General features: G+C 73.5%; 49 protein-coding genes, 1 tRNA gene and 1 pseudogene (1 of these 51 running past the window's edge). 29 read left to right on the top strand and 22 right to left on the bottom strand.

The genetic code is table 11. The features are described 5' to 3' along the window. A protein-coding gene (locus ACYVM4_RS08555) for an NAD-glutamate dehydrogenase (protein WP_460668244.1) crosses the window boundary here: on the bottom strand, positions 1-4700 show its 5' portion. 223 nt of this gene lie to the left of the window's left edge; only the first 4700 of its 4923 coding nucleotides appear in the window; it begins with the start codon at positions 4698-4700; its stop codon lies beyond the left edge, outside the window. A 134-nt stretch (positions 4701-4834) separates the two neighbouring features. Continuing rightward, positions 4835-5413: a histidine phosphatase family protein gene (locus ACYVM4_RS08550; RefSeq protein WP_460668243.1), complete on the bottom strand. Its 579-nt coding sequence runs from the start codon at positions 5411-5413 to the stop codon at positions 4835-4837. A 175-nt stretch (positions 5414-5588) separates the two neighbouring features. Here ACYVM4_RS08550 and ACYVM4_RS08545 point away from each other — a divergent pair, with 175 nt between their 5' ends. Continuing rightward, positions 5589-6971 (top strand): TIGR01777 family oxidoreductase, encoded by a 1383-nt coding sequence (locus ACYVM4_RS08545; protein ID WP_460668242.1) that lies wholly within the window; start codon positions 5589-5591, stop codon positions 6969-6971. A gap of 124 nt (positions 6972-7095) precedes the next feature. On the opposite strand, the gene ACYVM4_RS08540 is transcribed toward ACYVM4_RS08545, so the two are convergent. Together ACYVM4_RS08540 and ACYVM4_RS08535 are read right to left on the bottom strand one after the other, a co-directional pair. Further along, positions 7096-9342 (bottom strand): catalase, encoded by a 2247-nt coding sequence (locus ACYVM4_RS08540; RefSeq protein WP_460668241.1) that lies wholly within the window; start codon positions 9340-9342, stop codon positions 7096-7098. 226 nt (positions 9343-9568) lie between these two features. Beyond that, entirely contained in the window at positions 9569-10594 is a 1026-nt protein-coding gene (locus tag ACYVM4_RS08535) for a YsnF/AvaK domain-containing protein (RefSeq protein ID WP_460668240.1), read from the bottom strand. 146 nt (positions 10595-10740) lie between these two features. Here ACYVM4_RS08535 and ACYVM4_RS08530 point away from each other — a divergent pair, with 146 nt between their 5' ends. From ACYVM4_RS08530 to ACYVM4_RS08520, 3 genes are read left to right on the top strand one after another with little or no spacing between them, the layout of a single operon-like run. Beyond that, the gene (locus ACYVM4_RS08530; protein WP_368822840.1) at positions 10741-11004 is read left to right on the top strand and encodes a PLDc N-terminal domain-containing protein; all 264 of its coding nucleotides are present in this window, start codon (positions 10741-10743) and stop codon (positions 11002-11004) included. A 43-nt stretch (positions 11005-11047) separates the two neighbouring features. Beyond that, the gene (locus tag ACYVM4_RS08525) at positions 11048-11731 is read left to right on the top strand and encodes a tetratricopeptide repeat protein (protein ID WP_368822841.1); all 684 of its coding nucleotides are present in this window, start codon (positions 11048-11050) and stop codon (positions 11729-11731) included. Further along, the gene (locus ACYVM4_RS08520; RefSeq protein WP_460668239.1) at positions 11728-12684 is read left to right on the top strand and encodes an aldo/keto reductase; all 957 of its coding nucleotides are present in this window, start codon (positions 11728-11730) and stop codon (positions 12682-12684) included. The genes ACYVM4_RS08525 and ACYVM4_RS08520 overlap by 4 nt, the downstream gene beginning before the upstream one ends. A gap of 15 nt (positions 12685-12699) precedes the next feature. On the opposite strand, the gene ACYVM4_RS08515 is transcribed toward ACYVM4_RS08520, so the two are convergent. Next, positions 12700-13470, bottom strand: coding sequence for an IclR family transcriptional regulator (locus ACYVM4_RS08515; RefSeq protein ID WP_460668238.1), 771 nt, complete (start codon positions 13468-13470; stop codon positions 12700-12702). Positions 13471-13642: 172 nt separating this feature from the next. On the opposite strand from ACYVM4_RS08515, the gene ACYVM4_RS08510 reads away from it, so the two are divergent. Continuing rightward, positions 13643-13819: a hypothetical protein gene (locus ACYVM4_RS08510; RefSeq protein WP_460668237.1), complete on the top strand. Its 177-nt coding sequence runs from the start codon at positions 13643-13645 to the stop codon at positions 13817-13819. Continuing rightward, positions 13819-15684 (top strand): bifunctional sugar phosphate isomerase/epimerase/4-hydroxyphenylpyruvate dioxygenase family protein, encoded by a 1866-nt coding sequence (locus tag ACYVM4_RS08505; RefSeq protein ID WP_460668236.1) that lies wholly within the window; start codon positions 13819-13821, stop codon positions 15682-15684. The genes ACYVM4_RS08510 and ACYVM4_RS08505 overlap by 1 nt, the downstream gene beginning before the upstream one ends. A 26-nt stretch (positions 15685-15710) precedes the next feature. On the opposite strand, the gene ACYVM4_RS08500 is transcribed toward ACYVM4_RS08505, so the two are convergent. Beyond that, complete coding sequence (locus ACYVM4_RS08500) at positions 15711-16184, bottom strand: acyl-CoA thioesterase (RefSeq protein WP_368822847.1); 474 nt, start codon at positions 16182-16184, stop codon at positions 15711-15713. Positions 16185-16382: 198 nt separating this feature from the next. On the opposite strand from ACYVM4_RS08500, the gene ACYVM4_RS08495 reads away from it, so the two are divergent. Beyond that, positions 16383-17036, top strand: a complete 654-nt coding sequence (locus tag ACYVM4_RS08495) for a YdcF family protein (protein ID WP_368822848.1) — start codon at positions 16383-16385, stop codon at positions 17034-17036. A gap of 15 nt (positions 17037-17051) precedes the next feature. On the opposite strand, the gene ACYVM4_RS08490 is transcribed toward ACYVM4_RS08495, so the two are convergent. After that, positions 17052-17303 carry a hypothetical protein gene (locus tag ACYVM4_RS08490; RefSeq protein WP_460668235.1) on the bottom strand — a complete coding sequence of 84 codons (252 nt, stop codon included), beginning with the start codon at positions 17301-17303 and terminating at the stop codon, positions 17052-17054. 45 nt (positions 17304-17348) lie between these two features. Here ACYVM4_RS08490 and ACYVM4_RS08485 point away from each other — a divergent pair, with 45 nt between their 5' ends. Further along, complete coding sequence (locus tag ACYVM4_RS08485; protein ID WP_368822850.1) at positions 17349-17636, top strand: hypothetical protein; 288 nt, start codon at positions 17349-17351, stop codon at positions 17634-17636. A 25-nt stretch (positions 17637-17661) separates the two neighbouring features. On the opposite strand, the gene ACYVM4_RS08480 is transcribed toward ACYVM4_RS08485, so the two are convergent. Beyond that, positions 17662-18420, bottom strand: coding sequence for an alpha/beta fold hydrolase (locus tag ACYVM4_RS08480; protein WP_368822851.1), 759 nt, complete (start codon positions 18418-18420; stop codon positions 17662-17664). A gap of 181 nt (positions 18421-18601) precedes the next feature. Between ACYVM4_RS08480 and ACYVM4_RS08475 the strand changes: the two genes are divergently transcribed. Next, positions 18602-19384: a metal-dependent hydrolase gene (locus tag ACYVM4_RS08475; protein WP_368822852.1), complete on the top strand. Its 783-nt coding sequence runs from the start codon at positions 18602-18604 to the stop codon at positions 19382-19384. A gap of 4 nt (positions 19385-19388) precedes the next feature. Here the strand turns inward: ACYVM4_RS08475 and ACYVM4_RS08470 are convergent, their stop codons facing one another. Beyond that, on the bottom strand, positions 19389-20246 hold the full coding sequence (locus tag ACYVM4_RS08470) for a formate/nitrite transporter family protein (protein WP_368822853.1): 858 nt from the start codon (positions 20244-20246) through the stop codon (positions 19389-19391). A gap of 150 nt (positions 20247-20396) precedes the next feature. On the opposite strand from ACYVM4_RS08470, the gene ACYVM4_RS08465 reads away from it, so the two are divergent. After that, positions 20397-20483, top strand: a tRNA-Leu gene (locus ACYVM4_RS08465). A 94-nt stretch (positions 20484-20577) separates the two neighbouring features. Here the strand turns inward: ACYVM4_RS08465 and ACYVM4_RS08460 are convergent. Continuing rightward, positions 20578-21765, bottom strand: a complete 1188-nt coding sequence (locus ACYVM4_RS08460) for a M14 family zinc carboxypeptidase (protein WP_368822854.1) — start codon at positions 21763-21765, stop codon at positions 20578-20580. A gap of 339 nt (positions 21766-22104) precedes the next feature. On the opposite strand from ACYVM4_RS08460, the gene serA reads away from it, so the two are divergent. From serA to ACYVM4_RS08445, 3 genes are all read left to right on the top strand, one after another. After that, positions 22105-23301 (top strand): phosphoglycerate dehydrogenase, encoded by a 1197-nt coding sequence (gene serA, locus ACYVM4_RS08455; RefSeq protein ID WP_368822855.1) that lies wholly within the window; start codon positions 22105-22107, stop codon positions 23299-23301. A 55-nt stretch (positions 23302-23356) separates the two neighbouring features. Continuing rightward, positions 23357-26329 carry a glycosyl hydrolase family 65 protein gene (locus tag ACYVM4_RS08450; RefSeq protein ID WP_368822856.1) on the top strand — a complete coding sequence of 991 codons (2973 nt, stop codon included), beginning with the start codon at positions 23357-23359 and terminating at the stop codon, positions 26327-26329. A gap of 157 nt (positions 26330-26486) precedes the next feature. Beyond that, entirely contained in the window at positions 26487-27374 is an 888-nt protein-coding gene (locus ACYVM4_RS08445; RefSeq protein ID WP_460668234.1) for an endonuclease/exonuclease/phosphatase family protein, read from the top strand. A gap of 31 nt (positions 27375-27405) precedes the next feature. Here the strand turns inward: ACYVM4_RS08445 and ACYVM4_RS08440 are convergent, their stop codons facing one another. Further along, positions 27406-28599: a CapA family protein gene (locus tag ACYVM4_RS08440; protein ID WP_460668233.1), complete on the bottom strand. Its 1194-nt coding sequence runs from the start codon at positions 28597-28599 to the stop codon at positions 27406-27408. Positions 28600-28646: 47 nt separating this feature from the next. Next, positions 28647-29372 carry a DUF1028 domain-containing protein gene (locus tag ACYVM4_RS08435; RefSeq protein WP_368822859.1) on the bottom strand — a complete coding sequence of 242 codons (726 nt, stop codon included), beginning with the start codon at positions 29370-29372 and terminating at the stop codon, positions 28647-28649. Between the two features lie 313 nt (positions 29373-29685). Here ACYVM4_RS08435 and ACYVM4_RS08430 point away from each other — a divergent pair. After that, positions 29686-30403 (top strand): annotated as a pseudogene (locus ACYVM4_RS08430) (anion permease); the annotation flags it as partial. A gap of 36 nt (positions 30404-30439) precedes the next feature. On the opposite strand, the gene ACYVM4_RS08425 reads toward ACYVM4_RS08430, so the two are convergent. After that, complete coding sequence (locus ACYVM4_RS08425) at positions 30440-31276, bottom strand: endonuclease/exonuclease/phosphatase family protein (protein ID WP_460668232.1); 837 nt, start codon at positions 31274-31276, stop codon at positions 30440-30442. A gap of 14 nt (positions 31277-31290) precedes the next feature. Beyond that, on the bottom strand, positions 31291-31854 hold the full coding sequence (locus tag ACYVM4_RS08420; RefSeq protein ID WP_368822861.1) for a Dps family protein: 564 nt from the start codon (positions 31852-31854) through the stop codon (positions 31291-31293). Positions 31855-32098: 244 nt separating this feature from the next. Between ACYVM4_RS08420 and ACYVM4_RS08415 the strand changes: the two genes are divergently transcribed. From ACYVM4_RS08415 to ACYVM4_RS08400, 4 genes are all read left to right on the top strand, one after another. Beyond that, positions 32099-32323, top strand: coding sequence for a hypothetical protein (locus ACYVM4_RS08415; protein ID WP_368822862.1), 225 nt, complete (start codon positions 32099-32101; stop codon positions 32321-32323). 47 nt (positions 32324-32370) lie between these two features. Next, entirely contained in the window at positions 32371-32919 is a 549-nt protein-coding gene (locus tag ACYVM4_RS08410; RefSeq protein WP_460668231.1) for a hypothetical protein, read from the top strand. A 73-nt stretch (positions 32920-32992) separates the two neighbouring features. Next, positions 32993-35035 carry an oxidoreductase gene (locus ACYVM4_RS08405; RefSeq protein ID WP_460668230.1) on the top strand — a complete coding sequence of 681 codons (2043 nt, stop codon included), beginning with the start codon at positions 32993-32995 and terminating at the stop codon, positions 35033-35035. 68 nt (positions 35036-35103) lie between these two features. After that, positions 35104-36732 (top strand): amidohydrolase, encoded by a 1629-nt coding sequence (locus ACYVM4_RS08400; protein ID WP_460668229.1) that lies wholly within the window; start codon positions 35104-35106, stop codon positions 36730-36732. A gap of 37 nt (positions 36733-36769) precedes the next feature. On the opposite strand, the gene rraA is transcribed toward ACYVM4_RS08400, so the two are convergent. From rraA to ACYVM4_RS08385, 3 genes are read right to left on the bottom strand one after another with little or no spacing between them, the layout of a single operon-like run. Then, entirely contained in the window at positions 36770-37249 is a 480-nt protein-coding gene (rraA, locus tag ACYVM4_RS08395; RefSeq protein ID WP_017834086.1) for a ribonuclease E activity regulator RraA, read from the bottom strand. A 41-nt stretch (positions 37250-37290) separates the two neighbouring features. Further along, complete coding sequence (locus ACYVM4_RS08390) at positions 37291-38853, bottom strand: MDR family MFS transporter (RefSeq protein WP_460668228.1); 1563 nt, start codon at positions 38851-38853, stop codon at positions 37291-37293. A 4-nt stretch (positions 38854-38857) separates the two neighbouring features. Continuing rightward, positions 38858-39580, bottom strand: a complete 723-nt coding sequence (locus ACYVM4_RS08385; protein WP_460668227.1) for a PepSY domain-containing protein — start codon at positions 39578-39580, stop codon at positions 38858-38860. A gap of 159 nt (positions 39581-39739) precedes the next feature. Here ACYVM4_RS08385 and ACYVM4_RS08380 point away from each other — a divergent pair, with 159 nt between their 5' ends. The 7 genes from ACYVM4_RS08380 to pknB are packed head-to-tail and all read left to right on the top strand — an operon-like array spanning position 39740 to position 49507. Then, on the top strand, positions 39740-40510 hold the full coding sequence (locus tag ACYVM4_RS08380; RefSeq protein ID WP_368822869.1) for an FhaA domain-containing protein: 771 nt from the start codon (positions 39740-39742) through the stop codon (positions 40508-40510). Continuing rightward, positions 40511-41008, top strand: a complete 498-nt coding sequence (locus ACYVM4_RS08375) for an FHA domain-containing protein FhaB/FipA (protein ID WP_368822870.1) — start codon at positions 40511-40513, stop codon at positions 41006-41008. Between the two features lie 3 nt (positions 41009-41011). Continuing rightward, entirely contained in the window at positions 41012-42502 is a 1491-nt protein-coding gene (locus ACYVM4_RS08370; RefSeq protein ID WP_368822871.1) for a PP2C family protein-serine/threonine phosphatase, read from the top strand. Beyond that, on the top strand, positions 42499-44256 hold the full coding sequence (locus tag ACYVM4_RS08365; RefSeq protein ID WP_460668226.1) for an FtsW/RodA/SpoVE family cell cycle protein: 1758 nt from the start codon (positions 42499-42501) through the stop codon (positions 44254-44256). The genes ACYVM4_RS08370 and ACYVM4_RS08365 overlap by 4 nt, the downstream gene beginning before the upstream one ends. Then, positions 44253-45698, top strand: coding sequence for a peptidoglycan D,D-transpeptidase FtsI family protein (locus tag ACYVM4_RS08360; RefSeq protein WP_460668225.1), 1446 nt, complete (start codon positions 44253-44255; stop codon positions 45696-45698). The genes ACYVM4_RS08365 and ACYVM4_RS08360 overlap by 4 nt, the downstream gene beginning before the upstream one ends. Further along, the gene (locus tag ACYVM4_RS08355) at positions 45695-47452 is read left to right on the top strand and encodes a protein kinase domain-containing protein (RefSeq protein WP_460668224.1); all 1758 of its coding nucleotides are present in this window, start codon (positions 45695-45697) and stop codon (positions 47450-47452) included. Before ACYVM4_RS08360 ends, ACYVM4_RS08355 begins: the two co-directional genes overlap by 4 nt. Positions 47453-47455: 3 nt before the next feature. Continuing rightward, positions 47456-49507 carry a Stk1 family PASTA domain-containing Ser/Thr kinase gene (gene pknB, locus ACYVM4_RS08350; RefSeq protein WP_460668223.1) on the top strand — a complete coding sequence of 684 codons (2052 nt, stop codon included), beginning with the start codon at positions 47456-47458 and terminating at the stop codon, positions 49505-49507. A 55-nt stretch (positions 49508-49562) separates the two neighbouring features. On the opposite strand, the gene ACYVM4_RS08345 is transcribed toward pknB, so the two are convergent. Next, on the bottom strand, positions 49563-50201 hold the full coding sequence (locus ACYVM4_RS08345; protein ID WP_368822876.1) for an anthranilate synthase component II: 639 nt from the start codon (positions 50199-50201) through the stop codon (positions 49563-49565). Between the two features lie 142 nt (positions 50202-50343). On the opposite strand from ACYVM4_RS08345, the gene ACYVM4_RS08340 reads away from it, so the two are divergent. After that, positions 50344-50745, top strand: coding sequence for a cell division protein CrgA (locus tag ACYVM4_RS08340; RefSeq protein WP_460668222.1), 402 nt, complete (start codon positions 50344-50346; stop codon positions 50743-50745). Next, positions 50742-50948: a hypothetical protein gene (locus ACYVM4_RS08335; RefSeq protein WP_460668221.1), complete on the top strand. Its 207-nt coding sequence runs from the start codon at positions 50742-50744 to the stop codon at positions 50946-50948. The genes ACYVM4_RS08340 and ACYVM4_RS08335 overlap by 4 nt, the downstream gene beginning before the upstream one ends. Before the next feature lie 83 nt (positions 50949-51031). Here ACYVM4_RS08335 and ACYVM4_RS08330 read toward each other — a convergent pair whose 3' ends face one another. From ACYVM4_RS08330 to ACYVM4_RS08315, 4 genes are all read right to left on the bottom strand, one after another. Then, the gene (locus ACYVM4_RS08330; RefSeq protein ID WP_368822879.1) at positions 51032-51628 is read right to left on the bottom strand and encodes a YceI family protein; all 597 of its coding nucleotides are present in this window, start codon (positions 51626-51628) and stop codon (positions 51032-51034) included. Between the two features lie 130 nt (positions 51629-51758). After that, complete coding sequence (locus ACYVM4_RS08325; RefSeq protein ID WP_460668220.1) at positions 51759-52463, bottom strand: flavin reductase family protein; 705 nt, start codon at positions 52461-52463, stop codon at positions 51759-51761. Positions 52464-52631: 168 nt separating this feature from the next. Further along, entirely contained in the window at positions 52632-53183 is a 552-nt protein-coding gene (locus tag ACYVM4_RS08320) for a flavin reductase family protein (RefSeq protein ID WP_368822881.1), read from the bottom strand. 21 nt (positions 53184-53204) lie between these two features. Beyond that, positions 53205-53900: an alpha-ketoglutarate-dependent dioxygenase AlkB family protein gene (locus ACYVM4_RS08315; RefSeq protein WP_460668219.1), complete on the bottom strand. Its 696-nt coding sequence runs from the start codon at positions 53898-53900 to the stop codon at positions 53205-53207. 132 nt (positions 53901-54032) lie between these two features. Between ACYVM4_RS08315 and ACYVM4_RS08310 the strand changes: the two genes are divergently transcribed. Then, the gene (locus ACYVM4_RS08310) at positions 54033-55052 is read left to right on the top strand and encodes an LLM class flavin-dependent oxidoreductase (protein ID WP_460668218.1); all 1020 of its coding nucleotides are present in this window, start codon (positions 54033-54035) and stop codon (positions 55050-55052) included. Between the two features lie 75 nt (positions 55053-55127). After that, entirely contained in the window at positions 55128-55967 is an 840-nt protein-coding gene (locus tag ACYVM4_RS08305; protein WP_368822884.1) for a GDSL-type esterase/lipase family protein, read from the top strand. The last annotated feature ends 6 nt before the right edge of the window (positions 55968-55973 follow it).

Genomic DNA, 55973 nt, shown 5'->3' with positions numbered 1-55973 from the left:
TCCTCCCGCATGGACATCCGCGCGAGGTTCTCCCAGCGCGTGGTCTGCGGCAGGCCGGTGATGCGGTTGAGCAGGCTCTCGATGCGGTAGCGGTCGTAGAGCCGGAAGTAGACCTTGGCGATGGTCTTGATCTGCTCCTCGTCGAGCTCGCCGTCCTCGGTGACCGCCTCGCCGGAGGCGTGGGCGAGGCGGGCGACGTCGAGCAGCGCGAACGCGTCCAGCAGCTGCGACCACTCCGTGGCCAGCGGCCCGGGGACGCCCTGCCGCTCGGCGGCCTCCGCCCGCGAGTCGACCCGCTGCCGGGAGTCCTCCCCGAGCAGCCGGTCCTCGAGGAAGCGGATGTCCACGGTGGGCTTGTAGCGGTCGATGACCTCGGCGACCGGGTTGGCGGTCTCCTCCCGGTTGATGAGCCAGCGCACCACGCGGTCCAGCAGGCGGCGCATGTCCAGGAACATCCGGTCCCACATCTCGGTGGGCACGTCCGCGGGCAGCTCCCGGTGCTGGTGGGCGTAGCGGTCGATCTCGTAGATCTGCACGGCCGCCACGAACGCCCGGGCCACCTCCACGGGCCCGCACCCGGTCTCCTCCATCACCCGGTAGACGAAGGGGATGCCGCCGTAGTTGACCATCTGGTTGGCCACCATCGTGCAGATGATCTCGGCGCGCAGGGGGTGGGTGCCGACGAGCTCGCCGAAGCGCTGGGTGATCTGCTCCGGGAAGTAGGCCTCCAGGACCTCCTCGAACCACGGATCCTCGGCCAGGCCGCCGTCGACCAGGGCCTCCGAGAGCTGGATCTTGGCGTAGGCCGCCAGCACGGACAGCTCCGGGGACGTGAACCCCTGGCCGGCGCGGACCCGCTCGCGCAGCTGCTCGTCGGAGGGCAGGAACTCGATCTCCCGGTCGAGGTCGGCCTCCTCCTCGAGCCAGTGCGTGAAGCGGATGTAGGCCTCGTTGAGGGCCCGCACGCGCGCCCTCTCCGTGGTGAGCAGCACGTTCTGCGCCACGTTCGTCTCGAGCACGAGCCCGGCGACCTCGTCGGTCATGGCCTCGATGAAGCCGGCGCGCTCCTGCGCGGTGAGCTCCCCGGCCACGACCATGCGGTCCACGAGGATCTTGATGTTGACCTCGCGGTCGGAGGACTCCACACCGCCGGAGTTGTCGATCGCGTCCGTGTTGATCAGCACCCCGTTGAGCGCGGCCTCCACGCGGCCGAGCTGGGTGCAGCCCAGGTTGCCGCCCTCGGCGACGACCTTGACCCGCAGGTCCTGGCCGTCGACGCGGATGGTGTCGTTGGCCTTGTCCCCCACGTCCGTGGAGGTCTCCTGCGCCGACTTCACGTACGTGCCGATCCCGCCGTTGTACAGCAGGTCGGCGGGCGCCGTCAGGATCGCCCGCATCAGCTCGATCGGGGAGAGCTCCTCGACGCCGTCGTCGAGGTCGAGGGCCTCGCGGACCTGCGGGGAGATCGGCACGGACTTCGCGGTGCGCGAGTACACACCGCCGCCGGCCGAGATCTTCTCCGGGTCGTAGTCCTGCCACGAGGACCGGGGGCGGCCGAACAGCCGCTCGCGCTCGGCGTAGGAGACGGCCGGGTCGGGGTCGGGGTCGAGGAAGATGTCGCGGTGGTCGAACGCGGCGAGCAGCCGGATGTGCTCGGACAGCAGCATGCCGTTGCCGAACACGTCGCCGGACATGTCGCCCACGCCCACCACGGTGAAGTCCTCCGTCTGGGTGTCGACGCCCAGCGCGAAGAAGTGCCGCTTCACGGACTCCCACGCCCCCCGGGCGGTGATGCCCATGGCCTTGTGGTCGTAGCCCACCGAGCCGCCCGAGGCGAAGGCGTCCCCGAGCCAGAAGCCGTACTCCGCGGAGATCGCGTTGGCGGTGTCCGAGAAGGACGCCGTCCCCTTGTCCGCGGCCACCACCAGGTAGGAGTCCTGGCCGTCGCGGCGCACCACGTTCTCGGGGTGCACGACGACGTCCTGGCCGGACTCGTCCCGGACGAGGTTGTCGGTGATGTCCAGCAGGGAGGCGATGAACAGCTTGTACGCCTCCCGGCCCTCGGCCACCCAGGCGTCGCGGTCCACGGCCGGCTCCGGCAGCTGCTTGGGGTAGAACCCGCCCTTCGCCCCGTTGGGCACGATCACCGAGTTCTTCACCATCTGCGCCTTCACCAGGCCCAGGACCTCGGTGCGGAAGTCCTCGCGGCGGTCCGACCAGCGCAGGCCGCCGCGGGCCACCGGCCCGAAGCGCAGGTGCGTGCCCTCGACCCGTGGGGACCACACCCACACCTCGAACATGGGGTGCGGCAGCGGGGCCGTGCTGATCCGCCGGGGGTCCAGCTTGAACGCCATGGTGGGGCGGTGCCGGTACACGTTGGTGCGCAGGGTCGCGGCCATGATCTCGGCCAGCGCGCGCAGCAGCTTGTCGGCGTCCAGGGTGGGCACCTCGTCCAGGGCCTCGGTCAGCCGGCCGTGGGCGGCGTCGCGCTGGGAGCCGCGCACGGCGTCGTCGAGCGCCGGGTTGAAGCTCGCGTCGAAGAACTCGACCAGCGCCCGGGTGACCCGCGGGAACCCCAGGAGCGTGTCCGCGATGTAGTCGAACGAGTTGGGGTGCCCCAGCTGCAGGAGGTACCGGACGTAGGAGCGCAGCACGGCCACGGTCCGCCATGTCATGCGCTCCGTCAGGACCAGCCGGTTCAGGGAGTCCGACTCGGAGCCGTGGGACAGTACCGCGCACAGCGTGTCCTCGATGAGGTCCTCGGTCTTGGCGTCCTCCGGGCCGATCGCGTCCACGCCCTCCGGCAGCCGCACCCCGAAGTCGTAGAGCTGGAAGTGGCGGCCGTCGGCGGGGGTGACCTCGTACGGCTTCTGGTCCAGGACCGTCAGGCCCAGGTTCTGCAGCATCGGCAGCAGCTCGGTGAGGGACAGGGAGCGGGTGAGGTAGATGTTCAGCCGCACGCCCCCGGGGTCGTCGACGACGCGCACCTCCGCCGGGAAGTGCGGGTCCCGCCCCCACAGCTCCTCGCAGCGCTGGAGGTCCTCGACGGCCTCCTTGATCTCGTAGTCCGCCCGGTAGGCGTCCGGGAACGCCTCCGCCCAGTTCTCGGCGTGGGTCCGCGCGAGCTCCTCCGGGAAGTGCCGGTGGATTGCGCGCGCCAGCGCCTCGGACCAGGACCGCACCGCGGCCCGCAGCCGCGCCTCGAGGCCCGAGCGGTCGAAGGACTGCACCTGACCGGTGTACGGCAGCCGGATGCGGAAGAACAGGCGGGCGAGGGTCGAGGAGGAGAGCCGGGCGTCGAAGTCGATGGACTCGGCGTCGAACGTGCGCCGGAGCTCGGCCTCGATCCGCCCGCGCACCGACGTGTTGTACCGGTCGCGGGGCAGGAAGACGACGGCGGACATGAACCGGCCGAAGTGGTCCTGGCGCAGGAACAGGCGGGTCTGCCGCCGTTCGTCCAGGCCCATGACGCCGCGCATGATGTCGTAGAGCTCGTCCGCGGTCATGTGGAACAGCTCGTCGCGCGGGTAGTCCTCGATGTTGCCCATGAGGTCCCGGGCCGAGTGCGAGTCCTCGAGGAAGCCGAACCGCTCGGCGACGTCGGCCATCTTCTCCTTGATCAGCGGCGTCTCGCGGGCCGGCGTGTTGTAGGCGCGGCGGGTGAACAGCCCCAGCACGAGGTACTCGCCCACGATCCGGCCCTCGTCGTCGTACTTGGCGACGCCGATGTAGTCGAGGTACTCCCGGCGGTGGATCGACGAGCGGCGGTTGGCCTTCGTGATGAACAGCGTGCCGGCCTCGCGCGCGTGCTCCCGGCCGAGCCCGGTCAGGACCTGACGGTGCGGCTTGCGGTCGTGCTCGACGAGCAGGCCGAGGCCGGTGCCGGGGCGGCTGACCAGGGAGAGCCCGTCGCCGGAGTCCTCGAGGTCGTACTCCTTGAACCCCATGAGGATGAAGTTGCCCCGGACCAGCCAGCGCAGGAACTCCTGGGACGGTTCGACCAGGGGCGGGTGCCCACCCTCGGGCAGGTCCAGCTGCCGCAGCCGGTCCAGCTCGTCCGCGAGCTGCCCGACGCGCTCCTTGAGGTCCACCTGGTCGTCGTCGACCCGCTGGACGTCCTCGAGCAGGCTCGAGAGCCGGGCCACGAGCTCCTGGGCGGTCTCGTCCGAGATCTGCCGGGAGAGCTCCACGGAGATCCAGGACTCCACGACGTGCGTGGTGCCGCCGTCCGAGCGGAAGCCGGCCAGGCTCGGCAGCGCGGTGGTGTCGCCGCTGGAGCTGGCCGAGAAGTCCGGCACCTGCTGGAGCTGGCGCAGCTCGTGGGTCTCCGCGTCCCGGGCGGCCACGAGCACGGGGTGGATGAGCAGGCGGGCGCCGCCCCACTTGGCGGCGATCTCCGCGGACACGGTGCTCACGAGGTAGGGGACGTCCTCGGTGACCACGAAGACCACGGACGTCGAGTCCTCCTGGCGCACGCCCACGGCGATCTCCCGGGGCGCGCGGACCCGGGCCACCTCGTGGTGGTGGTCGGCCCGCTCGCGCAGCTGCTCCTCGGTGCGCGCGAGCAGGTCGTCCTGGGGCACGTGGCGGTAGTACTCGTTGATCCACGCCCGGTCCCCGGACCACTCGGGGGCCCGGGGGATCACCCGGAGCGCCTCGGTCCGGTCCTCGTCGGGGATCGTGTACTGGTCAGAGGCCACAGCCGCATCACGCCTTCGTCGCCGTGGACGGCCGGGGGCGCGTTCTGTGCGCCACCGTCGCCGCCGCAGGGGGTGGACGGCACCTCGTGGGACCGTCCCTGATGGCCTCAGCTTATTGAACGAAGCCGGGGCTGTCAGGGTGCGGTGGACTCCGACACGTCATCTCGCAGGCGCGCGGCGCCGAGGGCCTCCGTCCGCACGGGGACCACCTCGCAGTTGCGGATCCTGGGATGGGCCTCCCCGTTGAGCTCGGAGACCGTCAGGCGGATGAGCGAGCCGTGCGCCACGACGAGCACACTGCGCCCGGGGTGGTCGTCGCGGATCCGGCGCAGGGCCGACAGACCGCGGCGGGCGACCGCCTCCGCCGGCTCCCCGGCGGAGAGGACCCGCTCCCGCTCGGGCCCCTCGAGGCCGGCCAGGCGCGAGCCCTCGTGCGGGCCGAAGCCGCGCTCCACGAGCTCGTCGTAGGTCGCCGCGAGCTCGAGGCCCAGTACCGCGCCGATGATCCGTGCGGTCTCCACGGCCCGGCCGAGCGGCGAGGAGACCAGCACGTCCCAGCCGAGGGCCTCGGCGTGCAGGTGCCGGGCGACGGCCCGGGCCTGCTCCCGCCCGGCGTCGTTGAGCGGGACGTCCGTGGCGCCCTGGAGCCTCTCCTCGAGGTTCCAGTCGGTCTGGCCGTGGCGGATGAGCACGATGCGTCCGGGGGTGTTCACGTCCCCCACTCTGGGCGACGGCCCGCCCGGGGGCAAGCGGAGCCGTGGGAGCCCTGTCCGCGGGCCGTGGTTCCGCACCGCGCCGCGACCGCCGCCGGCCACCGGGGCGAGGACACGGACGGCGCCCGGCCCGAGGTCCTGGACGAACCGGGGCAATGCGGGTTGAGTGGCACGCATGACCACCTTCACGTTCAGCTCCCGCGTGCCCCACCCCGTCGAGGACGTCTTCGCCTGGCACACCCGCCCGGGGGCGCTCACCCGGCTGACGCCCGCGTGGACGGGCTCCGTGGTGGAGGAGTCCTCGCCCCCGCTGCGGGACGGGACGCGGTCCCGGCTCCGGGTCGCCGTGCCGGGCACCTACGGGCTGGCCTCGGTGCCCTGGACCGCGGAGCACCACGGCTTCGTCCCGGGCCGGGAGTTCCGGGACCGGATGGTGAAGGGCCCGCTCGCCTCCTGGGAGCACCAGCACCGGTTCGACGACGACGGGCACGGCGGCACCGTGGTCACCGACACCGTGGAGTACGCGGCGCTGCCGGGCAGCAGGGCGTTCGGGGACCGGCTAATGAGCCCCGCGCTGGGACGCCAGTTCGAGGCCCGCTCCCGGCGGCTGGCCGCCGACCTCGACCTCCTCGGCCGCTACCCCGGCCGGCCCCTGACCGTCGCCGTCACGGGGGCCTCCGGCACCATCGGCGTGCAGCTGGCCGCGCTGCTGGGCACCGGCGGCCACACGGTCCGGCGCTTCGTGCGCCGCGAGGCGCGCACCCCCCTCGAGATCTCGTGGGACCCGGCGGCCGGGGAGCTGGACCCCGCCGCGCTGCGGGGTGTGGACGTCGTGGTGAACCTGGCCGGGCGCAGCATCGGCGGGCGGCTCACGGACTCGACGAAGCAGCAGATCCACGACTCGCGGGTGCTCGGCACCCGGCTGCTCGTCCGGGCCCTCACCGCGCTCGGCGACCAGGCCCCCTCCGCGCTGATCAACGGCTCCGCGATCGGGTACTACGGGGCCGACACGCACGGGGAGACCGTCACGGAGAAGTCCGCGCCGGGCGACGACTTCCTCGCCGGGGTCTGCACGGCGTGGGAGCAGGCCGCCCAGGAGGCCGAGGCCATCGGCACCCGCGTGGTCACGGTGCGCACCGGGGTGGTGCAGAGCCCCGCCGGCGGCGCCCTCAAGGCCCAGCTGCCCCTGTTCCTCGCGGGGCTGGGCGGACGGCTCGGCTCCGGGGAGCAGTGGCTGAGCTGGATCTCGCTGGACGACGCGGTGGGCCTGTTCGCCCACGCGGTGCTCTCCCCCGGCCTGCACGGGCCCGTCAACGCCGTGGCCCCGATGCCGGTGACGGGCCGCGACTACGCCCGGACCCTCGGCAAGGTCCTGGGCCGGCCGGCGCTGCTGCCCACCCCGGGGTTCGGGCCGAAGCTCGTGCTCGGGTCCGAGGGCGCCGAGCTGATGGCGCTCGCGGACCAGCGGGTCTCGGCGGACCGGGCCATCGACCGGGGCTACCGGTTCCGCCACCCCGACCTCGGCTCGGCGCTGCGGGAGGAGCTGGGCCGCTTCTGACCTGCTCCCGCACCGCCCGCCACGACGTCCCCGACCGCCGAGGTCACCGCTCCTGCCCTGGGCCGACCGCGGATCGGCGGTGGCCCCGGGCAGGAGCGGCGACCTCGTGGAGGGGAGGTGGCGGTCAAAGGCGGCCGGAGACCGGGAACCGCTCCCAGGCGCGGTGGCTCTTCATGAGCGTGACCACCTGCTCGACCACGGCGGCGGCGTCCTTGCCGGAGACCACGCCGGGCGCGCCCTCGGGCAGGCCCGCCGCGGCGAGCACCTGGCCCTTGGCGCCCCAGGTGCCGATGGCCTTGGCCTGGCGGAACACCTCGCCGAGGAGCAGGTGCACGCGCGGGTCCACGCCGCCGGGGGTGACGGCTCCGGCCTTCGCGTCGAGGCCCTGCTGGGCGTCCGGGGCCGGCGGGACGGCACCGGCCACGAGCACCGAGTCGAACTCGACGGAGCGCGCCGTGAGGTAGGTCCGGTGGGCCACGACCTTCCCGCCGCGCCCGACCGGCCCGCCGTGCGGGGCGATGACCAGCGGCACCATCCCGGCGTCGTCGATCGCGGAGACCACGGCCACGAGGTCGTTCTCGTCGGGGTCAGGACCCACCACGATGCCCACCTGGCGGCCGTCGAGGGGCCACTGCCCGCCGACCTGGGACAGGGCCGGACTGGGCTGGATCTTCCCGTGCTTGACGGTCGGTCCCGGCGCCGGCAGGCCCAGTCCCCGGGCGACTGCGGCGCACAGCTTCTCGTCGATGTTGGCCAGGGCCTGCAGCTGGCGCTCCTTGACCGACTGCTCCCAGCACTTGCCGAGCTCGAAGGTGTACGCCTGCGCGATGTGCTCCTTCTCGACGTCGCTCATCGACAGCCAGAACAGGCGGGTCTGGCTGTAGTGGTCCTCGAAGGTCGCGGGGTTCCCGCGCTCCTTGACCGACTCCGCGACCGGGGCCGGGTGGTCGATGAAGGGGCGGGCCGGCTCGTCGGCGGGGAAGGGGTTGTTCCCGTCCAGCGAGTTCGGGTGGTAGGGCGCGACGCCGGAGTGCACGGCGGTCTGGTGCATCCCGTCCCGGAGCATGTCGTTGACGGGGGCGTGCGGGCGGTTGATCGGCAGCTGGGTCCAGTTGGGCCCGCCCAGCCGGCTGAGCTGGGTGTCCAGGTAGGAGAACAGCCGGCCCTGCAGCAGCGGGTCGTTGGTGACGTCGATGCCGCGGACCAGGTTGTTGGGGTTGAAGGCGACCTGCTCGGTCTCGGCGAAGTAGTTCGACGGGTTGCGGTTGAGCGTCATCAGTCCGACCGGCTCGACGGGCGCGAGCTCCTCCGGGACGAACTTCGTGGGGTCGAGCAGGTCGATGCCCTCGAACATCTGCTCCTCGTTGTCCTCGAAGACCTGCACGCCGAGCTCCCACTCGGGGTGGGCGCCCGCCTCGATGGCGTCCGCGAGGTCCCGGCGGTGCACGTCGGGGTCCATGCCCATCGCGATCTGCGCCTCCTCCCACAGCACGGAGTGCACGCCGAGCTTCGGCTTCCAGTGGAACTTCACGAGCACGCTGCGCCCGGCGTCGTCGACGAGCCGGAACGTGTGGACGCCGAAGCCCTCCATCGTGCGGTAGGACCGGGGGATGCCGCGGTCCGACATGTTCCAGATCGTGTGGTGCTGCGCCTCGGTGTGCAGGGAGACGAAGTCCCAGAAGGTGTCGTGGGCGGACTGCGCCTGCGGGATCTCCCGGTCCGGGTGGGGCTTGGCAGCGTGGACGACGTCCGGGAACTTGATGGCGTCCTGGATGAAGAACACGGGGATGTTGTTGCCCACCAGGTCCCAGGTGCCCTCGGAGGTGTAGAACTTCGTGGCGAAGCCGCGGGTGTCCCGGGCGAGGTCGGCGGAGCCGCGGGAGCCGAGCACGGTGGAGAAGCGCACGAAGACCGGGGTCTCGACGTCCTTGCCGAACACGGCGGCGGAGGAGATCCTGCTCGCGGTGCCGTAGGAGCGGAACACGCCGTGGGCGCCGGCGCCGCGGGCGTGCACCACGCGCTCCGGGATGCGCTCGTGGTCGAAGTGGCTGATCTTTTCCCGGAAGTGGTGGTCCTGCAGGAGCACGGGTCCCCGCCGGCCCGCCTTCAGGGAGTGGTCGGTGTCGCCGCGCCGGGAGCCGTGGGCGGTGGTCAGGTGCTCCCCGCCCTGGGCGTTGAGGGTGGGGTCGATCCCCGTGTCCTGGCCCGTGGGGCTCACGGGCTCGGGCGTGCCCTGGTCCGGCTTGGGCGGCAGCGGCGGGCGGGGCGCGGTGGGCTCCGCGACCGGGGCGGTCTCGCTCCCGGGGACGCCGGGAGCCATGGGCGCCTGCCCCTCGACCTTCTGCCGCATCCTGTTCAGCCTCTTGCGCATGGTGGACCTCCCGGTCGTCGAAATGTGGTCGACACCGGCCGGCCCCGGCCCGCACGGACCGGAACGACCAGCTCACTTGCCATTACTTCACTCCCGTGAGGCGGGGCACAAGCCCCGGGCGCGGCCTCCGCGCTGGGTGAACAGGCGCCGGCCGCGCAGCGGGACGTCCCACGGCGGCGCGACGGACCCCCTCGACCGTGGGGCCGAGGGGGTCCGGGACGGGGGCTCAGTCCTCCTCGACGTCGATCCGCTCCTGGCGCACGGTCTCCTCGACGACCTCGGTGCGCTCCGTGCGGCGCACGACCAGGCGCACCCGCTCGTACGGCACGCGCACCGTCTGCACCACGGGCACCTCGCGGTAGAGGATGACCTCGTCCTCCCCCACCGGCAGCTCCCGGCCGGCGAGGAACGCCTCGCGCTCCTCCTCGGTGACGGGCGTGCGGACCTCCTCGACGTCCTCGGACGCCAGGGTCTGCTCCGCGCGCACCGGCTCCTCCACCACGTACTTGCGCAGCCGGGCCCGTCCGGACTCGACCCGTTCCGTCCCGACCCGCAGCCGCTCCTCGTGCCGGACCACGGACGGGCTCTCTCCCGGGTGCTCACCGCGCCCGTTCCCGGCGGTCCCGAGGTCGCCGGTCCCGTCCCCGGCGACGTGGCGGCCGGCGCCGCGCTCCGCCGTGGCCCGGTCCGTGGCGCCCGGAGCCGTCTCGTCCCGGTCCCCGGCGGCCCGGCCGTTGCTGTCCCGGACGGCGCTGTCCCGGACGGCGCTGTCCCGGACGGCGCTGTCCCGGACGGCGCTGTCCCGGCCGGTCCTCTCCTGGTCGAAGGCCTGTCCGCCGGCGCCGGACACGTCGCCGCGCCGGTCGTCGCGCTCCTCGTCGCCGACGCTCTCGCGGCCGTGGCCGGCCGTGGCGTCCGCCCCGGTCAGCGACTCGCCCGTCTCGCGCACGTTCGAGCCGTCGTCGCGGCCGGAGTCGTCGCCGTGACGCACGGCGTCGTCGTCCCCGGCGTCGATGTTGTAGGCGGGGGCCCCGCCGCGCGGGTCGCGCGTGTCGGTGGCGCCCGATGTCGCGGAGCCGCCGATGTCGCCGTCCTCCCGCCCGTAGGCATTGTGGTCCCAGAGCTCGGTCGCCGAGCTGGGCGGGTGGCGCTCCACCCCGGTGTCGTCCGTGTCCCTCCCGCCGGCGGGCCCGGCGGTGGGCTCCTCGTGGGCGGATTCCTGGTCGTACGGACGGTCGTCGGAGGTGGACATCGTGGACTCTCCTCGGGGTTGCAGTCGACATGCACATTTTATCAGCGTGCTGAGCGGTGGCGCAGCCCACTCTACGGGGGACCGGAGACCGGCACGCCCCGGCGCCCGCCCTTGTCCGCCCGCTCCCGCGGTGCGAGGATCGATGCATGAGCACCTGGACCGTCCTCGCGGCCGGCGGCGCCGAGGCCGTGCGGACGGGGGCGTGGGAGAGCGGTGCGACGGTGGCCGGAGCGGTCGTCGTCGTGCTGATGGTCGCCGCCTCGGTCTCCCTGCTGCGCAGCCCGGCCCTGGACCCCGTGCTGCGCCTGCTGTGGCTGCTCGTGATCCTCGCGTTCCCCGTCGCCGGCGCGGGGCTGTGGTTCGTGCTGGGCCGCCGGGCCCCGCGCCCGCAGGACCCGCACCCCGCGTAGCACCCTGACGTCCCCGCAGGACCCGGCCGAGAAAGGAATCCGCATGAGCTACCCCCAGGACGGGCACGGGTTCTTCACCCGGGCCCTCGACGCCGAGGACCGCGGACGGCTCGACGAGGCCGAGACCGCCTACCAGCAGGCCATCGTCCTCTTCGAGGAGGAGGGCAACTCCCTCCAGGAGCAGGCCGCCTGCCACTACAACCTGGGCCACCTCTACCTCGGGATGAACCGCCCCGGCCGGGCCGTCACCGCCTACGAGAACGCCCTCGGGCTCTTCTGCCGCATTCCCGGCAGCGGCAAGCACCAGGCCCGCACGCACTTGATCCTGGGCAGCCTGCTGCTCGAGCTGGACCGCGCCCACGACGCCGAGGAGCACCTCCTCGACGCCCTGGGCCAGTACCTCGACGCCCCGCACGAGGCGCAGGACCAGGCGCAGTGCCACGTCAACCTGGGACGGGTGTACGAACTGGGCGAGCGTCACACCCAGGCCATCACCGCGTACAACCGGGCGCTGGACTTCTACCAGGAGACCGAGGCCACGACCACGGATCAGGCGGAGTGCTTCACCGCTCTGGGCCGGCTCTACGAGCACGCGGGCCGGATGAAGGAGTCCGGGGCCGCCTATGCGGCGGCCGCCCGCCTGCGCTGGGCCGCCGAGCAGCAGCGCCTGGAGCAGCAGAGTCCCACCCGGGACGCCGGAGTGCCCGAAGGAGAGGACCGCCCATGAGCTCGCGCCTGATCTACGGCTGCATGACCATCGGCGGGTCGTGGGACGACGCCCCGCTCAGCGCCGGGACCGTGGACCGCGCCCGGGCCGCCGTGCACGCCGCGCTGGACGCCGGCATCACGGACTTCGACCACGCCGACATCTACGCCCACGGGAAGTCCGAGGAGGTCTTCGGCGAGCTCCTCGCCGAGGACCCGCAGCTGGCGCGGAGGGTGACCCTGCAGACCAAGTGCGGGGTGCGCCTGCCGGGCAACACCGCCGCGCCCGGCGCGCCGACCCACTACCGGCTGGACCGGGACACGATCCGGAGCAGCCTCGAGGGATCCCTGCGCCGGCTTCGCGTGGACTCGGTGGAGCGGTTCATGCTGCACCGGCCGGACCCGCTGGCCGACCCGCGGGAGGTCGCCGGGACCCTGGACGCGCTGCGCAAGGAGGGGCTGATCCGCTCCGTGGGCCTGTCCAACATGTCGACCCGCCAGGTGTCCCGCTACCAGCAGGTGCTCACCACGCCCGTCACCGCGGTGCAGCTCGAGCTGAGCCTGCGGCACCGGAGCTTCGTGGAGCAGCAGATCCTGGCCAATCACCCGGAGGGCGCGGAGCACTCGTTCCCGGAGGGGCTCCTGGAGTACTGCGCGGCCGACGGCATCGAGGTGCAGGCGTGGGGCGCCCTGGCCCGTGGCCTGTACACCGGTGCGCCGATCCCGCCGGAGGACCAGCACGCCGCGGCCACCGCCGAGACGGTCCACCGGATCGCCTCGGCGCACGGCGCCTCCGGCGAGGCGGTGGTCCTCGCGTGGCTCATGAAGCACCCCGGCGGGATCCGCCCGGTGCTGGGGACCACGGACCCGGAGCGGATCGCCGCGTGCGCCGCGGCGGAGGAGCTCGCGTCCCGGCTGGGCCACGAGGACTGGTACGCCCTGCTCACCGCGGCGCGCGGCCAGTCCGTCCCCTGAGCCGGCGCCGGCCGCTCAGCCGGTGAGCCGCGCGCCCAGCTCCCCGGCCGCCTCCTGGAGGGCGGGCACCATGTCCACGAGGTCCTCCAGCCGGTGCCGGAACACCGGCGCGGACAGCGCGAGCGCGCCGACGCAGCCCCCGCCCGGCCGCAGGACGGGCACCGCCACGGCGACCATCCCCACGTCGTGCTCCTGGTCCTGGGTGGCCCAGCCCTCCCGTCGGACCCGCTCGATCCGCCGGCGCAGCTCGTCCCGGTCCCTGAGCGTGCCCGGGGTGCGCGGCTCGAGCTCGATCGCGCCGACGAGGTGCTCGCGCACGTCCTCCGGGGCGAACGCGAGCAGGCACAGCCCCAGGGCCGAGGAGTGCAGCGAGCCGCGGTAGCCGGGGTCGGAGGTGACCCGGAAGTCCGGCCCGTCCTCCTTGGCGAGGGTGTGGAAGCGGTCCCCGTCCAGGACGGCGAACAGGCAGGACTCCCCGGTGCGCTCGACCATCCGCCGCAGCACGGGCACGACCGTCCCGGTGATCCCGAGGCGCTGGGCCACGCTGTGGGCTGCGTGGAAGATCTTCAGGCCCAGGACGTAGCGCCTGTCCTCCTGCAGCTCGGCGAAACCGTCCCGGACGAGCGCGTTGAGCAGCCGGTACGTGGTGCTGAAGGGGTAGCCGCAGATCTTGGTGGCCTCGGCCGCGGTCAGCCCACCCGGGTGCTCCCCCAGCAGCTCCAGCAGCTGGAGGGCCTTGCCCACCATGTCCTGACGGGAGGCCCCCGCCGGCTCCGGGGCCGTCATCGGGGGCACCCGGCGCCGAGGACGGCGGTCCGGCTCGGTGTTCTCACGACGGTGCTCCGTTCACGCTGCGGTTGACATGTGGACCAGCTCACAGCAATCATGATCACACAACAGAAGCGATTCCCACAATATGAGAACATTGTCGTGCTGTGGGCCGATCCGAAGGACCTCCATGAGCTCAGCCGCGACGACCGCCGGGACCCCGGCCCCGCCGCCGCCCGGCCGGACGCCCCGCACGGCCGCACCGGCCGGCTGGATCTGCAGCGCCTTCGAATCCTACGACTCCGCGGAGCTGGTCGCCGCTGAGCCGGTAGCCGCCGAGCCGGCCGTCTCGGGGGCGGCACGCTGATGCGCACCTCGATCGCCACGGTCTGCCTCTCGGGCACCCTCGAGGAGAAGATGCACGCCGCCGCGGCCGCCGGGTTCGACGGGATCGAGGTCTTCGAGCAGGACCTGGTCGTCTCCCCCTCGTCCCCCGAGGAGATCCGGGGGCTCGCCGGGCAGCTGGGCCTGAGCCTGGACCTCTACCAGCCCTTCCGGGACTTCGACGCCGTGGGTCCGGAGCAGCTCGCCGCGAACCTGCGGCGCGCCGAGGCCAAGTTCCGGCTGATGAACCGGCTCGGCACGGACACCCTGCTCGTGTGCTCCAACGTGGCCACGGCGGAGGTCGACGACGACGAGGTCATGGCCGGGCAGCTGCGGCAGCTCGGCGGGCTCGCCGCGCGCCACGGTGTGCGGCTGGCCTACGAGGCGCTGGCGTGGGGGAGGTTCGTCAACGACTTCGAGCGCGCCCAGCGGATCGTGGACCTGGCCGACCACCCGAGCGTGGGGACCTGCCTCGACAGCTTCCACATCCTCTCCCGCGCGTGGGACCCGGCGCCCATCGAGGACATCGCGGCGGAGAAGATCTTCTTCGTGCAGCTGGCCGACGCCCCGCTGCTGAGCCTGGACGTCCTCTCCTGGTCCCGCCACCACCGGGTGTTCCCGGGGGAGGGCGACTTCGACATGGTGGGCTTCATGTCCCACCTGGTCCGCGCGGGCTACGACGGGCCCGTCTCCCTGGAGATCTTCAACGACGCCTTCCGCCAGGCCGACGTCAACCGCACCGCGGTGGACGGGCTGCGCTCCCTGCGCTGGCTCGAGGACCAGACCCGGCGGGCCCTGGCCGGGGAGCGGACCCGGGACACGCTCGAGCTCCAGGCGCTGCCCGCGGTCGAGGAGCCCAGCGGCCACGACTTCGTGGAGATCCGCACCGGGCGGCTCGGCGAGACCACCCGGCTCCTGCACCAGCTCGGCTTCGCCCTGGGCGGGCACCACCGGTCCAAGGAGAACGTGCAGGTGTGGGTGCAGGGACCGGTGCGGGTCGTCGTCAACGACGCGGTCCCGGACGGCTCCCCCACCGAGGTCGCCGCGCTCGGCTTCGACGTCGCCGACCCGGACGCCGCCGTCGAGCGCGCCACCCGGCTCGAGGCCCTGCCGGTGCCCCGCTCCCAGCGCGACGACGAGCAGGTGCTGCGCGGCGTGTTCGCCCCGGACGGCACGGAGATCTTCTTCTGCGAGCGCACGGCGGACGGGGTCCCGGCCTGGCTGGGCGAGTTCGGCGCGGACGACGAGCTCGACACCGGGGCCCTGGTCACCGGGGTGGACCACATCAACATGGCCCAGCCGTGGCAGCACTACGACGAGGCCGTCCTGTTCTACACCTCGGTGCTCGCCCTCGAGGCGCAGGCCTCGCAGGACGTCCCCGGGCCCTCGGGGCTGGTGCGCAGCCAGGTGATGCGCTCGGCCAACGGCGCGGTGCGGATGCCGCTCAACGTGGCCCCGACCGCCGCAGAGCAGGGCTCCTTCGTGGGCGCGGCCTACCCCGAGCACGTCGCGCTGTCCTGCACGGACGTCTTCGCCGTGGCCCGGCGGGCACGCCGGCGCGGGCTGCGGTTCCTGCCCGTGCCGCAGAACTACTACGAGGACCTCGACGCCCGCTTCGACCTCGACGCCGCGTTCGTGGCCTCCCTGCAGGAGCTGCACCTGCTCTACGACCGTGACTCCGAGGGCGAGTTCCTGCACTTCTACACGGAGACCCTGGGCACGGTGTTCTTCGAGGTGGTCGAGCGCCGCCACGGGTACTCCGGCTTCGGCGCGCCCAACGCCCCGGTCCGGCTCGCGGCGCAGTACCGGCGCTCGCAGGCGGCCCACCGGGCGCGCACGGAGGCCTGAGCGGCGCCGCGCCGGGGCGGTCCGGGTCAGCGGAAGACGCGCGGGCCCGTGTGCGGGGCGAGGAGCTCCTGCTGCTCCGCGGAGATGCGCAGCACCGTCCCGGTGGCGGGCACGAAGAACGCGAGCTGGGTCTCGGCCCGCACGCACGCCCGGCGCGAGACCACGTCGGTGATCTCGAAGCCCAGCGTCAGCGCCCCGCCGCGGGCGGAGACGACCCACACCAGGACCTCCACCGGCGTGTTGCGGTACTCGAGGGGGCGGAGGTACCTGATCCGGTTCTCGGTGATCAGCGCCTGTGTGCCCTCCGGCAGCGCGGAGAAGAACGGGATCAGCGGGGGCTCCACCTGGTCGCCGGTGCCCACGGGCACGCCCAGGGCAGCGATCCTCGCCTCCTCGAGCAGCCGCACGACCTCCACGTTGTTCACGTGCCCGTACGGGTCCATGTCGCCCCAGCGCATGGGCACCCGGCACAGCACACCGGACTGGTCCTCCACCGTCATGCGGTCCGTCCTCATCGGTCGTCGAACTGCCGTGCGCACGGCACGCCCGCGCGCACCGCACCGGCGTCCTACATCGTAGGCCCGTGCCACCCCGCCCGATCGGTCCCGTCGCGTCACACGGTGCCCGTGCCCCGTCGCGGGTGGGACAATGTCGGCTGACCCGGACTCCGTCCCCACGACCGCCGAGGAGCGGCCCCGATGCCCCGCAGCGCCCACAGCGCCCACAGCGCCCGCACCTCCCGCCGCTCCGCGTGGCCGGCCTGGGTGCTCGTCCCGGTGCTCGCCCTGGGCCTGGTCTGGCTGATCGCCGGCTGGGCGGTGTTCCAGCACCCCCGGACCGACGTCCCGGCGCGCTCGGACGCCCTCCTCGTCCTGGGTCCTCCGGACCGGACCCGCATGGCCGAGGCGCTGCGGCTCATGGACGCCGGGGTGGCGCCCGTGCTGGTCGTGGCCAACCCCGGCACCCGCGACCTCGGCGACGCCTCGGGCGAGGTGTACTACGCGCGGGCCGCGCAGACCTGCGCCGAGGACGAAGAGCAGGACTACGAGGTGATCTGCTTCCGCCCCGACCCCTCGACCACCCAGGGCGAGGCCATGGAGCTGCGCGCGCTCAGCGAGCAGCGGGGGTGGGAGCACGTCAGCGTGCTCACCTACCGTCAGCACGTCGCCCGGGCCCGCCTGCTGCTGGGTCGCTGCTACGCCGGGGAGCTGGACGTGCTCTCCTTCGATTACCCGGCCGTGCCGCGGGGGCCCCTGCGGGAGTTCGCCTACCAGTCCGGCGGCTTCGTGAAGGCCTGGCTCACCCCCGGCTGCGAGCAGCAGCTGCCGGGGCAGCCGAAGTCCGTGGACTGAGCGGAGCGGACCGCCTCAGCCGCCCCGGTCGGCGAGGTCGAGGACCCACTCGGCGGACCGGCGGCCGCCCTCGGAGGAGACCGTGTGGGCGTCGTCGCGCCCGGAGAGGACGTCCCCCGCGGAGGGCCGGGGCGCCCCCGGCCGGTGGGGGCCGCCTGAGGCGGCGATGCCGGCGACCCACGCGTCGGTCTCCACGCCGCGGTGCGCGTCCGCGGCCGTGCGGGCCCGCGCGGCGGCGACGGTGATGGGGTCCACGGGGTCGGTCATGGGCCCAGTCTTCCCCCGCCGTGGCCCGAGGGGAAGACTGGAGCCATGACCGACCTGCAGTGCCCGGCCACCGCCGTCCTCCTCGACGACGCAGCCTCTCCCCCGCCGTGGACCGCGCGCCTGCGCGTGGCCGAGCGGTTCACGGCCCGCGGCGCCGAGGAGCTGGTCTCGCTCGTCGAGGACTCCGCCGACCTGTTCCGCGGGGAGACCTTCGTGGTCGCCGCCCCCGCGGGTGACATCGAGGCGGCGCTGCGGCGGCGGGGCGTGGGCGGCCGGGCGCCCGTCGTCGTCGAGGTGGACTCCGCGGGGTGGCGGTCCGTGCCGGCCCCCTGACGCCCCGCTCCCCGACGGGGTCCGGTCAGGCTGGGCGCTCGAGCTCGTCGGCCACCCAGCCGTGCACGATGCCCGCGAAGGTGTGCGGGTCGGTGAGCACGCCCATGTGCGCGGTGTCCGTGACGATCCGCGTGACGTGGCGCTCCTCCGGGTCGAGGGCGTCGATCGCGGGGTCGTCGTCCCCCTGGACGAGCAGCACGGGCATCTCGGTGTGATCGAGCAGCAACGGCGTGCGGTCGGGCCGGTCCCGCATGGCCTCCAGCGCCCGGACCACGGCGTCCTCCGGCCAGTCCCGGGCCTGCCGGAGCGCGGCCTCGACGTCCTCCTCGCGGGCGTCCTCCCGGAACGTCCGGGGCATCTGCCGGTCCGCGTAGGCGGCGACGCCGTGCTCCCGCACGGCGTCGATCCCACGGTCCCGGCCGGCGCGGGCCGACGCGTCGTCGGCCTCGGTGGTGCTGTAGGCCAGGACGGCGTGGCTGATCCGGTCGGCGTGGCGCTCCAGGGCCGCCGCCAGCACGTAGCCGCCCAGCGAGTGCCCCACCCACACGCAGCGCTCGATCCCCTCGGCGTCGAGCACCTCGCACACCCGGTCCGCGTACGCCTCCAGGTCGGCGGCGCCCTCCGGGAGGTCGCCGCCGCCGACGCCCGGCAGGTCCACCGTGAGCACGTCGTGGAACGCCTCGAGCAGCGGCCGCGCCCGGTCCCACAGCCGCTGGGTGCACAGCAGCCCGGGGAGCAGCAGCAGGGTGGGCGCCCCCGAACCGGAGCGGGTGGATCGGAGCACGGCGCTGTCCTTCCGTCGGCGGAGTCCTGGCCGCCAGCCTACGGACCCGGGGGATCCGGTGTCGCCGGGTGCCCGCCGTGCAGTCCCCGGCACTGTGCTGTCCGGCCGGGACTCTAGTGTTTCCGCTGGTGAGGTCGACCTGACCCCACCGCACCGGAAATCCGAGGAGGACATCACTTCCATGATGGGACCGAGCCATGCGGCCTGCGGGGCGGCCGCGTGGGTGGCGCTGACCGCCGACTACCACCTGCACCTGCAGGACCTCAGCATGCCGATCGGGTGGGGGTTGCTGGACGTCGGCGACTCCGGGGTCCTCACCGGCGCCCTGGTCACGGCCGGCGCGGCGCTGCTGCCGGACCTGGACCACCCGGGCGGGACCGTGGCCCGGTCCCTGCGGCCGCTGTCCACCTGGTTGGCCCGCGGGATCTGCCGGCTCTCGGGCGGGCACCGGCGGGGCACCCACTCGGTGCTGGGGGTGGTGGCGTTCACCGGCCTGGCGGCGGCCGCGCAGAAGATCGGCATCCCTGCCGGGGACCTCGGCCGGGTGTGGCCGCTGGCGGCGGTCATGTCCGTGCTGCTCATCGCGTTCGCCGTGCAGGTGCTCGCCTTCGTGCCGGAGCGGGTGGCGAAGCTCAACTGGGTCGTGGGGATCGGGCTGGGCGTCGTCGTGGGCCTGTATCCGCCCGCGCACGAGTGGTGGTTCGCCGCCGCGGTGGGCACGGGCGTGGTGGTCCATCTGGCCGGGGACCTGGTGACCACACGTGGGATCCACCTGCTCTACCCGCTGCGGGTGCCCCTGCCCCTGCCCCGCGCCCTGTACAAGAACCGGTCCTTCCTGACCGTGCCGCTGATCGGCAACGCCGGGTCGGTCGCGGAGCTCGCGCTGCTCGCCCCGATCACCCTCTTCGCGCTGACCGGGCTGTGGGGCGCCTTCGCCCTGGCGACCGGGCTGGTGGTCGCCTGAACCGTCAGTCCTCCAGGCCCTGCGCCACGAGCTTCTTGCTCTGCTCGGCGCGCTCCTTCTTGATCAGCTCGAGCGTCCGGATCAGTCGCGGCAGGGTGATGATGACCAGCCCTCCGACCATGTTCAGCGGAATGACCCACAGGAACCACACGAACCAGTCCGAGTAGGAGATCGCCGCGCCCAGGTGCATGGCGCCGAAGATGACGATGGAGTTCAGGGCGCCGTGGAGCATGCCCAGTCCCACGACCAGCAGACCGCTGATCAGCGAGATCAGCGCGGTGACGACGTCGTCGGAGGTGCCCTGGCTCATCCGCGTGCTCAGCGTGATCGTGCTGCCGGCGAGGATCGCCAGCGCGGCCGTCTCCAGCGTGAGACCGCTCTCCATGTACTTCAGCGAGGTCTCGAGCAGGAGCTGCTCGAACTGCGGGAAGGCCGCTCCCACCACCCACATGAACAGCCAGCCGCCGACGAGGTTGGCCACGAGGGTCACCGTCCACAGCCGGCACAGCTGCAACCACGTGCCGTGCTTGGCGACCACCGCGTTGATGGGGATCAGGAAGTCCTCGGTGAACAGCTCCGAGTGCGCCAACCGCAGGGCGAACAGCCCGATGCCGAAGGCCATGCCCGCGAGCAGGTCGGAGCCGGTGGCGTCCTTGACGGCGAGCATCGCCATGATGCCCAGTCCGACGTCGATGCCGCCGAACAGCCCGGTGATGACGAGCGCCCGCCACGTGCGGTTGAGCCGGTCCGCCCCCTCCGCGACGGTGTTCTCGAACTCCTCGACGAGCTCGTCCTCGACCGGCTCGTCGCTGCGCCCCAGCTCCTTGCGCTTGTCCTCGGTCTGCTGGTGATCGGGCTGCATGTGCACTCCCCTGGTCGGCGCCGGCCACCCTCCGTGCGGAGGATGGGACCAGCGTACTGACCGCGCGCCGCCCTCACGATTGGCCATCGGGGGCGATCGTGGGTAGGATTGCCGTCGTTGCTCACAGCGGTCCGCCGCCGTGGGAGACGAGCGCGAGTGGCGGAATAGGCAGACGCGCACGGTTCAGGTCCGTGTGCCCGAAAGGGCGTGGGGGTTCAACTCCCCCCTCGCGCACCACGCAGGCGAAGCGGGACATCCGACGGATGTCCCGCTTCGCCATTTTCGTGCCCCGAGCCGCCGGTGCCCCCGAGGAGGGCACCGGCGGCCGGACTCAGCCGCCGACCGGGAGGGTCCCCGCCCAGTCGGTGCTGTAGCCGGTGACCGGCGCGTGCGGGATCTCCTCCCAGCGCTCCGGGTCCTCCTGCTGGACCTCTCCGGTGGCCAGCCCCAGCAGGAGCTCCTTCACGGCGAGCACGTTCTGCCGCACGCTCTTGCCGCGGGCTTTCTGGCCCAGGCTGCCGTCGGAGGAGTTGCCCGAGGTCTCGAAGAACACGACCGGGTGGGAGTGGCCCTCCGGGTTGAGCCCGTCGTGGTCGAGGCCGAGCATCATCGCCGACACGACGCCGCCCCTGATGTCGATCTCGTAGCTGCCGCCCACCTGGTAGCGGTCGATGTTGATGGAGCCGTACTTCGACAGCTCGTCGTAGACGTGCACGTTCATCTGGCGCGTCAGCCGGTCGTAGGCCCCGTCCTGGATCCCGGGCAGGGTCGGGCCGCCGGGAGCGAGCGAGATGCCGAGGGAGAGGGTCACGTCCTCGCCGGTCCCGTACTGCTGCTTCAGGCCCTGGTGGTGGATGTCGACGCCCCACGCCGGGTCCACGGTGGTCCAGTACTCGTAGAACGCCCGGGACTCGTCCGCGGCGAAGCCCTCCGCCGTCCAGTCGCGGTTGAGGTCGATCCGCTGCGGCGTCCCGCCCTCCGGGGCGTCCGCCACCCGGTCCCACAGCACGGTGTGCCGGATGTTGGCCTCGGCGCCGTCCGGGTTGTACATCGGGATGACGTGGAAGGTGAACTTCTCCCGGAGCAGCTCGTACTCGGCCGAGCCGTTGGTGCCGAGGTCCTTGAGCAGGGTCAGCAGGGCGTCGGTGCCGTAGGGCTCGTTGCCGTGGATCCGGCCCTGGAGCCACACGTGCTCCGGTCCGGAGCCGACGGTCGCGACCCACAGGTCCCGGCCCTGCTCGGAGGTGCTCACCTCCATGCCGGCCTCGTCGAGGGTGAAGGCGTCCACGCCGTGGCGGCTGGTCCGCTCCAGCTTCTGCAGCTCCCGCACCACGTCGTCGTAGGTCAGCAGGCTGGAGGTGCTGGTGCTCCCCTCGGTCGAGGGGAAGTTGGCGTCGGCGGCCGCCGGGGCCGCGGCGCCGAGGGGAAGGGCGACGGCGAGCGCGACCGCCGCCGCCGTCCGGCGGCGCGGACGGTTCGTGGGGCGTGCGGTCGCGGGGGCGCGGTGCTGAGGGATCACGTGGGTCCTCCGGGGGGTGAGGGCTGCTGCCGGCACGGCCCTGCGGAGGGGCGGCACCGGAACGGGGGTGATCGTGATGCTAATCACGATCGCACACGTCCGTCACCGGCCGGGCGGCAACAGTGGAAATACTGCTCGGTAGCGCGGCGTCCGCGCCCGGATCGTCCACGGGCCTCGCGCCGGGCGGCGCCCCGGTCCCGCCGGCACCCCGATCCGGCTCGGGTGCCGCGCCCGGGGAGACGCCGCAGCCCGCCGGGGCACGGTGATCCGGACCACATCGGCCGCACGGTGACGCCCGACGTCGTCGTCCCGGGCCCCGGAGCCATAGACTGGGCCACTGTGAAAGCACTGCTCCTGGAGAACGTCCACCCCGAGGCCGAACGCATCCTGTCCGAGAAGGGCATCGAGGTCGAGACCCGCAAGGGCGCCCTCGACACCGGAGAGCTCATCGAGGCCCTCGCGGGCGTCGAGCTGCTCGGCATCCGGTCGAAGACCCACGTGACCCGGGAGGTGTTCGAGGCCCACCCGCAGCTGCTGTCCGTGGGCGCCTTCTGCATCGGCACGAACCAGATCGACCTCACGGCCGCCACCGAGCACGCCGTGACGTGCTTCAACGCTCCCTACTCCAACACCCGCTCCGTGGTGGAGCTCGCGGTCGCCGAGATCATCTCGATGGCCCGGCACCTCACCGACAAGAACAAGGGCATGCACGAGGGCGTGTGGGACAAGTCCGCCACGGGTGCCCACGAGGTCCGCGGCCGCACCATCGGCATCGTGGGCTACGGCAACATCGGGTCCCAGCTGTCCGTGCTCGCCGAGACCCTCGGCATGCGGGTCTACTACTACGACGTCGTGGACCGCCTCCCCCTCGGCAACGCCCAGCGCTGCGACACGCTGGAGGAGCTGCTGGAGCGGGTCGAGACCGTCTCGCTGCACGTGGACGGTCGCACCAGCAACAACAACCTGTTCGGGCGCGAGCAGTTCGAGCGGATGCGCCCCCGGTCCCTGTTCCTGAACCTGTGCCGCGGCATGGTGGTCGACTACAACGCGTTGCGGGACGCCCTGGTCAGCGGGCACATCGCCGGCGCCTCCGTGGACGTCTTCCCCAACGAGCCCAAGGTGGCCGGGGACCCGTTCACCTCGGTGCTGCAGGGCCTGCCCAACGTGATCCTCACCCCGCACATCGGCGGCTCCACGCAGGAGGCGCAGGTGGACATCGGGCGGTTCGTGGCCGCGAAGCTCTCGTCCTTCGTGACCTCGGGCTCCACGACCCTGTCGGTGAACATGCCGCAGGTCCAGCTGGACACCGCCGTCAACGGGACCCGCATCCTCCACCTGCACCGCAACGTCCCCGGCGTCCTGGCGACCGTCAACAGCGTCCTCGGCGACCACGGCATCAACATCGACCGCCAGCAGCTGTCGACCCGCGGGGACACCGGCTACCTCGTCACGGACGCCGGCAACGGCGTGACGAGGGAGGTCATCGAGCAGATCCTGGGGCTGCCCGAGACCATCCGCCTCAGCACCATCAACTGACGCCCCGCCCCGCCCGCCTCCAGCACCTGACGGAGGCAGGTGGCACAATGACCGCATGAGCGGCGTCGAGGCGGAACCGGTCGTCCCCGGCAATACCACCTACGGGGCCGTCCTGCTGGCCCTCGACCCCTCTGTCGAGGAAGTGCACTCCGTGCTCGTGGAGATGGACGAGCGGCACGTGCCCGACTCCGGTGCACAGGGCCTCTTCACGCGCCTGCGGGCCGAAGGCGTCCTCACAGCGGTCGTCACCGCCCGTCAGGAGCTGCCCTCGGAGTTCCTGGCCGACGTCGTCGTTGCCGCGGACCCGCCGGACGACGACCCGGAGGGCCCCCTCTCCGGACGCCCCCACCGGCATCCTCCGTCCGCCTCCCTCCGGCTCGCCTCCCGCCAGCTGGAGGTCGATCCGGAGCACGTCGTCGTCGTCACCGACAGCCACCGCCTGGTGCGGACGGCCGTGACCGAGGGATTCGGCCTCGTCGTCGGCCTCGGCGACGCGGATCGCCGTGGACCGCTGCTCGCCGCGGGCGCCCACTTCGTCGTCGACGACCTCGAGGCCCTCGACCTGCCGCTGGCCCCCGTGTCCGGGACCGCCGCGTGGGGCGGCGGATCGGGCGGGGACAGCCCCTGGAACCTGACCTACACGTCCTTCGACGCCCGCCAGGAGGGGTTGCGCGAGTCCCTGTGCACACTCGGGAACGGGTACATGGCGACCCGCGGCGCCGCCAGCGAGGCCCGGGCCGGGGGACCGCACTACCCGGGGACCTACCTGGCGGGTGTCTACAACCGCCTGCGCACGGACGTCGACGGGCTCACCGTCGAGGACGAGCACCTGGTCAACGCCCCCGACTGGACGATGCTGCAGTACCGCGTCGGCAACGGGTACTGGTACCTGCCGACCGAGGAGAACGCCCTCGACTACGCGCAGGACCTCGACGTGCGCACCGGCGTGCTGACCCGCAGCCTCCGTTTCCGGGACGACGTCGGCCGCACCACCCGGGTGACCACGCGACGCTTCGTCTCCCAGGACCAGCGTCATCTCGCGGGCCAGGAGACGGTGTTCGAGGCCGAGGACTGGTCCGGGACGCTCACCGTCCGGAGCATGGTGGACGCGGACGTCGCGAACCGCAACGTCCGCGAGTACTCGTCGCTCGCCGACCACCACCTGGGCGCGGTCACGGTGGAGGACCTGGGACCCGGGACGGTCCTGGTGGACACCGTGACGAGCCAGTCCCAGATCCACCTCGCGGTGGCGATGCGCACCCGGGTGCTGGAGGAGAGCCGCGCGCGGCGCTCCGGATCGATGGTCCCCGTCACGCCGGCCCCCCGGGTGACGGGCCACGAGATGCGCATCGGGATGGCGGCCGGCGAGGCCGTGCGGGTCGAGAAGATCGTCGCCCTCACCACCTCCCGGGATCGGGCGATCTCGACGCCGGCGCTCGCGGCGGCCGGCGCCCTGGCCCAGGCCGGGACCTTCGAGGAGCTGCTGAGCCGGCACGTGGCGGCGTGGCAGGCCCTGTGGTCCGCGTTCGCCGTCGCGACGGGCACGGGAGGACAGGAGGGGCTCGCCGTGAACCTCAACACCTTCCACGTCCTCCAGTCGGTGGCCGCCGCGGGACCGGACCTCGACGCGGGCGTGCCCGCCCGTGGACTGCACGGCGAGGGCTATCGGGGCCACATCTTCTGGGACGAGATGTTCGTCTACCCCATGCTCACGCTGCGGCGGCCCGAATGGACGCGGTCGATGCTCGCCTACCGCTACCGGCGCCTCGAGGAGGCCCGGGCCGCCGCGCGAAGGGCCGGCCACGCCGGGGCGATGTTCCCGTGGCAGAGCGGCAGCGACGGCCGTGAGGAGACGCCCACGGTTCTGTTCAACCCCCGGACCGGGCGGTGGATCCCCGACAACTCCCGGTTGCAGCACCACGTCGGCCTGGCGATCGCCCACTCGGTGTGGCAGTACTTCCAGTCCACGGCGGACACCCGTTTCCTCGTGGAGGAGGGGGCGGAACTCATGGTGGAGGTCGCCCGGTTCTTCGCGGGCCTGGTCGTCCACGACCCACGGGACGACCGCTACGACATCACGGGGGTCATGGGACCGGACGAGTTCCACGACGGCTACCCCGGCACCCCGGGCTCCGGCCTGCGCAACAACGCCTACACCAATGTCATGACTGCGTGGCTGCTCACCCGCACCCTGGAGATGATCGACCGCCTCGGCCAGGACTACGGGGGTCCCCTGTGGCAGCGACTGGACCTTCGCGACGACGAGCTGGTGAACTGGAAGCGGATCCGCACCCGGTTGCGGGTCCCGTTCCTCGCCGGCGGCGTGCTCGCACAGTTCGAGGGCTACGGGGACCTCCCGGAGTTCTCCTGGGAGAAGTACCAGGAGCGCTACGGCCGCATCGGCCGTCTGGACCTCATCCTCGACGCCGAGGGGCTGTCCACCAACGACTACCGGCTCTCCAAGCAGGCCGATGTCCTGATGCTGCTCTACCTGTTCTCCGACCGGGAGCTGCGCGAGCTGCTGGAGCAGATGGGCTACGCCTTCCCTCCGGAGGCGGTGCAGGCCACCGTGGCCTTCTACCGCACCCGTTCCGCCCATGGGTCCACGCTGTCCAACGTGGTCCACTCGTGGGTCGAGTCGCGCCTCGACCGCCGCGGCTCCTGGTCGTTCCTCACCCGCGCCCTGAGCAGCGACCTCGTCGACGCCCAGGGGGACACCACCCGCGAGGGCATTCACCTCGGGGCCATGGCCGGCTCCGTGGACATCCTCACCCGCTGCTACACGGGCCTGGAGATCCGGGAGGACATGCTGTGGTTCCGCCCGGCGATCCCGCCGCAGGTGCCCGAGGTGACCTTCTCGATCCACTACCGGGACCAGCCGATCCAGATCGAGCTCACCCCGGCGGCGCTGCGTCTCTACCTCGGCCCCGGCCCCGCCCTTCCCGTGCGCGTGTGGGTGGACGGCGAGGTCCACGAACTCCGTGCCGGGGAGATCCGGCACTTCCCCGTGGCGGTGCCCGATGCCTGAGCCGTGCACCGCCGGCCACGGGGCCGCGGTCCCCGTGGAGGACCCCACGAGTTCACCGGATGATCACCGGGGGTTCCCCCTCGGTGGCACCGTGGTCGGGCCGCCCGGTCCACCATGGGACGACGACGCCCCCGCCCTCCCCCACCCTGGAGCAGTGATGTCACCAGACACCGTCCTTCTCGACCGTTCTGCGACCGCCGGCGTGGCCGACCCGGCGGTGCCGATCATCGGACCTGCCACGGGCCGCGCCCTGCACGTGATGAGCTACAACATCCGCTTCCACCACAGCGGCACGCGCGCCGGGCACCCGGACCACTGGCCCGACCGCGCGCCCCGGCTGGCGCGGCTGCTGCAGCTCGAGCAGCCCACGCTCCTCGGGGTGCAGGAGGCCCTCTACCACCAGCTGCCGGTGGTGGAGCAGGCGCTGCCCGCCGGCTACCGGATGGTCGGCTACGGACGCGCCGGGGGCAGCAAGGGCGAGTACTCTGCGATCTTCTACGACGCCCGGCGGCTGGAGCTGCTGGAGTGGGACCAGTTCTGGCTCTCCGGCACCCCGGAGCTCATCGGCTCCACCACGTGGGGCAACGACATCCCGCGCATCGTCACCTGGGGCCGTTTCCTGGACCGCGGCACCGGCACCGAGCTCGTGCTCGTCAACACCCACTTCGACCACGACTCCGAGGACGCCCGGGACCGCAGCGCGGAGGCCCTGGTCGACCTCGTGCACAGCTTCCACCCGCACACCCCCACGGTGGTCACCGGGGATTTCAACGCGGAGGCGGGCGGCTCCGGGGCCTACGCGACGCTCGTGGGCTCCGGGCTGCTCGCCGACACCTGGACGGCCGCCGAGGAACGGCTCACCCCCGCGTGGGGCACGTTCCCGGACTACGGGGAGGCCGTCGAGGGTGAGGAGCGCATCGACTGGGTGCTGGCCGGCCCCGACGTCAAGGTGCGCCGCGCCGCGATCAACACCGCCCGCTTCGCCGGGGGCCACCCCAGCGACCACGCCCCGGTGCAGGCGCTCGTCACCCTGGGACAGGACTGAGCGCCACGGTCCTGCGGGGTCCTGCGGGGTCCTACGGTCCTGAGGGGGCCTGCGGCCCTGCGGGTCCGAGGGTGAGCGGGCGCCACGGGCGGGCGCCGTCGGCCTCCGCGCCCATCGACCCCACGGTCCGCGCGGTGCGCGCCAGGGACGCCGCGTCCTCCTCCGGGGAGCGGCAGACGTCCTCGGCCGGCAGCGCGCACCACCGGATCGGGTCCAGGGTGAGGATGTGCGGGGTCCAGACCGGGTCGCCCGCGACCCACTGCCCGTCCTCTCGCGCGAAGGACATGCTGACCGTCAGGCCCTCGTTGTTGACCGGCACCCGGGTGGCGTGCTCGGAGAGGCTGTTGCCCAGCCCGTGCACGATCCAGGTGTCCCCGTGCTTCTCGATCGGCAGCACCGAGTGCGTGTGGTGTCCGTAGACGAAGTCGAACTCCCCGCTGTCGGCGAGCGCGTGCGTGACCTCGAGCTGCTGCCGGTCGGGCGCCGAGGAGTACTCCTCCCCGGCGTGCACCGCGGCCAGCACGATCTCCGCCCCCGCCTCCCGCGCCCGGCGCGCCTTGTCGATCATCTCGGGCACGTTCAGCAGGTCCACGCGCCACGGGGCGTCCGGGACGTTGCCGTTGAGCCCGTAGGTCCCGGTCACCAGTCCCACGCGCACGCCGTCCGCGTCGAGGACCAGCGGCTCCCGCGCGTCCTGCGCGGTGCGGTACGTGCCGGTGGTGGCGATCCCGGCGTCCGCCAGGACGTCGAGGGTCCGCTCGAGGCCCTCCGGGCCGGCGTCGACGGCGTGGTTCGTGGCCGTGGTGCACGCGTCGTAGCCGATCTCCGCCAGCGCCGGGGCGATCTGCGGCGGCACCTCGAACGAGGGGTACCCGGAGAAGGGACCCTCGGGCGCGGCGAGCGGGGTCTCCATGTCGCAGACGGCGAGGTCGGCGCTCTCCGTGAACGGGCGCAGCCCCTCCACGAGCGGGCCGAAGTCCAGCTCCCCGTCACCGTCCGCCTCGGCCTGCGCCCACAGCCCCGGGTGGAGCAGGACGTCGCCGGTGACCACGACCTCCAGCCGGTCCGGAGCCGACGGGGCCGACGGCGACGCCTCGGCCCCGGCGGTCCTCGGCGGGTCGGACGGGGAGCAGCCGGCGAGGACCGTCGCGCCCGCCAGGAGGACCGCGGCCAGGCCTGCCGCGGGGGCGCGGCGCACCGGCGGGGGGACACGACGAGAGGTCATGGACCGAGGGTAGGCCACCACGGCAGGGACGGCCCACCCGCGGCAGGTCAGGACAGGACCGTCGACCAGAGCCCCTCGTCCTCGGGGCGGTGCGGGACCTCCGTGCTGGGCACCACCTCTGCCGGCGCCGGGTGGGTCCTGCCCTTCAGCGCGAGCATCTCCTCCAGGTCGTCCAGCGGGGTGGGCGAGTTGTCGGCGCGCAGGTCGACGTCGAGCAGCACGGGGTACTGGAAGCCGGCGAGCGTGTCGGCCACGAGCACCGCGGCGCTCTGCTGCCCCCGGCTGTCCCCGCTCGCGTCCTGGCCCGCGCGCAGGCAGGCCAGGAGCGCACCGGCCATCCCGGTGCTGGTCGGTCCGGGCCCCGCGAGCGCCTCGTCCATCGCGGCGCGCATCGCCTCGACGACCTCCGGGCCGGCGAGGTAGTTGCCGATCACCACGAAGTCGGCCCCGGCCACGCCCCCCGCCCAGGGCGTGCACAGGCTGCCGGTGAGGTGCGCGCCGGGCCCCGCCACGGGCAGGACCGCCACCTGGCGCAGCGCGAGGTCGGGGTCGGCGTCGGTGAGTCCTGCGATCGCCTCCTCCGCCGTGCCCCCGTGGTGCAGCGTGCGGAGCATCTCGAAGCGCAGCCGCCGGTTGGTCCAGGCCTGGGAGGCCACCACCCCGGCGGTGGGCACGAGGGCCGGCACGGCGTTGCCCACGGCGAGTGAGCAGCTCGCCGTGGCGGCCCCGAGCAGACGGGAGTCCGCGCTGCGGGCGATCACGGTGTAGGTCACGGGCACCTCCTGGCCGCCGCGTCCGTGACGACCGGTTCGTTGTCGATGGCTCTCCCGCGCGGACCGGGAAGGGTGTCCCCCGCCCCGGCACGCCGGAGCAGCGGTGGTGGTGGTGGACCCTCCCGGGTGCATCGGGTGGGACGACACCCACGACCGGGTGCGCACCGGCAGGGCGGCCGGACGGAGCCCTGCCGGGTCTCCCCGGGCGGACGGCTCATTCCTACCACCGTGAGGCCTCGGATGGCACGCGGAGCACGGATCGTCGCCCTGGGGAGGGCCGTGTGCCTCGCCCTCGGCGCCGTCCACGGACCCCGTGGCGGAGCGCCGGACCGCCCCGCTCGAGGGCGAGCGGGCGCCCGCGGAGCACCAGAGGACGCGTCGGATCAAGTGGGCCGGTCTCCTCGTGGGCCTGGTCCTGGCCCTGCTCGTCTACTCCCTCGTGCCCTCTGACCTGGCCCAGCACGCCAGGCTCACGGCCGCCACCGCCGCCCGCATGGGCGTGTGGTGGATGACGGAGGCCATCCCGATCCCGGCCACCGCCCTCCTGCCGCTGATCATCTTCCCGGTCCTTGCGCCGGACGTGGCCGTCGACGACGTCGGAGCGTCCCACGGGAGCAACATCATCTCCCTCTTCATGGGCGGGTCGAGCTCCACAAGCTCGGTCCCATGTCGACCGGCGAGAAGCTCGTGCTGGCCGTCTTCGCGCTGGCGGCGCCCAGCTGGGTGTTCGTCCCCGTGGTCTTCGACACCCCGCCGATCAGCGACGCCGGCATCGCCATGGTCGTGGGACTGCTGCTGTTCCTGCTGCCCGCCGGCGCCGAGCGCGGGGTCCGGCCGCTGGAGTGGGCCTGGCTGCGACGTGCGCGTTCATGCTGCCGGTCGCCACCCCGCCCAACGCCATCGCGTTCGGCTCCGGCTACGTGACGATCGGCCAGATGATCAAGGGCGGGCCGTGGCTGAACATCATCGGCATCGCCCTGATCACCCTCGTGACGATGCCCCTCGGAGTCTGGATGTTCAGCATCGCGTTCTCAGCCGGTCCGCAGCACCGCACGGAGGCCCCGCGCTCAGCCGGCGGGGCCTCCGCCGTGCTCGAGCTCGGCCAGCACAGGGAAGTGGTCCGATGCCCACACGCCGCGTGGACGGTCCACGAGCACCCGCGCGTCGAGCACCCTGACCCGGCCGCCGTACAGGATCCAGTCCAGGCGCGGCGTCCTGGCACCGGGCTCCCGGTAGTTGGGGAAGGTCCCGGCGGCGTCCGCGGGGAGAGTGTCCCGCAGGCCGCCGGCGAGCGCGGCGTCCCAGGTGCGGGACCGGCCGGCGGCCGCGTTCATGTCCCCGAGCAGCAGCAGGGGCCCGTCCCACCCGAGGAGCAGGCCCTGCAGCGCGGCCAGCTGGCGCAACCGACCGCGCTCGGGCCACGGGTCGAGGTGGGTGGCGACCGCCCGCCAGGCCACTCCCGTGCGCCGGTCCGTGAGGTCGGCCAGCACCAGGGTGCGGGGGAAGAGGTCCCCGGGCCACTTCGATCCCGGGACCTCCGGCTGCGGGGACAGCCACCGCTGCCGCCACCGCTCGATCCCGAAGCGGGCGGTGTCCACGGCCAGCAGGCACCGCTCGCCGCGGCCGCCGGCGTCCCGCCCCTCGCCCAGAAGGACGTGCTGGGGACCCAGGGCCTGCTGCAGGGGGTGCAGCTGCTGCGGGAGGACCTCCTGGAGGGCGGCCAGCTCCGGCCGGTGCGCCCGGAGCACGGCCTGCACCGCGGGGGCCCGGGTGAACCACGCGTCCGGTGCCGTCCGGCGGTACTTCTCCAGGGGACGCCGGATGTTGAAGGTCATGGCCGTGAACGCGCCCCGGCCCCGCGGACCACGGGGGTCGGCGGGGCCGGGGCGGGCGTGGGCTGCCACGGGCGCGGGCCGGACTACTGGGCGGCGGACTCCGCCGCGCCCTGCTCCGTGCGGGCGCCGCCGTGCTGGAGGTCGCCGCCGCTGTTCTCGAGGTGGGCGCGCATGAACCACTGGAAGAGCTCGAGCTCCTTGACCTGGCCGATCAGCACGTCCTCGGTGACGGGGTCGAGCTCGCCGACCTTCTGGATCGCGTCGCGGTGGTCCTCGATCACACCGTTGTAGACGATGTCGAGGGCGGCGAGGTGCTCCACGCCGGTGGCGCGGTGGACCGAGTAGTCGTCCCAGGTGCGGGCCTGGACGAGGTCGCCGGGCAGGCCGGACGGGCCCACGCCCATGGTCGCCATGCGCTCGGCGAGCTCGTCGACGAAGCCGCGCACGAGCTCGATCTGCGGGTCCAGCATCTCGTGGACCGAGATGAAGTTGGGGCCCACCACGTTCCAGTGGGCGTGCTTGAGCGTGAGCTGCAGGTCGTTGAGGGCGTGCAGGCGCTGCTGGAGCGTCTGGGCGACCTCGTGGCCGTTCTCGGTGGACAGACCGGGCACGGTGTAGGGGGCGGTGCGCTGGTTCGGAGTGGCCATGGGTTCGTCTCCAGGTTTCCGGCCGCCGCCGGGCGGCGGCCTAGCTCGACAACTGTGGGCGGCCCGCCGGAGCGGGCCTCTTCCGACCACTATGGCACGGCCCCCACCTACTGTCAGCACCCTGTCCATTCGCTGTCCGCGATATCCGGCGGCCCGGGTCCGCCACCCCACCGGTGGCCGCGGCCGCCACCGGGTGCCTGCTACGGCCCTTGCCAGGACAGGGAGCCGCTGATTGGCTGGGGCCATGGACACGATTCCTGCCTCCGGCGACCAGCTCCCCGACGACCCGCACCTGGCCGATGACATCGGCATCCCCGACACTCCGGCGCGCGATCTCGAGACGGCCCCGGACCCGCTGGGCCAGACCAACGCCGGCCAGCGCGTCCCCAGCGCGGGAGACGCCGATGCCCCCGCCGCCCCGGACTCCGGGGCCGCGGCGGGCGGCCCCGGCCCCGCGGCCGGGGACTGACCCGACACGGCGGCGCACGGCGGGGCGCCGCCGCTACCCTCGGTCCCATGAGCACACGCAGCACCAGCACGGCCGCGATCGTCCGGGCCACCGGCGTCCCGTGGGAGACCTGGACGGCACGGCTCGACGCCCTCGGGGCGCGGTCGATGAGCCATCCCGAGATCGCCCGCCGCGCGGCGGAGCAGCTCGAAGGCGTCGTCGAGAACCGCGAGTGGTGGGCGCAGTCCGTCGCGGTCGCCTACGAGCAGCACACGGGAGCCCGCCGCCCCGGACAGGCCGGGGACGGCAGCTTCGGGGCGAACGCGAGCCGCACGGTGGCCGGCACCCCGGACGAGGCGCTCGCCCGGTGGACCGCGCTCCTGGCGGAGCGCACGGAGGTCGGCGGCGTCCCGTTCCAGCAGCCGCCCACCACCGCCGTCACCGAGAAGTGGCGCTACTGGCGCGTGCGTCTCGCCGACGGGACCCGGGTCTCCGCGACCATCGGCGACAAGGGGAGCGGCCGCGCCACGGTGGCCCTCGCGCACACCGGGCTGGCCGCCGCCGAGGACGTCGTGCGGTGGCGCTCGACCTGGAAGGACCTGCTGGCCGCGCTCTGAGCCCGCGCCGCGCTTGTGAGGCGGCTCACTCCTCGCCTACGGTGACCCAAGTACCTGAGACGAGGAGTATCACATGACCGTGCCCTATCCGCGCCTGCTCGCGCCCCTGGACCTGGGCTCCACCACCCTGCCCAACCGGGTGCTCATGGGATCGATGCACACCGGTCTCGAGGAGTTGCCCGGCGGGTTCGAGCGCCTCGCGGAGTTCTACGCGGAGCGGGTGCGCGGCGGCGTCGGGCTCATCGTCACGGGCGGCATCGGGCCGAGCCCCGAGGGCGCCACGCACGCCGGCGGCGCCGTGCTCCGCACCCCCGAGGAGGTGGCCCGGCACCGCACTGTCACGGACGCCGTGCACGCCGAGGGCGGGAGGATCGCCCTGCAGATCCTGCACGCCGGCCGCTACGCCAGGACGCCCGACGCCGTGGCCCCGAGCCCACTGCGCGCGCCCATCAGCCCGGTGGTCCCGCACGAGCTCACCGGCGAGGAGATCGAGCGGACCATCGAGGACTTCGCCCGCACCGCGGCCCTGGCCCTCGAGGCCGGCTACGACGGCGTGGAGATCATGGGCTCCGAGGGCTACCTCATCAACGAGTTCGTCGCCGCCGAGACCAACCACCGCACCGACGAGTGGGGCGGGTGCTACGCGCACCGGATGCGCCTGCCCGTCGAGATCGTCCGTCGCGTCCGCGAGCGCACCGGCCCGGACTTCATCCTGATCTACCGGCTCTCGATGCTGGACCTGGTCCCGGGCGGCTCCACGGTCGAGGAGGTCGTGGCGCTGGCCCGGGCCGTCGAGGCCGCCGGCGCGACCCTGCTCAACACCGGCATCGGCTGGCACGAGGCGCGCATTCCCACCATCGCCACGGTCGTCCCCCGGGGCGGCTTCTCCTGGGTGACCCGCCGGCTCAAGGGCGAGGTCGGGATCCCGCTGGTCGCCGTGAACCGGATCAGCACCCCGGAGACCGCGGAGCGGATCCTGGCGGACGGGGACGCCGACATGGTGTCGCTCGCCCGGCCCCTGCTCGCCGACCCGGACTTCGTGGTCAAGGCCGCGCGCGGCCGGGCGGACACGATCAACACCTGCATCGCGTGCAACCAGGCGTGCCTGGACCACACCTTCGCGGGCCGCACCGCCTCCTGCCTGGTCAATCCGCGGGCCGGGCACGAGACCCTGCTGCGCCTGGGCCCCACCCGCCGGGCCGAGCGGATCGGCGTGGTGGGCGCGGGCCCCGCCGGACTGGCCTTCGCCGTCAGCGCCGCGGAGGCCGGGCACGCCGTCACCCTCTTCGAGGCGGAGGACCGGATCGGCGGGCAGTTCCTGATGGCCCTGCGCGTGCCCGGCAAGGAGGAGTACGCGGAGACGCTGCGCTACTACGGCGTGCGGCTCGCCGAGCTGGGCGTGGACGTGCGGCTCGGGGCGGCGGCCGGGCCCGAGCACCTGTGCGGCTTCGACCGGCTCGTGCTGGCCACGGGCGTGGAACCGCGCGTGCCCGCGATCGAGGGGGTGGACCACCCGTCGGTCGTGGGCTACCGGGACGTCCTGCAGCACGGGGCGCCCGTGGGCCGCCGGGTCGCGGTCCTCGGTGCCGGGGGCATCGGCTTCGACGTCGCCGAGTTCCTCCTGCACTCCCCCGGCACCGGGGCCGACTTCTACCGGTCCTGGGGCGTGGACACCACGCTCGCCGCCCGGGGCGGCCTGGCCGCGCCCGCGCCGCCGCGCCCGGTGCGCGAGGTGACGCTGCTGCAGCGCTCCCCCGGCAAGCTCGGGGCGGGCCTGGGCCGCACGACCGGCTGGATCCACCGGGCCTCACTGCGGGCCGGTGGCGTCCGCACCCTGAGCGGCGTGACGTACCGGCGGATCGACGACGACGGACTGCACCTCACCGTGCCGGGACCCGACGGCACGGAGCCGGTCGAGCAGGTGCTGCCGGTCGACACCGTGGTGCTGTGCACGGGCCAGGAGCCGCTGCGGAGGTTGCACGCCGCGCTGCTCGAGCACGGGCACGACACCGGCGCCGTCCCGGTGCACCTCATCGGCGGGGCGGACGTGGCGGCCGAGCTGGACGCCAAGCGGGCGATCCGGCAGGCCACGGAGCTCGTCGCCGACCTGAGCTGAAGGGGCGGCGCTGTGCGGGCCCGGGCGCCGGGTGCCACGATGGGGGCAGCCCCGCGGAAAGGATCCCCATGCAGCTCGACCTCCTGCTCGTCAACGCCACGGTCCTGACCATGGAGCCGGACCGCCCCGTGGCGTCGAGCCTCGGCGTGCACGGCGGACGGATCGTGGTCCTCGACGACCCCGACGTGCCGGCGGCCGAGACCGTGGACCTCGGCGGGGCCACCGTGCTGCCCGGCTTCGTGGACGCGCACTGCCACACCGCGTGGTTCGGGCTGGGCCTGGCGGAGGTCGATCTCTCCGGCTGCACGTCCCTGGACGAGCTCTACGCGGCCCTGGAGCGCGGGATGGCCGCGAAGCCGCGGGACGAGGAGTGGCTCATGGCCACCGGCTTCCTCCCGGCCACCGTGGGCGGGTCGCTGCCCGACATCGACGTCCTCGACCGGCTCACCGGCCGCACGCCGCTGTTCGTCCGGCACACCTCCGGCCACGCGGCGGTGGTGAACTCCGAGGCGCTGCGCCGGGCGGAGATCCTCACCCCGGGGACCCCGGACCCGGTGGGCGGGCGGGTCGTGCGGGACGACACGGGCCGCGCCACGGGCCTGGTCGAGGAGACCGCCCAGGCCGTGGTGCAGGAACTGTTCCGCCCCTACCCGTTGCACAGGATCGTGGCGGCGCTCGACCGCGCCACCGCCCGCTACGCCGCCGAGGGCATCACCACGTTCGCGGAGGCCGGGGTGGGCGCCGGGTGGATCGGGCACAACCCCTCCGAGCTGCAGGCCTACCAGCAGGCCAGGGACGCCGGCGCCCTGCACGCCCGGGCCCAGGTGATGCCCGTGCTGGACGTCCTGCACGGGATCGGCGGACTCGGGGACGGCTCCGTGCGCGGGCTCGACCTCGGGCTGCGCACCGGCTTCGGCGACGACGAGCTGAGGCTCGGACCGGTCAAGGTGTTCGTGGACGGCTCGCTGCTCGGGGAGACCGCCGCGGTGACCGAGGCCTTCTGCGGCGGCCACTCCACGGGCTACTTCCAGGAGAACCCCGAGCAGATGGCCGAGGCGATCCACGCCGCGTACCGCGCGGGCTGGTCGGTGGCCGCCCACGCGATCGGGGACCGGGCCATCGACTTCGCGATCGACGTGATCACCCGGTGCCAGGACGAGCACGGGCGCCACCGGGTGCCCAACCGGATCGAGCACGCGAGCATCACCCGCCCGGACCAGCTGCCGCGGCTCGCGGCCGCGGGGATCGTCGTGACTCCCCAGATCGGCTTCCTGCGCCCCATGGCCGCCCAGTTCCGCCGCCTCCTGGGACCTGAGCGCACGGACTGGACCTACCGTGGCCGCAGCTTCCTGGAGGGCGGGGTGCGGATCGCGGGCAGCTCCGACCGCCCGGTCGCCGACGGCGACGTCCTGCGCTCGGTCCAGGCCTGGACCGACCGCCTCGACGGTGGCGGGCTGCGGTTCGGCCCCGCCGGGGAGCGGCTCGACGTGCTGGACGCCCTCGCCGCCTACACGTCCGAGGCCGCGAAGGCGCTGGGGATGTCCGACCGGATCGGCTCGATCGCCCCCGGCAAGCTCGCGGACCTGGTGGTGCTGGAGGAGAACCCCCTCGAGGTGCACCGGCGCGGCGGCTCGGTGGAGCACATCGGCGTCCGCGCGACCTACCGCGGCGGCCGCCTCACCCACCACGCCCGCTGACCGGACGGCTGGACCGGGCCGGCCGAGCGGACGCCGCTCAGCCCTCCACGAGGATCCCGTCCTCGTCGGCCCACACCGTCCGGCCCGGGCGGAAGGTCACGCCCTCGATGACGACCGGCACGTCCTGCTCCCCGACGCCGTCCTTGGCGGACTTGCGCGGATTGGAGCCCAGGGCCTTGACCCCGAGGGGCAGCCCGGCCAGGGCCACCCGGTCCCGCACGGGACCGTTGATGATGACCCCTGCCCACCCGTTGCGCACGGCGGACTCCGCGATCATGTCCCCCATGAGCGCGGTGCCCATGGAGCCGTGGCCGTCCACGACGAGGACCGCGCCCTCCCCCGGGGAGTTGAGCACGGCCTTCACCAGGCCGTTGTCCTGGAAGCAGCGGACCGTGCGCACCGGCCCGGTGAACGCGGCCGTCCCGCCCAGGTCGAGGAACTGGCGCGGGCAGGACATCAGCTGCTCCCCGCGCTCGTCGTAGAGGTCGGCGGTGGTGAACGGGCGCGGGTCGGTCATGAGCTGCTCCTGAAGCATCCGGTGGCGGTTCCGGCACCAGCCTAGCCACCGGCACCGCCGCGACCGGGCCCGGCGGGCTCCGTGGACGGGCCCGGCGCCACCTCCGGCGCGGCGGACACGGTGGTGCCCAGCGGGATCTCCTCGATGAGCAGGGACAGCACGAGGCACCCCGCCGCCACGGGCAGGCCCCACAGGAAGATCGGCGGCAGCGACTGGGCGAAGGCCTGCGCGACCGCCTCCTGGACCGGGGCGGGCAGGCCCGCGAGCACCTGGGGGCTCAGGGCGTCGACGTCGAGGGCGGGCACGGCGCGGCCCGCGAGCGCGTCGTCGAGCCGGGCGACGAAGACGGAGCCGAACACGGCGATCCCGAAGGACGCCCCGATCTGGCGGAAGAAGTTCGACGACGACGTCGCGGCCCCCACCTCCGCGGGCGGCACCGCGTTCTGCACGATCAGGACGAGGTTCTGCATGAGGCATCCGATGCCGAAGCCGGTGACCGCCATCCCGGCGGCCGTCAGGGCGTAGGGGGTGGTCTCGTCGATCAGCGCGAGGAGCGCGAGCCCGGCGGCCATCACGACGGAGCCCAGCACGGGCCAGTGCTTGTAGCGCCCCGTCCGCGCGATGCGGCGGCCGGTGCCGATCGTGCCGACGAGCATCCCGACCGTCACGGGGATCATCATCAGGCCGGCCCCGGCGGCCGACGCGCCGTCGACCATCTGCAGGTAGGTGGGCAGGTAGGTGATCGTCGCGAACATGATCACGCCCATGCCCACGGCCGCCGCGGTGGGGACCACGAAGTTGCGCACGCGGAACAGGTGCAGCGGGACGATCGGCTCCGGGGCGCGGCGCTCGACCAGCACGAACAGGACACCGAGCACCAGGGCCGCCCCGGCGAGGCCGAGGATCCGCGGGCTCGACCACGCGTACGCCGTGCCGGCCCACGTGGTGAGGAGCACGAAGGCCACGCTGCCCAGCGCCAGCAGCGCCGTGCCCAGCACGTCGAGCCGCACCCGCCCCCGGGGGACGTGCGGCAGGTGCAGGAAGCGGGGGATGAACAGGAGCGTCACGAGCCCCAGGGGCAGATTGATGTAGAACACCCACCGCCAGCTCACGAGGTCCGTGAGGAACCCGCCGATCAGCGGTCCGCTCACCGAGGCGAGACCGAAGGCCGCCCCGATCACGCCCATGTACCTGCCGCGCTCGCGGGCGGGCACGAGGTCCGCGATGATCGCCTGCGCCCCGATCAGGAGGCCGCCGCCGCCCGCGCCCTGCAGGGCACGGAAGACGATGAGCTGGGTCATGTCCTGGGCGGCGCCCGAGAGCACGGAGCCGAGCAGGAAGACCACGACGGCCGCCAGGAAGATCCGCTTGCGCCCGTAGAGGTCGCCCAGCTTCCCGTAGACCGGCAGGCCCACGGTGGCGGCGAGCACGTACGCCGTGACCACCCAGGAGATCCGGTCGAGCCCGTCGAGGTCCCCGACGATCGAGGGCAGCGCCGTGGCCACGACCGTCTGGTCGAGGGCGGCCAGCAGCACGGCCATGAGCAGCCCCAGGAACGTGAGCCGCAGCTGCCGCTGCTCGGAGCGCCCCGGGCTCCCGGTCACCGCGTCAGCGATCGACCTTGACGACGGAGCCGTTGGCCACGTTGACGTACACGTCCACCGAGGTGCCGTCGGGGTCGTCGATGTCGACCTCCCAGACGGTGGTGCCGTCCTCCGTGTCGAGCTGGGCGCCGTCGAGCGTGCCGTCGACCTCGTCCAGCGCGGTCCGGACGGCGTCCTCCATGGGGACCTGGACCTGGGCGATCCGCTCGCGGTCCTCCTGGTCCAGCTGGTCGTCGCCCTCCTGCGGGGTGACCTCCGAGCCGTCCTGGGCGACGTCGACCTCCTTCTCCCGGTCACCGACGGCGAGCTTGACCTCCCAGCCGTCCTCGTCGTCCTTGCGGTCGAGCTCGAACACCTGGCCGCCCGTCACCGCCTCCTCGGCGGCCACGACCGCGCCCGCCACGGCGGCGGCCTCGCCCCCCGCGCCCGGCGAGGAGGTGGCGGTGCCCGAGGGGCTCGCGGAGGCGCTCTCGTCGCCGGTGGCCGACCCGGAGGGGCTCGCGGAGGCGCTCTCGTCGCCGGTCGCCGCGCCCGAGGGCGTGGCGCTCCCGTCGCCGGCGGTCGGGTCCTCGGTGCCCGTGGGCTCCGCGGGGGCGCTGGTCCCGGCTCCGTCCGTGGTCTCCTCGCCGCCGCCGCCACCGGTGCCGCCGTCACCGCATCCGGTCAGCAGGAGCGCCGAGACCGCGAGAGCGGCCAGGGAGAAGGTCTTTTGATCAGTGTGCTTCATACCAGAATTGTTCCCCCGGCACTGCGTCCTGGCAAGGGGCCTCCCGCCGCGCCTGGCTCCGCCCACGCGGCTCTCAGGCGTCGCGTCTACTATCCTGGAGAACGCCTGACCCGGGACCGGGTGCATGCGCACCGTGATCGACGCCAGGAAGGAGGCGGCATGGGATTTCTCGAGAGCCTCGAGAAGAACATCGAGAAGGCCGTCCGCGCCACCTTCGCCACGGGCTCCCGGAAGCGGGTGGAGGCGGTCGAGATCGCCAGCGCCCTGCGGCGGGAGCTCGACCAGGAGGCGTTCACGATCTCCGCCGGCCGCACCATGGCCCCCAACGTCTTCGTCGTGGAGTTCTCGGACGAGGACTTCCCCCGCGCCCAGGACTGGGGCACGCCCCTCGCGGAAGAGCTGTGCGACGTCGTCATCAAGCACGCCCGCAGCCAGGCCTACACCCTCCAGGGGGCGGTGAAGGTGTCCTTCACCCGCAACCCGGAGGTGGAGGCCGGTGAGTTCCGCGTCCACTCCTCGGCGCAGCGCACCGCGGAGTCGCCCAACACCCCCGCCACGCCGAGCGGGCAGCGGATCGCCCGCGGCCACCGCCGGGAGGAGGACGAGCCGACGCGGTCCGTGCCCGTGCAGCACTGGATCCCGGTGCTCGACGTCGAGGGCGCACGGTTCTCCATCAACGCGGACTCGATCGTGCTGGGCCGCTCCGCCGAGGCGGACATCACCGTGGAGGACACCGGCGTGTCCCGCAAGCACCTCGAGATCCGGCGGCAGGGCGAGCACTTCGTGGCCGTGGACCTCGGTTCGACCAACGGTTCCTACGTGGACGGGGAACGGGTGATCGGCCGCACCGAGCTGGTCAACGGTTCCGTGATCACCATGGGTCGGACCAGGATCACGTTCCGCCTCCTGACCCCGAAGGGGAACCGCTGAATGTCCGAACTCACCGTCACCCTCCTCCGCTTCGGGTTCCTGGCCCTGCTCTGGATCTTCATCTTCAGCATCGTCGCCAGCCAGGGTCGTGACCTGGCGGTCGGCGGGAAGCTCCCGGCGGTGCTCTCGAGGTCCCGCGCCGAGCGCCGGGGCCCCGCGGAGGACCCGGTGCCACCGGCCGCGGGTCCCACCACCGGGCAGCGCTCCCGTCCCCAGACCCTGGTCGTCCTCGACGGCCCGCTCCGCGGCCGCAGCTATCCCCTGGGCAACGCCCCCGTGCTGCTGGGCCGCTCCCCCGAGGCCACCGTGCCCCTCGGCGACGACTACGCCTCGGGCCGCCACGCCCGGCTGTTCCCGCAGGGCTCCCGCTGGTTCCTCGAGGACCTCGGCTCCACCAACGGCACCTTCGTCGGCCAGCAGCGCCTCTCCCGGGCCGTGCCGCTCGAGCCCGGGACCCCGTTCCGGGTGGGCAAGACCGTCCTGGAACTGAGGTCCTGACGCATGGCGATCGCCTTCCGCTACGCCGCGCGCTCGGACGTGGGCCGGGTCCGCTCGAAGAACGACGACTCCGCCTACGCGGGCCGCCACCTCGCCGTGGTCGCCGACGGCATGGGCGGGCACGTGGGCGGGGACGTCGCGTCGGCCTCCGCGGTCATGGACCTCACGAGCCTCGACCGGCCCGACCACCACGGCGACGGTGCCACCGTGCTCACGGACGAGATCCAGAACGCCAACCAGAACCTCGCCAAGCTGGTCCTGGGCAACGCCCGCCTGGGCGGCATGGGCACCACCGTCACGGCCCTGCTGGCCGACCGGGACGAGCTCGTCGTGGCCCACATCGGGGACTCCCGCGCCTACCGGCTCCGGGGGGACGAGTTCCGCCAGGTCACCAAGGACCACACCTTCGTCCAGCGGCTCATCGACGAGGGCCGGCTGCGCCCGGACGAGGCCGAGTCCCACCCGCACAAGAACGTCCTGATGCGCGTGCTCGGGGACGTCGACGCCTCCCCCGAGATCGACGTGGAGACCCTCCGCCCGGAGAGCGGCGAGCGCTGGCTGCTGTGCTCGGACGGGCTCAACGCCGTGGTCCGCCCGGAGACCATCGAGTCCGTGCTGGGCTCCACCGACGACCTCAACCAGATCGTGGACACGCTCGTGGAACTGACCCTGGACCGCGGGGCCCCCGACAACGTGACCGTGGTGGTCGTGCAGGTCTTCGAGACCGACGACACCGCCCCCGTGCCGCAGGCCGGCGAGGCGCGCGGCGCGGTCCCGGACCCGGAGTCCGCCCGCACCTCGGACGAGATCACCGGGGACGCCGGGACGCAGGGCGCCGCCGAGTCCTCGGCCGCCGCGCTGCGCCGCGACCTCGCCGCGCGCCCCCACCTGCTCGTGGGGGCCGCCGCCAACGCCACCCAGACCGGGCGCATCCCCACCGTGAGCGACAGCGTCCTCGAGCGCCGCGCGACCCTCCTGCAGACCTCCGCCCCCGACACCCTGGCCGACCCGCGGGACGTCGAGTCGGCGCTGCACCGGGCGGACGCCACCGTCCCGTCCCCGCGCCGGCGCCGCCACCGGCGCGCCGTGGCCGTGCTCGCGCTGGCCACGGCCGGGCTGCTGCTCGTGGCCGGGGGCTGGCTGACGAGCAGCTGGATCAGCTCCCAGTACTACGTCGGCGAGCAGCAGGGCAACGTGGCGATCTACAACGGCGTCTCCCAGTCGCTCGGGCCCGTGAGCCTCAGCGACCTCGAGCGCGCCACGGACCTGCGGGTCGACGACCTCCCCGGCTTCGCCCAGGCACGGGTGCGCAGCGCCATCCCCGCGGGCAGCCTCGAGGAGGCGGAGCGGATCGTGCGCGAGCTGCGCGAGTCCGTGCCCGAGGAGACCAGCGGTCCCGAGCCGCGCCCGACCGGCACCGTGCAGCGGGCCACCGCCTCGCCCGCGGCCTCCCCCACCGCCTCGCCCGCCGCCTCACCGGGTGGTGACGGATGAGCGCCCCCGCCGGGACCGTCCCCGAGGAGGAGCAGGTCGAGCCCCAGCAGAAGCCGCGGCGGCTCACCGAGCTGCTCCTGCTCGTCCTCGCCGTGGGCATCGGCGTGGGCGCCAACGTCCTCGTGGACCCCGACCAGCTGGGCTCGGGGGACCCGCACATCCTCGTCTCCGGGCTGGTGCTGGGCATCGGCGCGCTGGTCCTGCACGTGGTGCTGCGGCTGCGGGCCAAGTACGCGGACCCCTACGTGCTGCCGATCGTGGTGGCCCTCAACGGGCTGGGCATCGCCATGATCCACCGGATCGACCTCACCACGGACCAGACGGCCGCGGGCTCGCAGGTGGTGTGGACGGCCTTCGCCATGACCGCCGCCTGCCTGGTGCTCTGGTTCCTCCAGGACCACCGGGTGCTGCGGCGGATCACCTACATCTGCCTGGTGCTCAGCGGGCTGCTGCTGCTCCTGCCCCTCCTGCCCGGTCTCGGCCTGGAGCTCAACGGCGCCCGGATCTGGATCTCGGTGGGCGGGCGCACCTTCCAGCCCGGCGAGGTCGCCAAGATCACCCTGGCCGTCTTCTTCGCGGGCTACCTCTCGACCAACCGGGATCTCATCCTGCTGGCCGGCAAGAAGATCGGCCCGGTGCGCCTGCCGCGGTTCCGGGACATGGCGCCGATGTTCGCGGCGTGGATCATCGCGATCGGCGTGCTGGTGTTCCAGCGGGACCTCGGTTCCGCGATCCTGTTCTTCGGCCTGTTCGTGGCCATGATCTACCTCGCCACGAGCCGGCTGAGCTGGATCGTCATCGGGCTGCTGCTCGTGGCCGTCGGAGGGTTCTTCGCGAGCCAGGTCTTCGGCCACGTCGCGGCGCGCCTCGACTCCTGGCTCAACGCGTTCGACCCCGAGGTGTACAACCGGGCCCCGGGCGGTTCCGGGCAGATCGTCCAGGGCCTGTTCGGGCTCTCCTCGGGCGGGCTCTTCGGGCAGGGGCTCGGCCAGGGCCGGCCGGACCTCGTCTCCTACGCCAACTCGGACATGATCATGACCGCGTTCGGCGAGGAGCTGGGGCTGATCGGCCTGAGCGCCGTGCTCGTGCTGTTCTTCCTGTTCGTCACGCGAGGCTTCCGGGCAGCCCTGGGCACCCGCGACTCCTTCGGCAAGCTGCTGGCGGCGGGGCTGTCCGCGGTCATCATCCTGCAGCTGTTCGTGGTGGTGGGCGGGGTCACCCGCCTCATCCCCCTGACCGGGCTCACCACCCCGTTCATGTCCGCCGGCGGTTCCTCGCTGCTGTCCAACTGGATCATCGCGGCGATCATCCTGGCGATCTCCCACACCGCCCGCCGGCCCGTGGTCACCGGCCCGGCCACCGAGGCCGACCTCGCCGAGGTCGCCGCCTACGAGGCCGCGCTGCGGGAGGCTGCGCGACGCGACGAGCAGGAGCGCGCCGAGCGCCTGGAGCGCCGCCGGGACCGCCGCGGGAAGGAGCCGGACGGGCACGAGCAGGACGGAGCGCCGGCGGACGGGGAGGACCGTGCCGCCGGGGGGCGGGGCGCCCGGCCCGACACCGCCCGTGGTCCGGCGGTGCCCGCCGACACCGCCGCCACCGAGCCGATCGCGGCCGCGGGCCCGGGCGGGCACCGGGACGCCGAGGACGCGGACCACCACGGCGGCACCCCCACCGAGGCGATGTCCCGCCTCACCGACAAGGACCGCCGGAGCCCCGGCGGGTCCCGGAGCACCGAGAACGGAGGAGCGTCGTGAACCGGGCGATCCGACACACCTGGGTGGCCGGCGTGGTCATCTTCACGGTGCTGCTCCTCGCGCTGACCTACGTGCAGTTCGTCTCGGCGCGCACCCTCGAGGCGCACCCGTGGAACAACCGCAGCCTCTACGACCAGTTCGGCGCGGACCGCGGGGCGATCCTCGTGGACGGCGACCCGAAGGCGTCCTCCGTGCCCTCGGAGGACGACTTCGAGTACCAGCGCGTCTACGCGGACCCGTTGACGTACGGGCACCTGACGGGCTACTTCTCCCTCGTCTACGGCGCCACGGGACTCGAGGCGGCCCTCGGTGAGGAGCTCTCCGGCGCCTCCGACGAGCAGTTCTACGACCGCGTGGTGTCGATGTTCTCCGGGAACCAGCCCACGGGCGCGTCGGTCGAGCTCACCATCGACCCGGTGCTGCAGCAGACCGCCGCCGAGGTGCTCGAGGGCCGGAAGGGCTCGGTCGTGGCGCTCGACCCGGAGACGGGCGCGATCCTCGCCATGGTCTCGAGCCCCGGCTACGACCCCAACGAGCTGGCCTCGCACGACTCGGGCTCCGTAATCGCCGCCGCGGAACGGCTCAACGCGGACCCCGAGGAGCCCCTCGTCAACCGGGCCGTCGCCGGTGACCTCTACGCCCCCGCCTCGACGTTCAAGATCATCGACACCGTGGCCGCCCTCGAGTCCGGGGACTACACCACGGAGACCCTGATCCCGAACCCCCAGGAGCTGCCCCTGCCCGCCACCGACGTGACCCTGCCCAACTACGTGGGAGGCGGGTGCACCGCCCGCACGCAGGCGGACCTGGAGTTCGCGCTCGAGCAGTCCTGCAACACGCCGTTCGCCTCGATCGCCCTGGACCTCGGGGAGGACGCGATCCGGGAGACCGCCCGGAACTTCGGCTACGGGGAGCCCCTCTCGGTGCCGCTCCAGGTGACCCCGTCGGTCTTCCCCGAGGAGCTCAACGAGGCCCAGCTCGCGCTGTCCTCGATCGGCCAGTACGACGTGCGCACCACGCCCCTGCAGGTGGCCATGATGAGCGCCACGATCGCCAACAACGGTGTGCAGATGAAGCCTCAGCTCGTGCGCACCGTGCGCTCCGCCGACCTGTCCGTGATCGAGGAGCTCAACCCCGAGCAGCTGCGCCGTTCCACGAGCGCGGACGTCGCCGGGACCGTCTCGGACCTCATGGTCGAGGTCGTCGACGACGGCATCGCCCGGGGCGCGGCCGTCCCCGGGGTCCAGGTGGCCGGGAAGACGGGCACCGCCGAGATCGGCTCGGACGAGGGCCTCAACGACTCCTGGTTCACGGGCTTCGCGCCGGCCGACGACCCCCAGGTGGCCCTCGCCGTCGTCTTCGAGGACGTGGACGTGGCGACGGGCGCCTCCCTGACCAGTCCGGGTGCCAAGCGACTCTTCGAGGCGGTGTTGAACAAGTGAGACCATCGTCGAGCACCGTCCTGGGCGGGCGCTACGCACTGACCGATCGGATCGCGATCGGCGGCATGGGTGAGGTGTGGAAGGCCAAGGACCAGGTCCTGGGCCGGATCGTGGCCGTGAAGATCCTCAAGGAGGAGTACAACGGGGACCCGAACTTCCTGCAGCGCTTCCGGGCGGAGGCCCGGCACACCGCGCTCCTGAACCACCCCGGTGTCGCCAACGTCTTCGACTACGGCGAGGAGGAGGGCTCCGCCTTCCTCGTGATGGAGCTCGTCCCGGGCGAGCCGCTGTCCAACATCATCGAGCGGCAGAAGACGCTCGCGCCGGACACCGTGCTCAACTACATCGGGCAGACGGCCCGGGCGCTGGCGGCCGCGCACGCCCAGGGGCTGGTGCACCGCGACGTGAAGCCCGGCAACCTCATCATCACCCCGGACAACCGGGTGAAGGTCACGGACTTCGGGATCGCCCGCCTGGCGGACCAGGTGCCCCTGACGGCCACCGGGCAGGTCATGGGCACCGCGCAGTACCTCGCGCCGGAGCAGGCCACGGGGCAGACCGCCACGGGGTCCTCGGACATCTACTCCCTGGGCATCATCGGCTACGAGTGCCTGGCCGGGCGCCGTCCCTTCACCGGGGAGTCGCAGATCGCGATCGCCCTCGCGCAGGTCAACGACCCGCCGCCACCGCTGAAGGACAGCGTGCCCGAGACCGTGCGGGCGCTCCTGATGTCGATGCTGGCGAAGGACCCCACGGACCGCCCGGCCACGGCCGGCGCGCTGGCCACGGCCGTGGACGCGATCCGCCGCGGGGACGAGGACGCGGCGGTCGCGGCCGTCCCCGGGATGCGCCCGTTCCTCGACCTGCCCGACGACGACGCCACCCAGGCGTTCGAACCGGTGCGCGACGAGCCGACGCAGGTGCTGGACCGCGAGAGCACCGCGGTCGCCGCGGCGAGCGGCGCCGCCGCGGCCGGAGCGCCGCGGCCCATCACCGCCGAGCTGGACGTCGTCGACGGACCGCGGGGGCCCGAGGACGACGCCCGGGGCCCCGGCACCGACCCGGTCCGCCCCGAGGAGCGCCGCGGGCGCCGCTCGGTGTGGTCCTGGCTGCTGCCGGTGCTCCTGGTGCTGCTCGTGGTGGCGGGGCTGCTGTGGTTCTTCCTGCTGCGCGACCCGGCGCCCGTGAGCCAGGAGCCGTCCCCCACCGGCACCGTCTCCACCTCGGTGGTGCCCGGCGCCCCGACGACACCGGCGGCGGAGCCGCCCGCCGCGGCGGACACCGTGGAGGTCCTCGCCGCCCGGTACGAGGGCCGACCGGTGGACGAGGTGGTGCAGGAGCTCTCGGACCTGGGCTTCCCCGTGGAGCGGGAGGGCCGCACCGCGGACGAGGAGGAGGACACCGTCCTGTCGCTGAACCCCGTGGGCCAGGTGGCGCGCAGCACCACCATCACGGTGGTCTACTCGACGGGCCCGGACACCGTGGAGCTCCCCTCCGGGATGGTCGGCCGGGCCGCCGACCCGCTGATCGACGAGATCCGGCTGCTGGGCGTGAACATCATCCGCTACGACGAGACCACCGAGGACGCCGAGCCCGGGACCGTGCTGCGCACCCAGCCCCTGGGCGGGTCCACCGTCCGCCCCGGCGACACCATCGAGATGTGGGTCGCCGCCGCGCCCGAGACCTCCCCCGAACCCACCACCGGATCGCCCTCGCCCACCGCGACACCGACCGGACCCGGCCGGGAGGGCTGAGCCGTGCCGGGCCGGAACCCCGTCCCCTCCCTGATCAACGACCGCTACGAGGTGGGCGAGACCATCGGCCGCGGCGGGATGGCCACCGTCCACCTCGGGCGGGACCTGCGGCTGGGCCGGCGGGTGGCCATCAAGGTGCTGCGCCCGGAGCTGGCCCGGGACGGCACCTTCCACGAGCGGTTCAAGCGCGAGGCGCAGTCCGTGGCCGCCCTGAACCACCACTCGATCGTCTCGGTCTACGACACGGGGGAGATCCTCGCGGCGACCGACGAGGGCGTGGACCGGCCGTACATCGTGATGGAGTACGTGCCCGGCCGGACCCTGCGGGAGCTGATCCACGAGAACGCCGTGACGCCCCAGGAGGCCGTGGACATCACGCTGGGCATCCTCGACGCCCTGGAGTACAGCCACCGGGCGGGCATCGTCCACCGGGACATCAAGCCCGCCAACGTGATCGTGACCCCGGAGCGGCAGATCAAGGTCATGGACTTCGGCATCGCCCGGGCCGTGGAGGACACCTCGCCGGCGCTGACGCAGGCCCAGGCGGTCCTCGGCACCGCGCAGTACCTGTCCCCGGAGCAGGCCCGGGGCGAATCCGTGGACGCCCGCTCCGATCTCTACTCCGCCGCGTGCGTGCTCTTCGAGATGCTCACGGGGCGGGCGCCGTTCGTGGGCGGGTCCTCGGTGGACATCGCCGCCCAGCACGTCCGGGACCGTCCCCCCGCGCCCTCCGAGCTGGACCCCCGGCTCGGCAGACGCGTCGACGACTTCCTGGCGAAGGCCCTCGCCAAGGACCGTTCCGCCCGCTTCCAGGACGCCGGCCAGATGCGCCGGGCGCTGCGCGAGCTGCGCCCGGCGGTGCCGGGGGACCTGGACGCCACTCAGCCCCTGCACGCGGTGCGGCAGCGGGACGAGGACACGAAGACCCTCCCGCCCGTCCCCGTTCCCATGGCTGCCGCGGTGGCGGAACCGCCGACGGCGGCGGGCACGGCGGTCGTCGCGTCGCCGGTGGCCGCGAGCGACCCGGCGGGCGGCTCGACCCCCGCCCGGCGCCCCCGGCGGGGTGCCCTGCGCACGGCGCTGATCGCCCTGCTCGCCCTCGCGGTCCTCGCCGTCCTCGGGGTCGTGGCTCTCCAGTGGGTCCAGGACCAGCGCGGCGGACCCGCGCTCGTCGCCGTCCCCTACGTGGCGGGGATGGACGCGTCGGTGGCCGAGACGGTGCTGCGCAACGCGGAGCTGGTGCCGCAGCGCGAGGAGGTTTTCGACGACGAGGTGCCCGAGGGCGACGTCGTCGGCACCGACCCCGTCGCCGACACGCAGGTCGAGGAGGGCTCCACCGTGGTCCTCGGCGTCTCGAGGGGGCCCTCCCAGGTGGAGGTCCCCGACGACCTCGTGGGCCGGTCCGAGGAGGACGTGCGGGACGCCCTGGAGTCCGCCGGGCTCGATCCCGGGGCCACCCGCACGGCGAACAGCTCGTGGGTGCCCCAGGGGATGCTGGTCGCCACCGACCCGGCCGGCGGGACCACCGTCCCGAGCGGCTCGGAGGTGCAGCTCGTGCTGTCCACGGGACGGGTGACCGTGCCGCAGCTCGTGGGCCTGAGCCGGGAGGAGGCGGTCGCCGCCCTCGGCGAGGACGCCGTCCGCCTCTCGTCCGAGGTCGTCGCCACCCCCCGGACCGGGGTGCCGGCGGGGCAGGTCGTGGACCAGAGCGTCGACGCCGGCCAGTCCGCGGCGCAGGGCTCGACGATCACGCTCACCGTGGCGGTGACCCCGGAGCCCGAGCCGACCCCGGAGCCGACCCCCTCGCCCACCCCGTCGCCCTCCCCGGAGGCGACCGAGGACGAGGAGGATCCCGAGGAGACCGTCGCACCGGACGACGAGGACGCATCCGAGCCCGGCGCCTCCCCGGACGACTCCGCCGACAGCTCCCCGGACGACTCTCCCGACGCCGATGCGCTCGACGCCGGCGAGCAGGACAGGATCCCGGAGCGCGCGGCCGAGCGGGCGCGCGAGGCGCTCGAGCGGGCGGCGGAGCGCGAGTCCGGGCGCGACTAGCGGCCGGGCCGAGGAGGCGCCGGGGCGAGGACCCGCGCGGGCGGGCGGCGCGCGGTCAGACGGTGATCAGCGGGGACAGCGACGCGGCGGCCCGCGCAGCGCCCTTGAGCCCCACGAGCTCGAGCCAGTTGCCGAGCATGAGGTAGCCGCCCTCGGTGAGGACGGACTCGGGGTGGAACTGCAGCCCGTGCAGCGGGGCGCTCTTGTGCCGCAACCCCATGATCACCCCGTTCGGGGTGCGCGCGGTGACCTCGAGGACGTCGGGCACGGACTGGTCCACCACGGCGAGCGAGTGGTAGCGGGTCGCCGTGAAGGGACTGGGCACCGCGCCGAAGACGCTGGTGCCGTTGTGCTCCACCCGGGAGGTCTTGCCGTGCATGAGCTCCTCGGCGTGGGTGACGGTCCCCCCGTACGCCTCCGCGAGGGCCTGGTGGCCGAGGCAGACGCCGAGCAGCGGCTGCTGCGTCTGCTCGGCGTGGCGGATCAGGGCGGTGCACACGCCGGCGTCGGCGGGAGCACCCGGCCCGGGCGAGAGGAGGACGCCCTGGTGCTCGTCGGCGAGCGCGCACGCGGCGGCCTCGTCGAGGTCGTCGTTGCGGATGACCGTGGTCTCGGCGCCGAGCTGCTCGAGGTAGCCGACGAGGGTGTAGACGAAGCTGTCGTAGTTGTCCACGACGAGGATCTTGACGGTCACAGGGTCTCCTGGGAGTGGGGTGCCTCTCGGCGCGTGCGCCCGTCCAGCTTACGCGCCCGCGGGAAGGCACGCACCGGGCGGCTAGACTGGTGCACCGGACCCCCCGCCGTGCAGACGGCCCGCTTGGTGACCAGGAGGATCAGTGCCCGAGTCCAAGAACCGCCGCAAGAAGCCGACCCGCCGTCCGGGCGGCTCCGGACGGACCGCCCCGGCCGCCGCCCCGCCCGTCGACGCGGAGCTGGCGCGGCTCGCGGCGGAGGGACTTCCCGGCGGCTCCACCGCCTTCGACCCGGAGGCCACGGCGAACGCGGTGGCGCAGGAGCTCACCGAGCGCTCTCGGCACGGCTCCCCGGAGACCCATGCCCCGACGCCCACCTGGTACAAGGTCATCATGCTCGGCCTGCTGGTGGTCGGGCTGCTGTGGCTCATCGTCTACTACCTCTTCCAGGGCACCTACCCGGTGCCCGGGATCGGCACGTGGAACATCGGGGTCGGTCTGGCCCTGATGATGGTGGGGCTGATCATGACGACGAAGTGGCGGTGACCTCGGTGTCCCACCCCGGCACCGGTTCCGAGGACCCGCACGAGCCCTCCCCCAAGCCCCTCAAGGACGAGATCGCCGAGTCCCGGCCGAAGGACGGTCGGAGGCTCGATCCCGCGACGTTCGAGGTGCGGCTGCGCCGGTGGGCGCTGCTGCTGCTGATCGCGGGCCCCGCGCTCTGGTTCCTGGTGCAGCAGGTCCGCTAGCCCCGGTCACGGCACCGACGACGGTGGCCCGCCCCCCTCCCGGGGTGCGGGCCACTGCCGTGCGCGGAGCGCTCGTCGGGGACTCAGGCCTGGGCCGAGACGGCCTCCTGGCCCTCGACGGTCTCCTCGGGGTCGTTCTGCGGCGCGGTGAACGCGACGTCGAGACCGATGACGACCTTGTCGGAGACGAGGACCCCGCCGGCCTCCATCGCGGCGTTCCAGGTGATGCCGAAGTCCTTGCGGGAGATGGTGGTCTCGGCGGAGAAGCCGGCACGGGTCACCCCGAAGGCGTCGACGACCACGCCGCTGAACTCGGTGGCGAGCTCGACGGTGCGGGTCACGTCCTTGATGGTCAGCTCACCGGTGATCGTGCCCTCCTCGCCGTCGAACGCCACGGCGGTCGAGGTGAAGGTCATCGTGGGGTACTCCTCGACCGCGAAGAAGTCGGCGCTGCGCACGTGGGCGTCGCGGTCGGCGTTCTTGGTGTCGATGGTCGCCATCTGGATCGTGGCGTTCAGGGTCGAGCTCTCGACGGGGTCGGTGACCTCGAGCTGCGCGTCGACCTCGCCGAAGGTGCCGCGCACCTTGGAGATGCCGGCGTGGCGGACGGTGAAACCGACCTCGGAGTGGGCGGGGTCGAAGGTCCAGGAACCGGGGACGAGACCGTTGAGCTGGGACATGGTGTTCTCCTTGGGGTGAGCGACGAGCAGGTGGTTGCTTCGTCAACTACTCTAGGAGCACCTTGGTGATGTGTCAACAACAATCTCGGAGGAATCTCCGGTCGGCCGCTCGGACCCCGCCGCCGGACGCTCAGGCCTCGGGATCCAGGGCGGAGCGGTCGTTGAGCTCGTGGAACCGGCGGCGGTGGTAGACGAGCGGGACGCCGGTGCCCTCGTGGCCGAGGACGTCGACCACGGCGGCGTTGAACACGAGGGCGGGCCCGGCCTTGATCCGGGCCAGCGGGATCGCGCGCAGGACCCGGGCGACGCTCAGCAGCCGGGGCTCCCCCGTCTCCAGGTACTCCCAGGGCATGTCCGCGCCGAAGCGCGGCGCCCCGGAGACGGCGAACGACCGGGCGAGGTCCAGGTTCTCGGCGTCCAGCAGGTGCACCAGGAAGGAGTCGGCCTCGGCCAGCAGCGCGGCCGAGCCCTGGCGGGCCTGCAGCGAGAAGCCGAGGATCGGCGGGACGGCCGACACGGAGGACACCGAGGACGCCGTCAGGCCCACCGGCCCCTCGGGGCCCCGTGCGGTGATGATCGCGACCCCCGCCGGGTGGTGGGCGAAGGCCGCCTTGAACGCCTCGCCCACGTGCTCGAGGTCCTGGAGGTGGTCGGCCGGGATCTCGAGGTCGGCGACCTCCGCGGCCGCGCGCTCGGCCGGCGGGCCGGGCGGCGGGACCGCGCTCAGCCGGGACTCCTCCGCCGTCTGCGCAGGCGTCTGCTCCGGCGTGCCGCCGGTGGACGCACCGTCGTCGTGCCCTCGACGAGGCCGGCGTTCGTGGTGCTGGGCCGCCATGGGAGTCCTTCCGTGGAGAGCTGTGGGTGGATGCCGCCGGGCGGCCCCACCCGTCCACGCTACGACCGGAACCGGAGCGGGAGTCAATCGATTCCGTCGCTGACGGGGCGGGGTTCACCCGACGTCACAGTCTTGCACGGGCGCCGTTGCCGTGTCCGGCGCCCCGGGTCACCGGGCCAGGCCCCGGTAGCCGCGGGCGTAGTGCACCAGCGGGTCGTCGGCCTGCGCCTCGGCGACCCCGCGGCCCATCGCCGTCACCTCGCCCACGACGATCCGGTGCGTCGCGGCGGTGTGCACGGCCACGGTCGAGAGCTCGAACCACGCGAGCGCCCCGTCCAGCACGGGGGCCCCCGAGCCCGGCGCGCGCCGGAAGTCCACCCGGTCCAGCAGGCCCTCCACGGGATTGCCCGGGCTGGCGAGCCAGTTGGCCACGCCCTCCTGGTCCCGGCGCAGCACGGAGAGCGTCCACGCGCCGGAGGACTCCACGGCGTCGCAGATCCGCCCCTCCTCGAAGAGGCTCACGAGCATGGTGGGCGGATCGTAGGAGACGTCGAGGAACCCGGTCACGGTCGCGGCGACGTCCCGCCGCCGGTGCCGGGCGGCCACGACGGCCACGCCGGACGCGATGTCCGCGGCGAGCAGGCGGTAGGCGCCGACGTCCTCGGCGTCCGGGGCCGCGGGGTCGACGAGGTGGGCCGGTGCGGGGTCGGGGAGCTCCATGCCGCCAGTCTGGCACGGGGCTCAGCGGTCCGGCCGGGCCCGGCCCGTCATCCGGAGGGTCAGGTTCAGCCGCCCGCCCTTCATGCCCAGCGCGGCCGCCCCCGTGCCGGGACGGATCCGCGGCACTCCGTGGAACGCGTAGCGGGAGGGGCCGCCGAAGACGAAGAGGTCGCCGCTGCGCAGCTCCACGTCCCGGTACGGCGCCGACCGGGTCTGCGTGTTCCCGAAGCGGAAGACGCAGGCGTCCCCGAGGGAGAGGGAGACGACGGGCGCGGCGGAGGCCTCGTCCTTGTCCTGGTGCATGCCCATCCGGGCGGCGGCGTCGTAGTAGTTCACCAGGGCGGTGTCCGGCCGGTAGTCCTGCGCGTCCGGGCTGCCGGGCCCGTAGGCCTCCAGCACGGCCCGGCGGCCCAGCGCGGTCAGCCACGGGGGTATGTCCGGTGCGCGCTTGCGCTCCCCGGTGCGCAGGTACCGGTAGGGCGCCCAGTCCCAGCCCAGCGTCGTGGAGCGCACCGACATCCGGCCGCCTCCCGGGAGCACCGCGTGCCGCATGGGCACCGGGCCCACGGCCCACTCCCGGCAGTGCTGCACGAGCTCCTGCTGCTCCCGGGGCCCGAGCCAGTCCGGGACGTGGACGGCACCGGGGGCGATCTCGGCGCGCTCCCGCGGCAGCTCGAACAGCTCGGGCGCCGAGAACGGAATCGAGGGGTCGGTCATGCCGCCGAGCGTAGCCGCGACCGCCGACACCGCGCGGCTACGCTCGGCGGCGCCGGTGTGCGCCCGGCCACGGCGGTCCCGGGCGGAGAGGAGTAGCGTGGAGGGTCTCCCGATCCCCGTGAAAGGTCCGCCGTGCCGCTGCCCCTGTCCGTCATCGACTTCGCCACCGTCCGCAAGGGCGCGTCCGTGGGCGAGAGCTTCGCCGACTCCGTGCGGCTCGCCCAGCACGCCGAGCGCCTGGGATACCTGAGGGTCTGGTACTCGGAGCACCACAACATGCCCACGATCGCCTCCTCGGCCCCGGCCGTGCTGATCGCCCACGTCGCGGCGCACACCTCCACCATCCGCCTGGGGGCGGGCGGCGTCATGCTGCCCAACCACTCTCCCCTCGTGATCGCGGAGCAGTTCGGCACGCTCGCCGAGCTGCACCCCGGGCGCATCGACCTGGGGCTGGGCCGGGCCCCCGGCACGGACCTGCGGACGGTGCGGGCCATGCGCCGCGACCCCTCCGCCGCCGAGCAGTTCCCCCAGGACCTCCGCGAGCTGCAGGGCTATCTCAGCGGCCGCTCGATCGTCCCGGGGGTCAGCGCCGTGCCGGGCGCGGGGACGGACGTGCCTCTCACCGTCCTGGGGTCCTCGCTGTTCGGCGCCCAGCTCGCCGCCGCCTACGGGCTCCCCTACGCCTTCGCGTCCCACTTCGCCCCCGACGCCCTCGTGGACGCCGTGGCCGCCTACCGTGCCGCGTTCCGGCCCTCCGAGCAGCTCGCGGAGCCGTACGTCATCGCGGCCGTCAACGTCATCGCCGCGGACACCGCCGAGGACGCCGCCGAGCAGCTCGGGACCGCCCGGCGAGAACGGGTGCGCGCCATGGTGGGCCGCGGCCGCGAGCTGAGCGAGGCCGAGCTGGACATGGTGATGGACAGCCCCGCCGGACAGCAGGTCCTGCACATGCTGCACTGGTCGACCGCGGGCACGGGCACCGAGGTGCGGTCCTACCTGGAGGACTTCGCGACGACGGCGGACGCCGACGAGCTCATGATCGCCCCCGCCTCGCCCACCGCCGACCAGGTGCTGCGTTCCATGGCGATCCTCGCGGAGGCCTGGGCACAGGACACCGTGGGACAGCTTTCGTCCGGGTCGTCGCGACTGTAAATTCGGGGAACTGCCGGCGTCCGCCGCCACGGCGCCGCCCCCGGGCGGCGCCGCCCCTCCCGAAAGGTCCCCGCCATGCGCTCCGCCCCCCTCCGACGCACCGTCACCGCCCTGGCCTCGGCGCTCGCCCTCGCGGGCGCGGCCGCCTCCCCGGCCGCCGCGGCACCGCGCACCATCGAGCTCGTCAACCTCGGCGACTCCTACTCCGCGGCCTTCGGCACGGGCGGGCTCCGGCAGGTCGAGGACCTTCCCCGCTGCGCCCAGGGGACGGGACGGGACCACGTCGACAAGCTCGAGTCCCACCCCCGCGTCGAGGTGACCCTGGACGCGGCCTGCGCCGGCGCCACCACGAAGGACGTGCGCCGCCTCGTCTCCGTGCCCTTCGTGAGCGACGCCCTCGCGGAGGCCGACGTGGTGACGCTGACCATGGGTGGCAACGACATCGAGTGGGGCCGGTTCATCCAGGCGTGCAGTGCTCCGGCGGAGGCCCAGTACGGCCCGGGGCCGTGCGAGGCCATGCTCGCGCAGGCGCCCTCGCTCATCGCCGGCGCCGCCGCCTCCGCGGCCGAGACCGTCACGGCCATCGACGCGGTGGCGGACGCGCGCATCGTGGTGCTGGGCTATCCGCGGCTCTTCGACGACCGGCAGGACACCCCGCTGCTCTCCGCCGAACGGGCCGCCCAGCTCAACGACTGGACCGACGAGCTCAATGCCGCTCTTGCCGCGGCCGTGGAGGAGGAGGGCGCCGTCTTCGTGGACGTCACCGACCGCTTCCGCGGCCACGGCGTCGGCTCGGCGGACCCGTGGATCCTCTTCGGGCCCGAAGCGGGGGACCACAACCTGCACCCGACCGAGCGCGGTTACCTCTCCGGCTACTTCCCGGGGCTCCTCGGGCAGGTCGCCCGGGCCCGCTGACCGCTC

It is taken from the genome of Kocuria himachalensis (genome assembly GCF_054784195.1).
This window is presented reverse-complemented; position numbering and strand designations above follow the sequence as displayed.

What these genes read in the sequence shown, in the direction of transcription:
- ACYVM4_RS08385 (WP_460668227.1), bottom strand. Translation starts at nt 39,580, where the DNA reads ATGAAGCACACTGATCAAAAGACCTTCTCCCTGGCCGCTCTCGCGGTC.
- ACYVM4_RS08540 (WP_460668241.1), bottom strand. Translation starts at nt 9,342, where the DNA reads ATGCGCAAGAGGCTGAACAGGATGCGGCAGAAGGTCGAGGGGCAGGCG.
- ACYVM4_RS08500 (WP_368822847.1), bottom strand. Translation starts at nt 16,184, where the DNA reads ATGACGGTGGAGGACCAGTCCGGTGTGCTGTGCCGGGTGCCCATGCGC.
- ACYVM4_RS08505 (WP_460668236.1), top strand. Translation starts at nt 13,819, where the DNA reads ATGCGCACCTCGATCGCCACGGTCTGCCTCTCGGGCACCCTCGAGGAG.
- ACYVM4_RS08365 (WP_460668226.1), top strand. Translation starts at nt 42,499, where the DNA reads ATGAGCGCCCCCGCCGGGACCGTCCCCGAGGAGGAGCAGGTCGAGCCC.
- ACYVM4_RS08420 (WP_368822861.1), bottom strand. Translation starts at nt 31,854, where the DNA reads ATGGCCACTCCGAACCAGCGCACCGCCCCCTACACCGTGCCCGGTCTG.
- ACYVM4_RS08450 (WP_368822856.1), top strand. Translation starts at nt 23,357, where the DNA reads ATGAGCGGCGTCGAGGCGGAACCGGTCGTCCCCGGCAATACCACCTAC.
- ACYVM4_RS08515 (WP_460668238.1), bottom strand. Translation starts at nt 13,470, where the DNA reads ATGACGGCCCCGGAGCCGGCGGGGGCCTCCCGTCAGGACATGGTGGGC.
- ACYVM4_RS08510 (WP_460668237.1), top strand. Translation starts at nt 13,643, where the DNA reads ATGAGCTCAGCCGCGACGACCGCCGGGACCCCGGCCCCGCCGCCGCCC.
- ACYVM4_RS08490 (WP_460668235.1), bottom strand. Translation starts at nt 17,303, where the DNA reads ATGACCGACCCCGTGGACCCCATCACCGTCGCCGCCGCGCGGGCCCGC.
- ACYVM4_RS08495 (WP_368822848.1), top strand. Translation starts at nt 16,383, where the DNA reads ATGCCCCGCAGCGCCCACAGCGCCCACAGCGCCCGCACCTCCCGCCGC.
- ACYVM4_RS08370 (WP_368822871.1), top strand. Translation starts at nt 41,012, where the DNA reads ATGGCGATCGCCTTCCGCTACGCCGCGCGCTCGGACGTGGGCCGGGTC.
- ACYVM4_RS08415 (WP_368822862.1), top strand. Translation starts at nt 32,099, where the DNA reads ATGGACACGATTCCTGCCTCCGGCGACCAGCTCCCCGACGACCCGCAC.
- rraA (WP_017834086.1), bottom strand. Translation starts at nt 37,249, where the DNA reads ATGACCGACCCGCGCCCGTTCACCACCGCCGACCTCTACGACGAGCGC.
- ACYVM4_RS08485 (WP_368822850.1), top strand. Translation starts at nt 17,349, where the DNA reads ATGACCGACCTGCAGTGCCCGGCCACCGCCGTCCTCCTCGACGACGCA.
- ACYVM4_RS08375 (WP_368822870.1), top strand. Translation starts at nt 40,511, where the DNA reads ATGTCCGAACTCACCGTCACCCTCCTCCGCTTCGGGTTCCTGGCCCTG.
- ACYVM4_RS08410 (WP_460668231.1), top strand. Translation starts at nt 32,371, where the DNA reads ATGAGCACACGCAGCACCAGCACGGCCGCGATCGTCCGGGCCACCGGC.
- ACYVM4_RS08405 (WP_460668230.1), top strand. Translation starts at nt 32,993, where the DNA reads ATGACCGTGCCCTATCCGCGCCTGCTCGCGCCCCTGGACCTGGGCTCC.
- ACYVM4_RS08445 (WP_460668234.1), top strand. Translation starts at nt 26,487, where the DNA reads ATGTCACCAGACACCGTCCTTCTCGACCGTTCTGCGACCGCCGGCGTG.
- ACYVM4_RS08525 (WP_368822841.1), top strand. Translation starts at nt 11,048, where the DNA reads ATGAGCTACCCCCAGGACGGGCACGGGTTCTTCACCCGGGCCCTCGAC.
- ACYVM4_RS08475 (WP_368822852.1), top strand. Translation starts at nt 18,602, where the DNA reads ATGATGGGACCGAGCCATGCGGCCTGCGGGGCGGCCGCGTGGGTGGCG.
- ACYVM4_RS08315 (WP_460668219.1), bottom strand. Translation starts at nt 53,900, where the DNA reads ATGACCGACCCCTCGATTCCGTTCTCGGCGCCCGAGCTGTTCGAGCTG.
- ACYVM4_RS08380 (WP_368822869.1), top strand. Translation starts at nt 39,740, where the DNA reads ATGGGATTTCTCGAGAGCCTCGAGAAGAACATCGAGAAGGCCGTCCGC.
- ACYVM4_RS08530 (WP_368822840.1), top strand. Translation starts at nt 10,741, where the DNA reads ATGAGCACCTGGACCGTCCTCGCGGCCGGCGGCGCCGAGGCCGTGCGG.
- ACYVM4_RS08325 (WP_460668220.1), bottom strand. Translation starts at nt 52,463, where the DNA reads ATGGCGGCCCAGCACCACGAACGCCGGCCTCGTCGAGGGCACGACGAC.
- ACYVM4_RS08545 (WP_460668242.1), top strand. Translation starts at nt 5,589, where the DNA reads ATGACCACCTTCACGTTCAGCTCCCGCGTGCCCCACCCCGTCGAGGAC.
- ACYVM4_RS08320 (WP_368822881.1), bottom strand. Translation starts at nt 53,183, where the DNA reads ATGGAGCTCCCCGACCCCGCACCGGCCCACCTCGTCGACCCCGCGGCC.
- ACYVM4_RS08535 (WP_460668240.1), bottom strand. Translation starts at nt 10,594, where the DNA reads ATGTCCACCTCCGACGACCGTCCGTACGACCAGGAATCCGCCCACGAG.
- ACYVM4_RS08520 (WP_460668239.1), top strand. Translation starts at nt 11,728, where the DNA reads ATGAGCTCGCGCCTGATCTACGGCTGCATGACCATCGGCGGGTCGTGG.
- ACYVM4_RS08440 (WP_460668233.1), bottom strand. Translation starts at nt 28,599, where the DNA reads ATGACCTCTCGTCGTGTCCCCCCGCCGGTGCGCCGCGCCCCCGCGGCA.
- ACYVM4_RS08305 (WP_368822884.1), top strand. Translation starts at nt 55,128, where the DNA reads ATGCGCTCCGCCCCCCTCCGACGCACCGTCACCGCCCTGGCCTCGGCG.
- ACYVM4_RS08330 (WP_368822879.1), bottom strand. Translation starts at nt 51,628, where the DNA reads ATGTCCCAGCTCAACGGTCTCGTCCCCGGTTCCTGGACCTTCGACCCC.
- ACYVM4_RS08400 (WP_460668229.1), top strand. Translation starts at nt 35,104, where the DNA reads ATGCAGCTCGACCTCCTGCTCGTCAACGCCACGGTCCTGACCATGGAG.
- ACYVM4_RS08470 (WP_368822853.1), bottom strand. Translation starts at nt 20,246, where the DNA reads ATGCAGCCCGATCACCAGCAGACCGAGGACAAGCGCAAGGAGCTGGGG.